Source organism: Staphylococcus taiwanensis (assembly GCA_020544305.1).
GTDB classification, from domain to species: domain Bacteria; phylum Bacillota; class Bacilli; order Staphylococcales; family Staphylococcaceae; genus Staphylococcus; species Staphylococcus taiwanensis.
The window spans coordinates 1960825-2018252 of sequence record CP058667.1 but is presented as its reverse complement, the minus strand read 5'-3'; the positions used below and the strand labels follow the sequence as shown (position 1 = coordinate 2018252).

General features: G+C 32.9%; 70 protein-coding genes and 1 riboswitch (2 of these 71 only partly in view). Of the genes, 45 read left to right on the top strand and 25 right to left on the bottom strand.

Annotated elements, in window-relative coordinates:
* Together HYI43_09680 and HYI43_09675 are read right to left on the bottom strand one after the other, a co-directional pair.
* Positions 1-22, bottom strand: partial view of a hypothetical protein gene (locus tag HYI43_09680; GenBank protein ID UDI78808.1) — the 5' end (the start) only. It extends 266 nt beyond the left edge of the window; the window shows 22 of its 288 coding nt (coding positions 1-22); its start codon is at positions 20-22; its stop codon lies off the left edge, out of view.
* A 91-nt stretch (positions 23-113) separates the two neighbouring features.
* Positions 114-860 carry a poly-gamma-glutamate hydrolase family protein gene (locus HYI43_09675; protein ID UDI78807.1) on the bottom strand — a complete coding sequence of 249 codons (747 nt, stop codon included), beginning with the start codon at positions 858-860 and terminating at the stop codon, positions 114-116.
* A gap of 210 nt (positions 861-1070) precedes the next feature.
* Here HYI43_09675 and HYI43_09670 point away from each other — a divergent pair, with 210 nt between their 5' ends.
* Positions 1071-1601, top strand: a complete 531-nt coding sequence (locus HYI43_09670) for a GNAT family N-acetyltransferase (GenBank protein UDI79298.1) — start codon at positions 1071-1073, stop codon at positions 1599-1601.
* A gap of 230 nt (positions 1602-1831) precedes the next feature.
* Here the strand turns inward: HYI43_09670 and HYI43_09665 are convergent, their stop codons facing one another.
* On the bottom strand, positions 1832-2593 hold the full coding sequence (locus tag HYI43_09665; GenBank protein UDI78806.1) for a hypothetical protein: 762 nt from the start codon (positions 2591-2593) through the stop codon (positions 1832-1834).
* Positions 2594-2763: 170 nt separating this feature from the next.
* On the opposite strand from HYI43_09665, the gene HYI43_09660 reads away from it, so the two are divergent.
* Positions 2764-3000: a hypothetical protein gene (locus HYI43_09660; GenBank protein UDI78805.1), complete on the top strand. Its 237-nt coding sequence runs from the start codon at positions 2764-2766 to the stop codon at positions 2998-3000.
* 89 nt (positions 3001-3089) lie between these two features.
* On the opposite strand, the gene HYI43_09655 is transcribed toward HYI43_09660, so the two are convergent.
* The 3 genes from HYI43_09655 to HYI43_09645 all read right to left on the bottom strand — a co-directional run bounded on the left by HYI43_09655 (position 3090) and on the right by HYI43_09645 (position 4248).
* A complete protein-coding gene (locus HYI43_09655) occupies positions 3090-3635 on the bottom strand; it encodes a hypothetical protein (protein UDI79297.1) in 546 nt (181 codons plus the stop codon).
* A gap of 142 nt (positions 3636-3777) precedes the next feature.
* Entirely contained in the window at positions 3778-3966 is a 189-nt protein-coding gene (locus HYI43_09650; protein UDI78804.1) for a hypothetical protein, read from the bottom strand.
* 24 nt (positions 3967-3990) lie between these two features.
* Positions 3991-4248: a hypothetical protein gene (locus tag HYI43_09645; protein ID UDI78803.1), complete on the bottom strand. Its 258-nt coding sequence runs from the start codon at positions 4246-4248 to the stop codon at positions 3991-3993.
* Positions 4249-4843: 595 nt separating this feature from the next.
* Here HYI43_09645 and HYI43_09640 point away from each other — a divergent pair.
* A complete protein-coding gene (locus HYI43_09640) occupies positions 4844-5047 on the top strand; it encodes a sterile alpha motif-like domain-containing protein (protein ID UDI78802.1) in 204 nt (67 codons plus the stop codon).
* Here the strand turns inward: HYI43_09640 and HYI43_09635 are convergent.
* Positions 5039-5278, bottom strand: a complete 240-nt coding sequence (locus HYI43_09635; GenBank protein UDI78801.1) for a hypothetical protein — start codon at positions 5276-5278, stop codon at positions 5039-5041. The genes HYI43_09640 and HYI43_09635 overlap by 9 nt on opposite strands.
* A gap of 239 nt (positions 5279-5517) precedes the next feature.
* On the opposite strand from HYI43_09635, the gene HYI43_09630 reads away from it, so the two are divergent.
* Positions 5518-6120 carry a histidine phosphatase family protein gene (locus HYI43_09630; protein UDI78800.1) on the top strand — a complete coding sequence of 201 codons (603 nt, stop codon included), beginning with the start codon at positions 5518-5520 and terminating at the stop codon, positions 6118-6120.
* Positions 6121-6371: 251 nt separating this feature from the next.
* Here HYI43_09630 and HYI43_09625 read toward each other — a convergent pair whose 3' ends face one another.
* From HYI43_09625 to HYI43_09615, 3 genes are all read right to left on the bottom strand, one after another.
* Positions 6372-6992 (bottom strand): LysE family transporter, encoded by a 621-nt coding sequence (locus HYI43_09625; protein ID UDI78799.1) that lies wholly within the window; start codon positions 6990-6992, stop codon positions 6372-6374.
* Between the two features lie 130 nt (positions 6993-7122).
* Positions 7123-7614 (bottom strand): GNAT family N-acetyltransferase, encoded by a 492-nt coding sequence (locus HYI43_09620; GenBank protein UDI78798.1) that lies wholly within the window; start codon positions 7612-7614, stop codon positions 7123-7125.
* Between the two features lie 248 nt (positions 7615-7862).
* On the bottom strand, positions 7863-8285 hold the full coding sequence (locus tag HYI43_09615; protein ID UDI78797.1) for an organic hydroperoxide resistance protein: 423 nt from the start codon (positions 8283-8285) through the stop codon (positions 7863-7865).
* A 162-nt stretch (positions 8286-8447) separates the two neighbouring features.
* Here HYI43_09615 and HYI43_09610 point away from each other — a divergent pair, with 162 nt between their 5' ends.
* Together HYI43_09610 and HYI43_09605 are read left to right on the top strand one after the other, a co-directional pair.
* Positions 8448-9173 (top strand): type I 3-dehydroquinate dehydratase, encoded by a 726-nt coding sequence (locus HYI43_09610; protein ID UDI78796.1) that lies wholly within the window; start codon positions 8448-8450, stop codon positions 9171-9173.
* A 70-nt stretch (positions 9174-9243) separates the two neighbouring features.
* The gene (locus HYI43_09605) at positions 9244-9783 is read left to right on the top strand and encodes a nitroreductase (protein ID UDI78795.1); all 540 of its coding nucleotides are present in this window, start codon (positions 9244-9246) and stop codon (positions 9781-9783) included.
* A gap of 170 nt (positions 9784-9953) precedes the next feature.
* On the opposite strand, the gene HYI43_09600 is transcribed toward HYI43_09605, so the two are convergent.
* A complete protein-coding gene (locus tag HYI43_09600; protein UDI78794.1) occupies positions 9954-10277 on the bottom strand; it encodes a thioredoxin family protein in 324 nt (107 codons plus the stop codon).
* Between the two features lie 141 nt (positions 10278-10418).
* On the opposite strand from HYI43_09600, the gene HYI43_09595 reads away from it, so the two are divergent.
* The 7 genes from HYI43_09595 to HYI43_09565 all read left to right on the top strand — a co-directional run bounded on the left by HYI43_09595 (position 10419) and on the right by HYI43_09565 (position 14948).
* Positions 10419-10772, top strand: a complete 354-nt coding sequence (locus HYI43_09595) for an arsenate reductase family protein (protein UDI78793.1) — start codon at positions 10419-10421, stop codon at positions 10770-10772.
* A 115-nt stretch (positions 10773-10887) separates the two neighbouring features.
* Positions 10888-11268 carry a glycine cleavage system protein GcvH gene (gcvH, locus tag HYI43_09590; GenBank protein ID UDI78792.1) on the top strand — a complete coding sequence of 127 codons (381 nt, stop codon included), beginning with the start codon at positions 10888-10890 and terminating at the stop codon, positions 11266-11268.
* 209 nt (positions 11269-11477) lie between these two features.
* Positions 11478-11864, top strand: coding sequence for a topiosmerase (locus HYI43_09585; protein UDI78791.1), 387 nt, complete (start codon positions 11478-11480; stop codon positions 11862-11864).
* Complete coding sequence (locus HYI43_09580) at positions 11857-12153, top strand: thioredoxin family protein (GenBank protein UDI78790.1); 297 nt, start codon at positions 11857-11859, stop codon at positions 12151-12153. Before HYI43_09585 ends, HYI43_09580 begins: the two co-directional genes overlap by 8 nt.
* A 57-nt stretch (positions 12154-12210) precedes the next feature.
* Positions 12211-12316, top strand: a riboswitch (SAM riboswitch).
* A gap of 84 nt (positions 12317-12400) precedes the next feature.
* Complete coding sequence (locus HYI43_09575; protein ID UDI78789.1) at positions 12401-13426, top strand: methionine ABC transporter ATP-binding protein; 1026 nt, start codon at positions 12401-12403, stop codon at positions 13424-13426.
* The gene (locus HYI43_09570) at positions 13419-14114 is read left to right on the top strand and encodes an ABC transporter permease (GenBank protein ID UDI78788.1); all 696 of its coding nucleotides are present in this window, start codon (positions 13419-13421) and stop codon (positions 14112-14114) included. The genes HYI43_09575 and HYI43_09570 overlap by 8 nt, the downstream gene beginning before the upstream one ends.
* A gap of 18 nt (positions 14115-14132) precedes the next feature.
* Positions 14133-14948, top strand: coding sequence for a MetQ/NlpA family ABC transporter substrate-binding protein (locus tag HYI43_09565; GenBank protein UDI78787.1), 816 nt, complete (start codon positions 14133-14135; stop codon positions 14946-14948).
* 60 nt (positions 14949-15008) lie between these two features.
* Here the strand turns inward: HYI43_09565 and HYI43_09560 are convergent, their stop codons facing one another.
* Complete coding sequence (locus HYI43_09560) at positions 15009-15173, bottom strand: hypothetical protein (protein UDI78786.1); 165 nt, start codon at positions 15171-15173, stop codon at positions 15009-15011.
* Positions 15174-15347: 174 nt separating this feature from the next.
* Between HYI43_09560 and HYI43_09555 the strand changes: the two genes are divergently transcribed.
* On the top strand, positions 15348-15545 hold the full coding sequence (locus tag HYI43_09555; protein ID UDI79296.1) for a CsbD family protein: 198 nt from the start codon (positions 15348-15350) through the stop codon (positions 15543-15545).
* 99 nt (positions 15546-15644) lie between these two features.
* Here HYI43_09555 and HYI43_09550 read toward each other — a convergent pair whose 3' ends face one another.
* Positions 15645-16496 (bottom strand): DUF368 domain-containing protein, encoded by an 852-nt coding sequence (locus HYI43_09550; protein ID UDI78785.1) that lies wholly within the window; start codon positions 16494-16496, stop codon positions 15645-15647.
* Between the two features lie 360 nt (positions 16497-16856).
* On the opposite strand from HYI43_09550, the gene sufC reads away from it, so the two are divergent.
* The 12 genes from sufC to HYI43_09490 all read left to right on the top strand — a co-directional run bounded on the left by sufC (position 16857) and on the right by HYI43_09490 (position 29400).
* Entirely contained in the window at positions 16857-17618 is a 762-nt protein-coding gene (sufC, locus tag HYI43_09545) for a Fe-S cluster assembly ATPase SufC (GenBank protein UDI78784.1), read from the top strand.
* 178 nt (positions 17619-17796) lie between these two features.
* Positions 17797-19104 carry a Fe-S cluster assembly protein SufD gene (sufD, locus tag HYI43_09540; protein UDI78783.1) on the top strand — a complete coding sequence of 436 codons (1308 nt, stop codon included), beginning with the start codon at positions 17797-17799 and terminating at the stop codon, positions 19102-19104.
* Between the two features lie 52 nt (positions 19105-19156).
* Positions 19157-20398 carry a cysteine desulfurase gene (locus tag HYI43_09535; GenBank protein UDI78782.1) on the top strand — a complete coding sequence of 414 codons (1242 nt, stop codon included), beginning with the start codon at positions 19157-19159 and terminating at the stop codon, positions 20396-20398.
* Positions 20388-20849: an SUF system NifU family Fe-S cluster assembly protein gene (locus HYI43_09530; GenBank protein ID UDI78781.1), complete on the top strand. Its 462-nt coding sequence runs from the start codon at positions 20388-20390 to the stop codon at positions 20847-20849. The genes HYI43_09535 and HYI43_09530 overlap by 11 nt, the downstream gene beginning before the upstream one ends.
* Positions 20850-21043: 194 nt before the next feature.
* Positions 21044-22441 (top strand): Fe-S cluster assembly protein SufB, encoded by a 1398-nt coding sequence (gene sufB / locus HYI43_09525; GenBank protein UDI78780.1) that lies wholly within the window; start codon positions 21044-21046, stop codon positions 22439-22441.
* Between the two features lie 206 nt (positions 22442-22647).
* Complete coding sequence (locus tag HYI43_09520; GenBank protein ID UDI78779.1) at positions 22648-23328, top strand: DUF5080 family protein; 681 nt, start codon at positions 22648-22650, stop codon at positions 23326-23328.
* Between the two features lie 282 nt (positions 23329-23610).
* Complete coding sequence (locus tag HYI43_09515; GenBank protein UDI78778.1) at positions 23611-24684, top strand: nitronate monooxygenase; 1074 nt, start codon at positions 23611-23613, stop codon at positions 24682-24684.
* A 130-nt stretch (positions 24685-24814) separates the two neighbouring features.
* The gene (locus tag HYI43_09510; GenBank protein UDI78777.1) at positions 24815-25663 is read left to right on the top strand and encodes a DUF72 domain-containing protein; all 849 of its coding nucleotides are present in this window, start codon (positions 24815-24817) and stop codon (positions 25661-25663) included.
* 14 nt (positions 25664-25677) lie between these two features.
* Entirely contained in the window at positions 25678-26505 is an 828-nt protein-coding gene (locus HYI43_09505; GenBank protein UDI78776.1) for a sulfite exporter TauE/SafE family protein, read from the top strand.
* Between the two features lie 21 nt (positions 26506-26526).
* Complete coding sequence (locus HYI43_09500) at positions 26527-27846, top strand: bifunctional metallophosphatase/5'-nucleotidase (protein ID UDI78775.1); 1320 nt, start codon at positions 26527-26529, stop codon at positions 27844-27846.
* Positions 27847-27987: 141 nt separating this feature from the next.
* Positions 27988-28908 carry a lipoyl synthase gene (gene lipA / locus HYI43_09495; protein UDI78774.1) on the top strand — a complete coding sequence of 307 codons (921 nt, stop codon included), beginning with the start codon at positions 27988-27990 and terminating at the stop codon, positions 28906-28908.
* A 99-nt stretch (positions 28909-29007) separates the two neighbouring features.
* Positions 29008-29400, top strand: coding sequence for a DUF1027 domain-containing protein (locus HYI43_09490; protein UDI78773.1), 393 nt, complete (start codon positions 29008-29010; stop codon positions 29398-29400).
* 116 nt (positions 29401-29516) lie between these two features.
* Here the strand turns inward: HYI43_09490 and HYI43_09485 are convergent, their stop codons facing one another.
* On the bottom strand, positions 29517-29783 hold the full coding sequence (locus HYI43_09485; protein ID UDI78772.1) for a DUF3055 domain-containing protein: 267 nt from the start codon (positions 29781-29783) through the stop codon (positions 29517-29519).
* A 102-nt stretch (positions 29784-29885) separates the two neighbouring features.
* On the opposite strand from HYI43_09485, the gene HYI43_09480 reads away from it, so the two are divergent.
* The 8 genes from HYI43_09480 (at position 29886) to dltD (ending at position 36689) form a co-directional block, all read left to right on the top strand.
* On the top strand, positions 29886-30320 hold the full coding sequence (locus HYI43_09480) for a DUF86 domain-containing protein (GenBank protein ID UDI78771.1): 435 nt from the start codon (positions 29886-29888) through the stop codon (positions 30318-30320).
* Positions 30320-31114 carry a TIGR01457 family HAD-type hydrolase gene (locus HYI43_09475; GenBank protein ID UDI78770.1) on the top strand — a complete coding sequence of 265 codons (795 nt, stop codon included), beginning with the start codon at positions 30320-30322 and terminating at the stop codon, positions 31112-31114. The genes HYI43_09480 and HYI43_09475 overlap by 1 nt, the downstream gene beginning before the upstream one ends.
* Positions 31115-31129: 15 nt before the next feature.
* Positions 31130-32095: a D-glycerate dehydrogenase gene (locus tag HYI43_09470; protein ID UDI78769.1), complete on the top strand. Its 966-nt coding sequence runs from the start codon at positions 31130-31132 to the stop codon at positions 32093-32095.
* Positions 32096-32525: 430 nt separating this feature from the next.
* Positions 32526-32651: a teichoic acid D-Ala incorporation-associated protein DltX gene (locus tag HYI43_09465; GenBank protein UDI78768.1), complete on the top strand. Its 126-nt coding sequence runs from the start codon at positions 32526-32528 to the stop codon at positions 32649-32651.
* Positions 32652-32665: 14 nt separating this feature from the next.
* A complete protein-coding gene (locus tag HYI43_09460; protein UDI78767.1) occupies positions 32666-34057 on the top strand; it encodes a D-alanine--poly(phosphoribitol) ligase in 1392 nt (463 codons plus the stop codon).
* Complete coding sequence (gene dltB / locus HYI43_09455; protein UDI78766.1) at positions 34054-35268, top strand: D-alanyl-lipoteichoic acid biosynthesis protein DltB; 1215 nt, start codon at positions 34054-34056, stop codon at positions 35266-35268. The genes HYI43_09460 and dltB overlap by 4 nt, the downstream gene beginning before the upstream one ends.
* Before the next feature lie 15 nt (positions 35269-35283).
* A complete protein-coding gene (gene dltC / locus HYI43_09450; protein UDI78765.1) occupies positions 35284-35520 on the top strand; it encodes a D-alanine--poly(phosphoribitol) ligase subunit 2 in 237 nt (78 codons plus the stop codon).
* Positions 35517-36689, top strand: a complete 1173-nt coding sequence (gene dltD, locus HYI43_09445; protein UDI78764.1) for a D-alanyl-lipoteichoic acid biosynthesis protein DltD — start codon at positions 35517-35519, stop codon at positions 36687-36689. Before dltC ends, dltD begins: the two co-directional genes overlap by 4 nt.
* Positions 36690-36941: 252 nt before the next feature.
* Here dltD and HYI43_09440 read toward each other — a convergent pair whose 3' ends face one another.
* A complete protein-coding gene (locus HYI43_09440) occupies positions 36942-37184 on the bottom strand; it encodes a NifU family protein (GenBank protein ID UDI78763.1) in 243 nt (80 codons plus the stop codon).
* Between the two features lie 103 nt (positions 37185-37287).
* Here HYI43_09440 and HYI43_09435 point away from each other — a divergent pair, with 103 nt between their 5' ends.
* A complete protein-coding gene (locus HYI43_09435) occupies positions 37288-37620 on the top strand; it encodes a YuzD family protein (protein UDI78762.1) in 333 nt (110 codons plus the stop codon).
* A gap of 72 nt (positions 37621-37692) precedes the next feature.
* Here HYI43_09435 and HYI43_09430 read toward each other — a convergent pair whose 3' ends face one another.
* Positions 37693-38757 carry an NAD(P)/FAD-dependent oxidoreductase gene (locus HYI43_09430; protein ID UDI78761.1) on the bottom strand — a complete coding sequence of 355 codons (1065 nt, stop codon included), beginning with the start codon at positions 38755-38757 and terminating at the stop codon, positions 37693-37695.
* Between the two features lie 364 nt (positions 38758-39121).
* Between HYI43_09430 and HYI43_09425 the strand changes: the two genes are divergently transcribed.
* The 6 genes from HYI43_09425 to HYI43_09400 all read left to right on the top strand — a co-directional run bounded on the left by HYI43_09425 (position 39122) and on the right by HYI43_09400 (position 44973).
* Entirely contained in the window at positions 39122-39367 is a 246-nt protein-coding gene (locus HYI43_09425) for a YuzB family protein (protein ID UDI78760.1), read from the top strand.
* 13 nt (positions 39368-39380) lie between these two features.
* Positions 39381-39740 carry an iron-sulfur cluster assembly accessory protein gene (locus tag HYI43_09420; protein UDI78759.1) on the top strand — a complete coding sequence of 120 codons (360 nt, stop codon included), beginning with the start codon at positions 39381-39383 and terminating at the stop codon, positions 39738-39740.
* A gap of 367 nt (positions 39741-40107) precedes the next feature.
* Complete coding sequence (locus HYI43_09415; protein UDI78758.1) at positions 40108-41316, top strand: NAD(P)/FAD-dependent oxidoreductase; 1209 nt, start codon at positions 40108-40110, stop codon at positions 41314-41316.
* A 245-nt stretch (positions 41317-41561) separates the two neighbouring features.
* Positions 41562-43037 (top strand): leucyl aminopeptidase family protein, encoded by a 1476-nt coding sequence (locus HYI43_09410; GenBank protein ID UDI78757.1) that lies wholly within the window; start codon positions 41562-41564, stop codon positions 43035-43037.
* Positions 43038-43243: 206 nt separating this feature from the next.
* Positions 43244-44563, top strand: a complete 1320-nt coding sequence (locus HYI43_09405; protein UDI78756.1) for a Na+/H+ antiporter family protein — start codon at positions 43244-43246, stop codon at positions 44561-44563.
* Positions 44564-44583: 20 nt separating this feature from the next.
* The gene (locus HYI43_09400) at positions 44584-44973 is read left to right on the top strand and encodes a PaaI family thioesterase (protein UDI78755.1); all 390 of its coding nucleotides are present in this window, start codon (positions 44584-44586) and stop codon (positions 44971-44973) included.
* A gap of 416 nt (positions 44974-45389) precedes the next feature.
* On the opposite strand, the gene HYI43_09395 is transcribed toward HYI43_09400, so the two are convergent.
* From HYI43_09395 to HYI43_09355, 9 genes are all read right to left on the bottom strand, one after another.
* Positions 45390-46556 carry an NAD(P)-binding domain-containing protein gene (locus HYI43_09395; protein ID UDI78754.1) on the bottom strand — a complete coding sequence of 389 codons (1167 nt, stop codon included), beginning with the start codon at positions 46554-46556 and terminating at the stop codon, positions 45390-45392.
* 123 nt (positions 46557-46679) lie between these two features.
* Positions 46680-47036 carry a Na+/H+ antiporter subunit G1 gene (locus HYI43_09390; protein UDI78753.1) on the bottom strand — a complete coding sequence of 119 codons (357 nt, stop codon included), beginning with the start codon at positions 47034-47036 and terminating at the stop codon, positions 46680-46682.
* Positions 47014-47304, bottom strand: a complete 291-nt coding sequence (locus tag HYI43_09385) for a Na(+)/H(+) antiporter subunit F1 (protein ID UDI78752.1) — start codon at positions 47302-47304, stop codon at positions 47014-47016. The genes HYI43_09390 and HYI43_09385 overlap by 23 nt, the downstream gene beginning before the upstream one ends.
* Positions 47304-47783 carry a Na+/H+ antiporter subunit E gene (locus tag HYI43_09380; GenBank protein ID UDI78751.1) on the bottom strand — a complete coding sequence of 160 codons (480 nt, stop codon included), beginning with the start codon at positions 47781-47783 and terminating at the stop codon, positions 47304-47306. Before HYI43_09380 ends, HYI43_09385 begins: the two co-directional genes overlap by 1 nt.
* A 2-nt stretch (positions 47784-47785) precedes the next feature.
* Positions 47786-49282 carry a Na+/H+ antiporter subunit D gene (locus tag HYI43_09375; protein UDI78750.1) on the bottom strand — a complete coding sequence of 499 codons (1497 nt, stop codon included), beginning with the start codon at positions 49280-49282 and terminating at the stop codon, positions 47786-47788.
* Positions 49275-49616 (bottom strand): Na+/H+ antiporter Mnh1 subunit C, encoded by a 342-nt coding sequence (gene mnhC1 / locus HYI43_09370; GenBank protein UDI78749.1) that lies wholly within the window; start codon positions 49614-49616, stop codon positions 49275-49277. The genes HYI43_09375 and mnhC1 overlap by 8 nt, the downstream gene beginning before the upstream one ends.
* Positions 49616-50044: a Na(+)/H(+) antiporter subunit B gene (locus HYI43_09365; GenBank protein UDI78748.1), complete on the bottom strand. Its 429-nt coding sequence runs from the start codon at positions 50042-50044 to the stop codon at positions 49616-49618. The genes mnhC1 and HYI43_09365 overlap by 1 nt, the downstream gene beginning before the upstream one ends.
* A complete protein-coding gene (locus HYI43_09360) occupies positions 50025-52436 on the bottom strand; it encodes a Na+/H+ antiporter subunit A (GenBank protein ID UDI78747.1) in 2412 nt (803 codons plus the stop codon). Before HYI43_09360 ends, HYI43_09365 begins: the two co-directional genes overlap by 20 nt.
* A 133-nt stretch (positions 52437-52569) precedes the next feature.
* Positions 52570-52950, bottom strand: coding sequence for a kinase-associated lipoprotein B (locus HYI43_09355; GenBank protein UDI78746.1), 381 nt, complete (start codon positions 52948-52950; stop codon positions 52570-52572).
* Positions 52951-53018: 68 nt separating this feature from the next.
* Here HYI43_09355 and HYI43_09350 point away from each other — a divergent pair, with 68 nt between their 5' ends.
* The 4 genes from HYI43_09350 to HYI43_09335 form a co-directional block, all read left to right on the top strand.
* Complete coding sequence (locus tag HYI43_09350) at positions 53019-53615, top strand: peptidylprolyl isomerase (protein ID UDI78745.1); 597 nt, start codon at positions 53019-53021, stop codon at positions 53613-53615.
* 671 nt (positions 53616-54286) lie between these two features.
* Positions 54287-54667, top strand: coding sequence for a S1 RNA-binding domain-containing protein (locus HYI43_09345; GenBank protein ID UDI78744.1), 381 nt, complete (start codon positions 54287-54289; stop codon positions 54665-54667).
* Between the two features lie 199 nt (positions 54668-54866).
* Positions 54867-55994 carry an NADH-dependent flavin oxidoreductase gene (locus tag HYI43_09340; GenBank protein UDI78743.1) on the top strand — a complete coding sequence of 376 codons (1128 nt, stop codon included), beginning with the start codon at positions 54867-54869 and terminating at the stop codon, positions 55992-55994.
* A 285-nt stretch (positions 55995-56279) separates the two neighbouring features.
* On the top strand, positions 56280-57428 hold the 5' portion of the coding sequence (locus HYI43_09335; protein UDI78742.1) for an ornithine--oxo-acid transaminase. Its footprint extends 42 nt past the window's final position; 1149 of the gene's 1191 nt are visible here — the first part of the coding sequence; it begins with the start codon at positions 56280-56282; the stop codon falls past the right edge of the window.

Below are 57428 nucleotides of genomic sequence, written 5' to 3'. Positions count from 1 at the left end.
CTTGGGTTAATTCATTTAACATTCTAATTCCTCCCTAATATTAGTTATTTATACCCATTTTTTTAGATAAAGAAAACGCAAGTACGTTAAAATCTAGGAGGAGAAATTTAAAATTATTGTGCATCTTTAATTCCTTCATTAACGGCTCTAGCAAATTTATAGAAGGTATGGGTGTAATTATTTGAATTACTTCGTGTTTTTGAATCTAGTTGTTTGTCTTTAAAGAATAAAGCTCTTTGTCCAGTAGTTAATTCTAACTGAATTCCTGAATCATTATCATTTCTATTAATAATGTTAGATGAAGATGTTGCTTCAACACCTTTAGGACTCTTTTGAACGGTGAAACCTTTATCTCTAAGAGCTTTCGTAATTGATTTAGCTAATGCTTTGTCTTTACCGCCTACATAAACGATAGGGTCTTCTCCAGAATAACCATGAATGGAAATGGTTTCATCTGAATGGTCTAACATTTTTAATAAAGTAGGTTCATCGAAAACAGTCGAAGTAATATGTAAACGTTCGTTATGTTTCGACATTAAACCTTCGAATGAATAAAAATCATAATGGCCAATGTTTGATATGCGGCGTGCTAGTTCAGTTGTTCCTGGTTCAATGCCACCGCCATGTATAGCAGTAACTAGTATATGTTTATCTTTACGATTCTTCGTTTGTATACGCCAGTCTTTACCCTCTGTCGTATGGGCTTTTAAATCTTTGAAATTGGAATAGTAGTCTAAAGAGCGATTTTGTTTTTCTTCACGTGTTTTATAGAGAATAAAAGCTACTGAGACAACGACTATAATTAATAATATTATAAATAAATGATATAACTTAGAATACCAATTGTTTCTCTTTTTCATGGAACCTTCCTTAATTTATTTTTCAAAATATGAATAATTTAACCTATATATTATCATTTATGTTGGTTAAGAATGCAATTATTGTTTGTTTTTAGGAAAAATAGTATATAACACAAGTAAGGAGGTAATGAGTTGAATACGATACAAATTAAACCTGGTCAAGCTAAACATCAAGGTATAGGAGAACTCATTTATGCAGCAATAGATGATATGGCTGAAATTATACTTGGACATTATACAGATGCAGAAATTGTCGCAGATTTACAACAATTATGGCAAAATCGGGCAAATAGATTTAGCTATGACATCTCTTATGTTGCAGTAGAGAATGATAAGGTTCTCGGCGCTATGACGTGTGGACCTTTAGAAAAAATAGAAAAAGCAATGGTTCCCACAGTGTTACAAATCCTCTCAATGAATAAATTGGCGCCATTCAAATCTATTATGAAACACCCAAAGAAATTTTATTCAATGGTTACTATGGATGAGGGGAATGAAGACGAATATCACATTGCTATGTTAGCCATCGTGACAGAAGCTAGGGGAAAAGGTGTTGGCCAACAATTATTAGATGTTGCACAAGCAAAGGCAAAAGAAGCGGGATTTAATAAAATATCTTTAACAGTCGTTCAAGATAATTTACCAGCTTTAAATTTATATCAAAAGAAAGGCTTTAATATTGTAGGGGAAATTAATCATAAACCGTATTATCTGTATAAGATGAGGAAAATTTTAAAATAAAAGTTGAGATGTGTGAGTCAATAATATTATGAGGTTACACTGCAAATTCCTAGTAGCTAATTGAATGGAAAAGGTGCTTATATTAAGATTTACTCAACTCTAGTCACCCTTTCAGGTGGGGCTACAACATAGAAAATCTCAAAAAGGGTTTTTACAAGCAAAGCAAGTTGAGGTGGGACAATGAATACGAAATGAATTCTGTCCCACTCTCCTCAGTTTCTATAATACCTTTAATCTTGCTTATATTTATCATACTTACCATTAGCGATATCTTGTTCTCTTTGTTGAATTGTATTATAGACTTCATCAGCATCATCGCCATCATAAGTACCTTGCTCAATAGCATTTTTAGTTTGGATTTCTCCGGATGATAAACCACCGTTATATTTCTTTCTTAAAGCATCTACATAATCGTCCTCATTGGTTGCAGCATTAATTTCAGCATTCGGATCAGCTTCATTACTTTGAGAGGATGCATTATTGTTATTTTGAGATTGGTCATAAACCGATTTTTCTTTGCCACTCTCAACACGAAGCGAACTTGCATATGCTTCACTTGCTGAGCCTTCCATAACATTACCTTGAGGAATAACACCATTAGCTACAGCACTATTATAAGCAGCTACTTTATCTCCTTCAGAATACTGATTGCTATTAATGATTGATGCTAAAGTCGCACGATCCGTAATGTTATTAACATCTATTTGACTATTATCTTTAGCCGATTGATTATTGACAGTATTCTTATGATTGTCTGACTCGTTACTATTTTCATCAGATTTATTTTGGTCTTTTGAATCTTTGTCATTACTATTATTATCCTCAGATTTTTCATCTTTTGAATCTTTTTCTTTAGATGTATCTTTGTCTTTTTGTTTTGACGAAGCATGTGTATTGGATTTTTTATCCTTGTTGTCATTATTGCTATCTGTATGACTACATCCAGCTACTACCAACATACTTAATAAAAATATAAATAAAACTTTTTTCAATATAACCACTCCTAAAATAAACTATATTATTATTTTACATAAAATTATTTTATAAATGTTTGGAAATTTAAAATTAATTGAGAAAATTCTATTTACATAAATAATACGCATAATTCATCAATAATTTACATAAATGTGATAAATATGAAGTGAATAGGATGTGAGATGTTATGGATAAAAACTTATTAAAAAAATATTTTGAGAACAATGATTTCAAAGCCATCGCTATTGTAGTAGGATCAAAGAAAATGATTATGGAAAATGATATTCATTTAGATTATGAGAATGAAATTATTATTTATCCACTTAAAAATTGTACTCGTATCATTCCGTTTAGCTCTATTTCTTATATTGATTTATTAGAACAAAATGAACACTTTGTTAATTACTTTAAAGAATCAGTTTAATAAAAAAGATATGCTCTTTACAAGGTAACTATTTATGAATAGAAACTTTGAAAAGAGCATATTCTATAAAGCTTGTTTTTTACTATTTATTAATATTGCTTTACTAATTTTAGCTTATAGTCATCTGTAAAATTATCAACTAAAGCATAGGGTGAAATGATTAACAAGCCTTGATCGTTGACCGAGTTCTTGCTCACACCATACTTATAAGCTTGATAAATTATTTTTGTACAGTATGTAAAACGTTCGCTTTTTGGATTTAAAGTGACTAAGTACGTTTTGTCACTATCTTTATAATGCTTATTTGCCCATTCGGCAGCTTTTTGTCCAGCTCCTGGTTTAGAACAACGATAAATTTTAATCCAATCGTCTTGTCCTTCTCCAAACCTTTCTTTAAAAGAATGGAATGATTCTGTTATAGGATTATCGCCTGGGCCTTCTATTTGTAACACCGTATCATGATCAAGAGCAATACTTGAATGCCCAAAAAATCCAAATAAAACAGGCCCTTTAGTTAAAATAATATCGCCTGGTTCTAAATCGAAATCATCAGAATCCTTTGAGTAAGTCGTACTTGCTTGAGCATGAGAGGTAAAGAATAAAAATAAGATTAATGTTATTGAAAGTAACTTTATATAATAAGGTTTAATTGTATTCACTTAAGGACTCCTTAGTAAGTCTATCTATCGCTATAAATTATTTACTTTGGTGGTAATTAAATGATAATAAAAAAAGAACAAAACTTAAAAATTAATTTTGTTCTTTGTAGTAGGTACATTATAAAACGCCAAATATTAGTACATATATTAATAAAGCAAAACCAAAAATGTAAAACACGACGGTAAAACCTAAATATGACTCTTTGCGTTCTTCTTTTTTAGTTTTAAGTAGTAAGCCCAATACAATTGAGGCTGCGACTACGAAGAGGATACCAAGCCATAATAAAATGGTTAAATGCATACTCATATTTAAAGCCTCCTATAATTAAATTTAGAAAAAGGTATATATCAATGGATATATATAATATAAAAGTAATACGATATTGACTAGAAAAATGACTTCACTAATGAGTGATTTACAAATCATAGCAGTAACTAAGCTCAATATAATTGTAATACCGCTAATAATAAGACCTGGTACGAGCCAAAAGAAATCATCTAAATTTGGATAATAGGTGACGATAATATTAAAGCCTAAAAATACAAGTGTCATAAAAATATTTATCCAAAAAATTTTATTTATATTCATAGGTGTCACCTCATTGTAAGTTAAATTAATCTATTCAATCATATCATTAATATTATAATAGTAAAAAGACATTCAATAAAAGACTTAAAAGGTTTTTGAAAAAAGACTAAAAATTGACAAAATTTTTGTTGCTATTAATTGAAAAGTAGGCAATAATAAGTATCAATCTTTAATTTTAATAATTCAAAATAAAACTGCCCACTTTATTTTTACTATAAGTAGGCAATTAAAGGAATTATATTTTTTGAGTTAAGCGTTTAAATATACTATCAATATATATCTTCAAAGAGACCGAGAAGTTAAAAATAATAAATGTAATGCTTAAATTAGTCACGATATTGTCATATTTATAAAATAATTAACTTTATTGATTAATAATATAGTGATTATTTAATTAGTACATGATTTAATTATAATAAGAAAGTTTTTTACAATATATTTAACGCGTTAGCCATCTATCGGCACAAAAAGTACATCAAATCAAAAATGTACTTTAAATTAATATTTTAAACTTGAGTTATCCTATATGTTTAAACTAAATACGTATTTTTAAAAGAGAAAAAGAAAGAAATTGATTAAACTGGGGAGGATAATTATGACATTTTATGATTTTATTATTGGATTTATAAACGACGATACACCTCTTGGAAGTTTAGCACAATATATCGTAAACGATTGCAAGTTTCCAAAACACGAATATAATAATAAAGAAATTAGAGCATATGTGATGACAAATTATGAAGATCATCAACTTATTGAAAGCACAAATAGAGCAATCAGTCTATATAAATTAATTTGAGTATGAATAATACCAATTTTGTGTGTTTAATGCATCCCAAATATCTTTCGTTTTAAAATTAATTTCATTATTTTTAATCGAGAAAGGCTCAATAATTTCTCTAGCCATCCATGAATTAATTAATTCATTAGGAATCCCATCAAGTAACATATCTGTTTTACTTATTATTAAACATTCCCAATCTAATGAGAGCTTATTAGGATTAACATAATTACACTCATTATGATTCATAGTTAACACTCCTTCTATGATTGTGAAACTTATAATTCATTATACCCAACCTAATCACTATCAAACTATTTTATAAAGTTTTTCTATGTTCTTGTTTTTGAAAATTAAAAAAATAATGTATACTATTGTATGATTATTTAATTCTTATATGCGTGCCATATATCAAATATTTTTTACATTTACCTTATAAAGCATAATGTTTTATTATTTTTCAAAATTCAAAAATTGAGGTGTAAAGAATGTCTAAAACACTTTATTTAATGAGACATGGTCAAACAATGTTTAATTTAAGGGGAAAAGTACAAGGTGCAAGTGATTCACCTTTAAGTGAGCTTGGTATTTCTCAAGCACAACAAGCAAGTCAATATTTTAATACTCATAACATCCACTTTGATGCATTGTTCTCTTCAAGTTCTGAACGCGCTTGTGATACTTTGGAACATGCAGTCCCTAATAGAGCGTACCAACGATTAAAAGGGCTTAAAGAGTGGAATTTTGGCTTGTTTGAAGGGGATAGTACGGAATTATTAGATGCTATATGGGATAATAAAGATGTGTTTGGAGATCGTTTAGTGCCATTTGGTGGAGATGCTAAAGAAGCAGTAGAGGAACGTTTAAATGACACCTTGACTGAAATTATGGAAGGTACAGCAGGTAGCACTGTATTAGCTGTAAGCCACGGCACAGCAATCCAAATCTTTTTAAGAAAATGGATGAGAAACGCTTTAACTACTGAAGTATTTATAGGTAATTGCCATATTTTAAAATTTGAATATGATGAACATCAATTTAAATTGCTTAATAAAGTAGACCCTATAACAAATGAAAAAATTGAATATTAAAGCGTTGCAAATTTATGAGTAATACAAATTAAAAATCATAAAATGAAGTTAAAAAAATTGGACTGATGCTTCTCGTCATCAGTCCAATTTTGTGTTTTGAATACAAAAATGGCGCAATTACCTCTATAATTATTAGCTACCAAACACAATAAAAAAGAAAGGTAATGCGCCTATGTGTAATTCTATAATAAAAACATGAAGAATTAAAGATAAAACATAAAATACCCATAAAGTTTAAATTTGTTGATTCTCTAAAATAGTAAATGGATAATTTTTTCGATAATCATGCAGGCTACTATGAGAATGATGATACTGGATACTTTATTTAAAATTAAAAGTAAACGTCCTGATTTATCAAAATGTCCGACTGTACGGCCTGCAATGGCTAAAAATATAAACCATAACCAAGAAACTGAAACAGTTGCTAAAGTAAAAGCGATTTTAGCTACACCATTATATGCTGAGGCGCTTGTACCAATCACACCAATTGTATCCATGATCGCATGTGGGTTTAATAAGGATACTGAAAGTGCGAAACTAATTTGTTTACTCGGAGAAAGTCCTCCCTGTACGTCGTTAGCATTATTAGGATTTTCCTTCCATAATGACCATGCCATATAGAGTAAAAAGAACAATCCTATAATATAGACTACTAGTTGCAACATTGGTAGTGACATTAAAATTAAAGAAACACCTATTACTGCTAAAGAGATAAGTAATGTATCACATAGCCCCGCTGTAATAATAGCGGGTAAGGCGCGTTTGAATTTTTGCTGATTTGCGCCTTGATTAAATACAAATACATTTTGAGCACCAAGTGGAAGTATGAGACCTAAAGCTAATAGAAAGCCATGAATAATTGCTTGAATCACTTAACACGCCTCCATATTTTAAATCATCTTTTATTGTATAGTTTCTGAAAATTTAGAATATAAAAGACATTATAAAGCATATGCTTATAATGTCTAGAGGATATTTAAGCATGATTAAAAGGATGGATGATTAATCAATGTCATAGAGTAACCAATGAACATCGAAGTAATCATTACCAATTTTTGAAGATTTTGTTTCTAAACCTAATGTTTCAAATCCTAACGTTGAAAAGAAGATTTTACCACTTATATTATTAGATGTTACACACGTCATTAATTTTTCAATATTTCGAGATTTAGCATGTTCAATGACCGTATTTAATAATTTTTGAATTGTATCTTTATCTTCTTTGTCGATTATAAATAAATTTTCTATCAATGCTTTATGAGCATTACCAACTTGTCTAAGTTGGCGAAGTGTAACGCATGCTACAAGTTCCTTGTCTTTAAAAGCACCAAATATGTTGCAATAATCTTCTTCTGAAGAAAGTACTTGTTGTAGATAATCATCTGAAACATTCTCCAGATACAATTTATCCCAAGCATAGGTATGAGAGTTGCTCGATAGTAGTTTAGTATAGTGATTTAAATCTTGTTGTTTTAATATTCTGATATCAGCCATCATATCCTCCTTAAATGAAAAAAAGAAAACATTTTTGTTATATAAAATGAATTTACATAAATTGGTTGTTTTTTTAGTATGTATAAATGTTTTATATAGTTATTTATTTACTGTATTTATAGATTAACTTAAATTAGCTCATTATACAAAAAAAGAAGACATAAAAATCCAAAAATGAATTTCTATGTCTTCAAATTAATAATATATCGTAATATTTGTCCATTGATAAATTAATCAGTTAATATTAATTATTCTACAACTTGTACGTTTAAATCTACATCAATGTTGCCACGTGTTGCTTTTGAGTATGGGCAAAATTCATGCGCATCATGTAAATATTTCTCAGCGTCTTCTTGTGATAATACGTTTTTAACTTTAGCATCGATGGCTACGCTAAGTTTTGGACTTTCTGCATCAGGATCATCTTCTAAACGTACTGTTAATGTTACTTCAGGTTCAGCATCGCGTACTTTATTTTGTTTTAAGATTAAATCAAATGCACCGTTAAAGCATGAAGCATAACCAGCTGCGAACAATTGTTCAGGGTTAGTTGCGTTTCCGTCCGCTTGTTGTGGTGGTAATACATCTGCATTAATTGCATTATCGTCAGTGTGTACATGTCCTTTACGTCCACCAACGTTTGTTGCTTTAGTTTCATATTGAACTGCCATTATTATTACCTCCTAAATTTCGTATACAATCATTGTTTACCCAACTTGTAAATTTTAAATCATATTTATTTTTAAGATTTAAAATGGACACCCTTGAATTTGGCGTTAAATTCTCAATAGTTTAAAATATATACAAAGCATAATAAGAAAGTAGGGAACGCTATGACGAATGTAGAAGTTGCTGCAACGATAGCACCAATTGGATTAATTGATACAACAACGCTAAAAGATTTAAAGACGTATAGTCATGACATTGATATAGTGGAATTACGTATCGACCAGTGGCCAGATAATCATCTACAATTACTTAAAGACAATCTGCAATTATTGCATCGCCATGATATAGATTTTAAAGTCTTGGTTACTTATCGTACCTCTACTCAAGGTGGTAAAGGTGAGTTGTCATATGAAGCATATATGGCTCTTCTACATGAAATCGTATATGTTGACGATTGTCATATGATTGATATTGAATGGGACAGTGATTACGATGTTTTTGCACATCGTGAACTGGTTCAGTTGGCGCAACAGAACTACAAGCAAGTTGTGGTGTCGTATCATAATTTTCAAGAAACACCAGATATAGATATACTAAGATTCACATATTATAAAATGCATCAATTAAATCCAGATTATGTCAAAATTGCAGTAATGCCACATAGTCGCGAAGATGTAGCAATTCTATTGGAAGCAATGGCGAATAGTGTAGATGCAGTATATTCAAAAGTGATTGGTATTTCGATGTCTCAAATGGGACTGGTAAGTCGTACTGCACAAGGTGTCTTTGGTGGATCCGTTTCATACGGATGTTTAGGTGAACCTCAAGCACCAGGACAGATTCATGTTAAAACATTAAAAGAACAACTGTTATTCTATGAAAATATGTAGTATACATTTGAATTACCTGCTTTAAAGCCTTATAATTGATAATAGTTATCAATATGAAGGAGCGATAATTGTGGAATTACAAGAAGCGATTTCTACAAGAAGAAGTATTAAAAAATTTAACCATGATATGACTATAGATGAGGATGCTTTATTTGAAGCAATTGAGAAAGCTGCTGATGCTCCAAATCATGGTATGCGAGAGCCATGGAGAATCATTCATGTGTCTAAAGATCGATTAGGGGAAATGAGTAGAGACGTAACATACTTTGCATTTCCTAATAGTCCTGAAAAACAAGAGGACCACTATAATAATGTAACGAACTTAGGTGGTATGCTTGTCTTAGTTCTTAAAACAGATCCAAGACAACGTCAAAATCGTGAAAATTATTTTGCGATGGGTGCTTATGCACAAAATCTAATGTTATTACTTCATGAACAAGGTATAGGTACGTGTTGGAAGACACCACCTTATATCTTTGAGCCAAAAGTACGTAAAGTATTTGGTGTAAAAGATGATGAAGTGATTGCTGGATTGCTTTATTTAACAGATTTAGAAGAAGCACCTACTAAAAAACCACGTAAAAATAAAAATTTAATTTCTGAGTATTAATATGAAAAAATTGACGGCTGAAACAAATAAATGTTTTAGCCGTCTAAATTTCTCTGGCAATAGCTGACTGAATTGGAAATACGCTGGTATTAAGCTTTTTCCACTCTTAGTCACCCTTGCCGGGATAGAAGAACAAAATTTTTTATCAAATTAGATTTCTATTCTACTCCCTATTTATTAAATGTTTCTTCTAAGAATGATTCAACTTGTTCTGGTGATTTTGCATTTGCTGAATGTAAATGTGCACGTTTGTTGCCATTTTCGAATACTAATAAACTTGGAATTCCCATAACATCATTATCCGCAGCTACATCTTCTAGCTCATCACGGTTAACAGTATACCAATCATAATCATTATATTTTTCAACAATTGGGTCAATCCACATGTCCATTGCTTTACAATCTGGACACCAACCAGCCTCAAATTTCACGATGACAGGTTTATCGCTTTGAATGGTTGATTTAAAGTCTTCAGTTGATTTAATACTTTGCATAGTTAACGCTCCTTTTCATAAATACTAACAGTATTATAACGAAATATTTAATTAAGTTGAAAAATTAAGCTTAAAATATAGAGCGTTTACATGAATTATCTGATATATTTAAATTAAGATAGAATAGGAGGTTACATCTGCATGATAAAATTTTATCAATACTCAAATTGTACGACTTGTAAAAAAGCCGCTAAATTTTTAGATACACATGGCGTAAGTTACGAACCCATTGATATTGTTCAACACACACCAACTCAAAAAGAGTTTGAAGATATTATCGATAAAACAGGTGTAGAAATTAACAAATTATTTAATACACATGGAGCTAAGTACAGAGAATTAGGTCTTAAAGATAAACTCAAAGACCTAACTGATGAGGAAAAATTAAATTTACTCGCTTCAGATGGTATGTTAGTGAAAAGACCATTAGCAATTTCAGGTAATAACATTACTTTAGGCTTTAAAGAAGAACAATATAAAGAAACTTGGTTATAGTTTAAATTTACAAATTTTATTTCTATAAATTATTTCAACTTTTTATATTAATAGTTGAATGAAATCTTGTGGTATGGCATCATTAAATTGTAATTATTTTTAGGAGGGGATTCTCGTGGCAGTACCGAGCGAATTTAAATATTCTAAAGAACATGAATGGGTAAAAGTTGAAGGCAACACTGCAACAATTGGTATTACTGAATACGCACAAGGCGAATTAGGCGATATCGTATTCGTTGAATTACCAGAAGTTGATGATGAAATCAACGAAGGGGATACATTTGGTAGTGTGGAATCAGTTAAAACTGTATCTGAATTATACGCACCAGTATCTGGTAAAATTGTCGAAACAAATGATGAATTAGAAGATAGTCCAGAGTTCGTTAACGAATCACCATACGAAAAAGCTTGGATGGTTAAAGTTGAACTTAGTGATGAAAGTCAATTAGATGAATTATTATCAGCTGATCAATATAAAGAAATGATTGGTGAATAATTTTTAAAAACTCCTAGATAGCATATCTTGGAGTTTTTTTGTTTGCCCATTTATAGTTTTGGATTTTTAGTATATCAAATTAGATGAAAACTTAATAAATGCATAATTATTTTTCTAAATGTTAAGTAATGGTAAAGTATGTTTAAGGCTTAGCTGTTCTGTGAAAAAGTAAATGATTGTTTTATTATCGACTTAGAGGGTGGATTAACATGGCAATTTTAAACAAAGTTATTATTGTTGAAGGTAAATCTGATAAGAAGAAAGTACAACAAGTAATCGCTGAACCAGTAAGTATTATTTGTACTCATGGTACGATGAGTGTTGATAAATTAGATGACATGATAGAAACATTATATGATAAACATGTATTTGTATTAGCAGATTCGGATGATGAGGGTGAGAAAATCAGAAAGTGGTTTAAACGTCACCTGAGTGAAAGTGAACATATTTATGTTGACCGCACGTATTGTGAAGTTGCACGTTGTCCGAAGAATTATCTTGCTCACGTATTAAGTAAGCATGGTTTCACAGTTCGAAAAGAAAAAAGCCTAATCCCCAATTTAACTACTGAAAGGTTAGTAATTATGCATGAGTAAATCAGTTCAAGTTGAAGATATAAGTGAAAATTTTAATCAAGAAAAGCATCTTATATTTGGATACACACCGATGTGTGGCACATGTAAAGTTTCAGAACGAATGTTAGATATCGCAAATGAGATTTTACAATTACCAATTAAAAAGATAGATTTAAATTTTCATCCTGAATTTAGTGAACAGAATCAAATTATGTCAGTACCAGTACTTGTCGTTATGAATAAAAGTAAGGAAACTGATCGAATTTATGCATTTCAATCAGTTCCATATTTGTTAGAGAAATTAAAATAGTTGTTGACGAAATTATAGTGCAATGGTAGGATATAAATTAATTAAATAGTGCGAAAACTCTTATCAAGAGAGGTGGAGGGATGTGCCCTATGAAGCCCGGCAACCGTCTAATTATAGAAATGGTGCCAATTCACATAAAGTTACTTACTTTAGAAGATGAGAGAAAGATGATTGAATGCTTTCTCGACTTAACTAAAGTGAGGAAGCATTTTTTAATTATATAATGTTTTTTAAGGAGGCACTTAACGTGATTGAGTTAAATCAAGTTGTAAAACGCTATCACACGAAAGATAAGGACGTACTAGCAGTTGATCACGTTGACTTAAATATAGAATCAGGCTCGATTTTTGGAGTCATCGGATTCTCTGGTGCTGGTAAAAGTACGTTAATTAGAATGTTTAATAATCTAGAAGCACCTACATCAGGTGACATTATTATAGATGGCGACAATATTAACAAACTTTCAAAGGCAGAATTAAGAAGAAAACGTCAAAAAGTCAGTATGGTATTCCAACATTTTAATCTGTTATGGTCACGTACTGTACTTCGCAATATAATGTTTCCATTGGAAATTGCAGGCTTTTCAAAAAGGAAAGCCGTAGAGAGAGCACAAGAATTAATAGACTTAGTTGGCTTAAAAGGGAGAGAAAATGCCTACCCTTCAGAATTGTCTGGTGGTCAAAAACAAAGAGTTGGAATTGCACGTGCACTAGCTAACGAACCAGATGTTCTATTATGTGATGAAGCAACTAGTGCACTTGACCCACAAACGACAGATGAAATTTTAGATTTATTATTGAAGATAAAAGAACGTGAAAATCTTACAATTGTTATTATTACTCATGAAATGCATGTCATAAGACGTGTCTGTGATGAAGTAGCCGTTATGGAAAGTGGTCGCGTCATTGAACAAGGTAAAGTTACACAAGTATTTGAAAACCCTCAACATGAAGTCACTAGACGATTTGTAAAAGATGATTTAGATGATGACTTTGAAGAATCAATTAAACATTTAGAACCGTTAGATTCAGATGCATATATTGTAAGACTTAACTTTAATGGTGAGAACACTACAGAACCAGTGGTTTCATACATAACTAGAGCACATAACATTGATGTTAATATTCTTGAAGCAAATATTAAAAACACGCGTGGTGGCTCAGTTGGTTTCTTAGTCATTCATATTCCTCATATTGCTAAAGATGAATTTGAGAAATTTAAAGATGATTTGCATCAGCAACATGTGAATGTGGAGGTGGTTAAGCATGGATAAATCATATGGTGATATTTTTAAAGAAATGATTACGATGCCTAACGTACAATGGCCAGATGTTTGGCAAGCCATTTATGAGACGTTGTATATGACGATTGTTTCAACATTTTTTGCATTTATATTTGGCTTAATTTTAGGAGTACTACTCTTTTTATCAGCTAGAAGTCATTCAAAAGGTGCAAGAGTGTTTTACAGCATCGTTTCATTTATTGTTAACTTATTCAGAGCAATTCCATTTATCATTTTAATTTTGCTATTAATTCCATTTACAAGTGTTCTTTTAGGAACAATCAGTGGTCCTACTGGGGCTTTACCAGCCTTAGTGATTGGTGCTGCACCATTCTATGCAAGATTAGTTGAAATTGCTTTTAAAGAAATTGACAAAGGTGTTATTGAAGCGGCTTGGTCAATGGGGGCAAGTACATGGACAGTCGTTCGTAAAGTACTATTACCAGAAGCAATGCCAGCTTTAGTATCAGGTATTACTGTTACAGCCATCGCGTTAGTTGGTTCAACTGCTATCGCAGGTGTTATCGGTGCTGGTGGTTTAGGTAACCTAGCATATTTAACTGGTTTTACGCGAAACCAAAATGATGTCATTTTAGTTTCAACAGTATTTATTTTAATTATTGTATTTATAATTCAATTTATTGGTGATTGGATTACAAATAAAATTGATAAACGATAAGAAAAGAGGAATGATTCAATGAAAAAACTTTTTAGCTTATTTTTAGTTTTAACTTTAACTGTAGTTTTAGCTGCTTGTGGTAATGGCGGCGGAGGTAAAGATAAGAAAATTGTTGTAGGTGCATCGCCAGCACCACATGCTGAAATTTTAGAAAAAGCTAAGCCTTTACTTAAAAAGAAAGGCTATGATTTAGAAATCAAAACAATTAACGACTATACTACGCCTAACAAATTATTAGATAAAGGTGAATTAGACGCAAACTATTTCCAACATGTACCTTATTTAAAAACTGAAAGTAAAGAAAAAGGTTACAAAATTGAAGATGCTGGTAAAGTGCATTTAGAGCCAATGGCTGTTTATTCTAAAAAATATAAAAGCTTAAAAGACCTTCCAAAAGGTGCAACTGTTTATGTTTCTAATAACCCAGCTGAACAAGGTCGTTTCTTAAAATTCTTCGTGGACGAAGGTTTAATTAAACTTAAAAAAGGCGTGAAAATTGAAGACGCTAAATTCAGTGATATTACTGAAAACAAAAAAGACATTAAATTTAACGCTAAACAATCTGCAGAGTATCTACCAAAAATTTACGAAAACCAAGATGTTGATGCAGCTATCATTAACTCTAACTATGCAATTGATCAAGGCTTAAGCCCACAAAAAGATTCAATCGCAGTTGAAAAAGCGAAAAACAACCCTTATGCAAACTTAATTGCAGTACAAAAAGGTCATAAAGATGATGCTAAAATTAAAGCATTAATCGAAGTATTACAATCTAAAGAAATTAGAGATTACATTAACGATAAATATAAAGGTGCCGTTGTACCTGCAAAATAATTTGTAATTAGAATAACCTCCGTAGTTGGATAACTACGGAGGTTATTAATGTAGTGAGATTTAAAATGAATTTCTATCTTTATACAGTATACCAACACCCACACCACTTGAACCCATGGTATAATCAAACTTTATAATTTCGATATAAGGTTGGTCATCTAAAAAGCGATTCACCTTTTTATTTAAACCACTCTCAGTCATAGCTGTAAAATTAATAAATTTCATAGTCCTCACACCTCTTTTAACAAAAATAATTCATGTTCATTATATTTGAAATAGGGACATTATTATAGGAATAAATGACAAATTAAACACAATATATTAAAAATAATGTTTATGATTTATTTTAAGGGGTATTTAACAAATAACTAAGACATACAGTCTATCAAGGAGGAATTTATAATGGCTGAAGATAAATTTGAACAAGCAAAAGGTAACTTAAAAGAAACTGTTGGTAATGCAACTGACAATAAAGATTTAGAAAAAGAAGGTCAAAACGACAAAGCTTCTGGTAAAGCTAAAGAAGCTGTAGAAAACGTTAAAAATAAAGCAAACGACCTTATCGATAAAGTAAAAGGTAACAACGACAATAAATAATTTAATGATTATTTGAAGCATAAGTGCTAAGCACTTGTGCTTTTTTTATGTGAAAAAACTCGGGCAGATGAATTATTGATTCACCTGTCCGATTTACTTTTACGCATTATCATCTGTAATTTGGCCAATCCAATAGCTTGCGATAAATCCTAAGATTAAAGTAATCATTGAAATAATCCATTCAATACCGTTACTTGGTAGGCCAGGGAATACGGCATATATTGAACCAATAACGAAACCAGTTATTAATGCAAATGTAGTGACAAAATGATGATGCAGGAAGTATTTGATGATACGGCTAGATAATAAAAATCCTGCTAATACACCTAATCCTACAATGAGCAAAATTGGAAGACCGTCAAAGTTCAATTTAACTAAATCAGCAATCGCTAACATTATCGTTCCATAAGCACCAAATACTAGTAACATGAATGATCCTGAAATACCAGGTAATAACATGGCACTTGAAGCACACGCACCAGCTAAGAAATATTTAATAATAAGACCAAAAGATAAATGAAGTAATGTGTCAGCGCTTTGATTACCTGAATTCATTAATGTAATTGCTACGAGTATAATAATGCCAATGATTAATACACCGTAATGTTTTGCTGTAAATGTGTCTTTAAAATTCGCTGTCCTTAACAAATAAGGGATAATCCCAATGATTAGTCCAGTAAAGAAGAACATCGTTGTAACTTGATGATGCTCCAATAAATAATTAATTAAATTACTTAAGATACCAATAGCTAATCCCATACCAATTAATATAGGAAGTGAAAATTTCAAACTAGGCCAAAAGCGTTTTGAAAATAAACCACTAATGGATGAAATAAACCCATCATAAATACCTAGTAGTAAAGCTATCGTACCACCACTAATTCCTGGAACCAAATCTGTCGTTCCCATACCAAAACCTTTTAAAATATTAATCCACCTAAAATGTTGCATGAATGTCTCCTTTCTAAATTAGATTAAATTGCATAATAACAGAAATTTCAAAAATAATAAAATATATAGGTTGTAAATTTATAATATATTTAATAATAATTATCATCACTAAATATTGTGTCGAAAATATTTCTATTGAGAACCATGGGCTTCTGATTATCAGTTTCATTAATAATTTTTAACTAGATAAAAATTATTTTAGTTAAATAATGAGTCTAATTTAGAGTTTTAATAAGTTTATATTAGGGACTAATTACGTTATAATGAAGTGTATTAAAGTACACAAAGTCTTTTTGACTACAAATTAAAATTATTATAAACTAGTTAAGAAAACTTTATATTTACACGGAGGGAATATAAATGGCATCAACATTAGAAATTAAAGACCTACATGTGTCTATTGAAGATAAAGAAATTTTAAAAGGTGTTAATTTAACTGTTAATACAGGCGAAATACATGCAATTATGGGACCTAATGGTACTGGTAAATCAACATTATCATCTGCAATCATGGGTCACCCAACTTATGAAGTAACACAAGGTGAAGTGTTATTAGACGGCGTTAATATCTTGGAATTAGAAGTTGACGAAAGAGCGAAAGCTGGTCTTTTCTTAGCGATGCAATACCCATCAGAAATTACTGGTGTAACGAATGCGGACTTCATGCGTTCAGCAATTAATGCAAAACGTGGAGAAGGTCAAGAAATTAACTTAATGCAATTCATCAAGAAATTAGATAAAGAAATGGATTTCTTAGATATTGATAAAGATATGGCTCAACGTTACTTAAATGAAGGTTTCTCTGGCGGTGAGAAAAAACGTAACGAAATTTTACAATTAATGATGTTAGAACCTAAATTTGCAATTCTTGACGAAATCGACTCTGGTTTAGATATCGACGCTTTAAAAGTTGTATCTAAAGGTATCAACGAAATGCGTGGAGACGACTTCGGTGCGTTAATGATTACACACTACCAACGTTTATTAAACTACATTACACCAGACAAAGTACACGTTATGTACGGCGGTAAAGTAGTTAAATCTGGTGGTCCAGAATTAGCTAAACGTCTTGAAGAAGAAGGTTATGAATGGGTTAAAGAAGAATTTGGTGCTCAAGGATAATCTAGCAAATGTTCATCTTTGCTGATGAAACAAAACTATACTTCAATGTACTTTCAACATTAAAGTAAAACGATTAATTAAGTAAGACCGAGACATTATACTTTTCAGAAATTAAAAGTGGAGTATTGATTGTCTACAGTCGATAAAATTTTCATCAAGTAGGAGGAAAAAAAGAGTTATGACAACTGAAACTTTAAACATTTCTGAAGAACAACTTGTTGATTATTCTAAAGCGCACAATGAACCTTCTTGGATGACAGAATTACGTCAAAAAGCTTTGAAATTAACAGAAACTTTAGAAATGCCTAAACCAGATAAAACTAAATTAAGAAAATGGGATTTCGATTCTTTCAAACAACATAATGTTGAAGGTAAATCATTTAACGATTTATCAGAACTTCCCGATACAATTAAAAATATTATTGATGTCGAAAATACAAAAAACTTAGTCGTTCAACATAATAATGCATTAGCTTATACACAAGTGTCAGAACAAGCGACAAACAATGGTGTGATTATTGAAGGCTTGTCAGAAGCATTAGTAAATCACAGTGATTTAGTTCAAAAATATTTAATGACAGATGCAGTAACTGTTGATGAACATCGCTTAACTGCACTTCACACTGCACTTATCAATGGTGGCGTATTTATTTATGTACCTAAAAATGTTGTTGTTGAAGATCCAGTTCAATATGTTGTTTTACATGACGATGAGAATGCTAGCTTCTTCAATCATGTTATTATCGTAACTGAAGAAAGTGCTGAAATTACTTACGTTGAGAACTATCTATCAACTGCAAGTGGTGAAGGTAATCAACTTAATATCGTATCTGAAGTTATCGCAGGTGCAAATTCAAATATTACGTATGGTTCAGTAGATTATTTAGACAAAGGCTTTACTGGACACATCATTCGTCGTGGTACGACAGCAGCAGATGCTTCAATTAATTGGGCGTTAGGCTTAATGAATGAAGGTAGTCAAATTATTGATAATACAACTAATTTAATCGGTGATCGTTCAACAAGTGAACTTAAATCAGTTGTTGTTGGTACTGGTGATCAAAAGATTAACCTAACTTCAAAAATCGTTCAATACGGTAAAGAAACAAACGGCTATATCTTGAAACATGGTGTAATGCGTGAAAGTGCATCTTCAGTATTCAATGGCATTGGTCATATCAAACATGGTGGTACGAAATCTATCGCAAACCAAGAATCACGCGTATTAATGCTTTCTGAAAATGCTCGTGGCGATGCCAACCCTATCTTATTAATTGATGAGGACGATGTAGAAGCAGGACACGCAGCGTCAGTTGGTCGAGTAGACCCAGAACAACTTTACTACTTAATGAGTCGTGGTATTTCTCAAAAAGAAGCAGAACGTTTAGTTATTCACGGTTTCTTAGATCCAGTGGTACGTGAATTACCAATCGAAGATGTTAAACGTCAATTAAGAGAAGTAATTGAGCTTAAAGTTAACAAATAAAACTATAGAACTATAAAAGAGATTTTTAATATAAGAAAGGTCGTGAAATAAAGTGGCCGAAACTTCATTAAACGTTGAGGAAATCCTTAAAGATTTTCCTATATTAGATCAAAAAGTTAATGGAAACAGATTAGCTTATCTTGATTCATCAGCTACAAGTCAAACACCTGTACAAGTGTTAAACGTATTAGATGATTATTATAGACGATATAATTCTAACGTTCATAGAGGCGTTCATACTTTAGGATCACTTGCAACGGATGGCTACGAAAGTGCCCGTGAAACAGTTAGACGTTTCATTAACGCCAAATACTTTGAAGAAGTCATCTTCACTAGAGGTACGACAGCAGCAATTAATATTGTTGCGCATAGTTATGGCGATGCAAATATTAAAGAAGGCGACGAAATTGTTGTCACTGAAATGGAACATCATGCCAATATTGTACCTTGGCAACAATTAGCAAAACGTAAAAATGCTTCACTTAAATTCATTCCTATGACAGATGAAGGTGAATTAAGATTAGAAGATGTTAAAGCTACAATTAATGACAACACTAAAATTGTCGCAGTTGCACATGTGTCTAATGTTCTAGGTACAATTAATGATGTCAAAGCAATCGCTAAAGTAGCACACGAACATGGTGCAATTATTAGTGTTGATGGTGCACAATCAGTACCACATATGAAAATAGATGTTCAAGATTTAGATGTCGATTTCTTTAGCTTTAGTGGTCACAAAATGCTAGGTCCTACAGGTATTGGCGTCTTATATGGTAAACGTGAATTGCTCAAAGACATGGAACCTGTAGAATTTGGCGGTGACATGATTGACTTTGTAAGTAAATATGATGCTACATGGGCAGATTTACCTACTAAGTTTGAAGCGGGTACACCAATCATTGCACAAGCAATTGGATTAGCTGAAGCAATTCGCTACATTGATGAATTAGGCTTTGATGCGATTCATGCACATGAAAAAGAATTAACAGAGTATGCATATGAGCAAATGTCAGCAATTGAAGGACTTGAAATATATGGTCCGCCTAAAGAACGTCGTGCAGGTGTTATTACCTTTAATTTAGCCGATATTCATCCGCATGACGTTGCTACTGCAGTAGATACAGAAGGTGTGGCAGTTAGAGCTGGACATCACTGTGCACAACCATTAATGAAATGGTTAAACGTATCATCTACTGCGCGTGCAAGTTTCTATGTTTACAATACTAAAGAAGATATAGATCAACTTGTTGAAGCATTGAAACAAACGAAGGAGTTTTTCTCTTATGAATTTTAATAATTTAGATCAACTTTATCGATCTGTAATTATGGATCATTATAAGAATCCAAGAAACAAAGGCGTTTTAGACAATGGCTCAATGACAGTAGACATGAATAACCCAACTTGCGGCGACCGTATCAGATTAACATTTGACATTGAAGATGGTGTCATCAATGATGCTAAATTTGAAGGTGAAGGTTGTTCAATTTCAATGTCTAGTGCATCTATGATGACTGAAGCAGTTAAAGGTCATTCACTAGGCGAGGCAATGCAAATGAGTCAAGAATTCACTAAGATGATGCTTGGTGAAGATTATGAAATAACTGAAGAGATGGGCGATATTGAGGCACTGCAAGGTGTATCTCAATTTCCAGCACGTATTAAGTGTGCAACATTAGCCTGGAAAGCACTTGAAAAAGGCACAGTTGAAAAAGAGGGTAAAGCTGAAGGTACAACAGAAGAATAGTTACCTAATTGTTGCTATACAGGTCATGACTTGAGCATTTATAAATGACGAAATGCTTAATTATTAATCTGATCTTAACTTTTTACACTTGTGACTTTTTATGAAGGTTGCATATTGTTACAATGACAATAGACAATAATAAATATTAAAAATCTCACGCACGTCGTTTTAAATATATTTAAGGAGTGATTGAAATGGCTAAAAAAGCACCTGATGTTGGAGATTACAAATATGGTTTCCACGATGAGGATGTTTCCATTTTCAGATCAGAACGTGGTTTAACTGAAAATATCGTTAGAGAAATTTCAAATATGAAGGAAGAGCCAGAATGGATGCTTGACTTCAGACTTAAAGCTTTAAAATTATTCTATAAAATGCCAATGCCTCAATGGGGTGGCGATTTATCAGAATTAAACTTTGATGACATCACATACTACGTTAAACCTTCAGAACATACTGAACGTTCTTGGGACGAAGTACCTGAAGAAATTAAACGTACATTTGATAAATTAGGTATTCCAGAAGCTGAGCAAAAATATTTAGCAGGGGTTTCTGCTCAATATGAATCAGAAGTTGTTTACCACAACATGGAAAAAGAATTAGAAGAAAAAGGTATCATCTTTAAAGATACAGATAGTGCTTTACGTGAAAATGAAGAACTATTCAAAGAATACTTTGCTTCTGTTATTCCAGCAGCTGATAATAAATTCGCAGCATTAAACTCAGCTGTATGGTCAGGTGGTTCATTCATCTATGTACCTAAGAATGTTAAATTAGATACACCATTACAAGCATACTTCCGAATTAACTCAGAGAACATGGGTCAATTCGAACGTACATTAATTATTGCTGATGAAGGTGCATCAGTGAACTACGTTGAAGGTTGTACTGCACCAGTTTATACTACAAGTTCATTACACTCAGCAGTAGTAGAAATCATCGTTCATAAAGACGCACATGTACGTTATACTACGATTCAAAACTGGGCTAACAACGTTTATAACTTGGTTACAAAACGTACATTTGTTCATGAGAATGGTAACATGGAATGGGTAGATGGGAACTTAGGTTCTAAGTTAACGATGAAATATCCTAACTGTGTACTTTTAGGTGAAGGTGCGAAAGGTAGTACATTATCTATCGCCTTTGCTGGTAAAGGCCAAGTACAAGATGCTGGTGCCAAAATGATTCATAAAGCACCTAACACATCTTCAACAATTGTATCTAAATCGATTTCTAAAAATGGTGGTAAAGTTATCTATCGTGGTATCGTTCACTTTGGACGTAAAGCGAAAGGTGCACGTTCTAATATCGAATGTGACACATTAATCTTAGATAATGAATCTACTTCAGATACAATTCCATACAATGAAGTATTCAATGACAATATTTCATTAGAACATGAAGCGAAAGTTTCTAAAGTATCTGAAGAACAATTATTCTACTTAATGAGCCGTGGTATTTCTGAAGAAGAAGCGACTGAAATGATCGTAATGGGCTTCATCGAACCATTCACTAAAGAATTACCAATGGAATATGCGGTAGAAATGAACCGTTTAATTAAATTCGAAATGGAAGGCTCTATCGGCTAATCATCGATACCGTTTAATCTTTTCCGATAAAATTATAAAAAGTACCAGAGTGTATGTATCATATCAACACTTTGGTACTTTTTTATATCTTAGATTATCCAATACATATTTTATATTAATTATTTATTTTTATTATGATATAATTTTATATAATATTGAAAATAACAATAGATTTAATAAAATACATGTTTTGAGAGGACTCTACAATGTTTGACTTTTATGCGAATTGGTATTGGTTAATTAATCTTGTTGAATATGTTTTACTGTTTTTCGGTTCAATTGGTTTGGCCTTTGTAGCAATGTTTAGTTTAGAAAAGGTTCAGAAGAAAAAGAAAATTTGGTATTTGGGAATATTTTTAATTTATGCAGCATTACTTGAGTTGTTAATACATTTTTCTGGTGAGGAAATTCAAAGATATAATATGGTTTTTATCGTAACGATGCTTCCTTTCTTATGGATGTGCTATTTATCTAGTCATTACCTAATGCAGCGTCCTCTTAAAACAAAATTAGAATTTGTAAAATCTAGACATGGTAAGACGAATAAAATGACCAACCAAGAAATGAAATCTTTAAAAGATGAATTGCATACTGCCAAAATAAATGCATGGTCTGGTTCAATTGGAGCTGCTTATTTCATCGTTGCCTGGTCAGCTAAAATAAAATTTATTCACAGTAAAGAATGGATGACGTCACAAGAATTAGCTAGAACAGTAGAGAATTTATTAGGATTTGGAGGCTTTATGTTTTTAATCTCAGCCTTTTTAATCGTTATCTATTTCATTATTGACTTAGTGTTATGGAATAAGAGAGGTAAATTTCCCGGACTGGTATTTCGACCAATGATTTTCTGTTTATGGCAATTTTTGTTTTTGATTTCGATTTAATAAATAGATTAGTATCATAATTAAAGTGCTTTCCTAATGATAGATTAGATATAGGCACACCTGAAAATGTATTGTCAGCATTATCAAATTCATAGTTATTGAATAAGCGTTTTATGATTAATTCAACAGTTTATAAGCAAGGCAAACTTTACAAAAGTTCAAGCCTTGCTATTATTTTTCAAAAAATTGCAAAGTTTAGTGAAAATTGGTGTAGGGAATAATTTAAATAATTTCAAATATTCATCGATGGCCTCAAAAAAATAAAGAAAAGGTGATATTCAAATGTGGTATGACAATCATTTAACGCAAATATTAAATATCAAATATCCTATTATTCAAGCAGGCATGGCAAGAAGTACAACGCCTGATTTGGTTGCGACAGTAAGTAATAATGGTGGATTAGGTTGCATCGGTGCAGGCTATTTTACAGCTGAAAAGTTAGAGCAAGAAATTCAAAAAGTGCAAGCATTATCGACACAACCATTTGGTGTCAATTTGTTTGTACCAAGTGATAATGCATATTCAGATGTGCAAGTAGAACATATGAATGCATGGTTAAAACCATATCGCAAGGCGCTAAATCTTGAAGAACCAGTAGTCAATATTTCTGAAAAGCAACAATTTCAAAACGCAATTGACACAATCATTAAATATAATGTACCAATATGTTGTTTTACCTTTGGCATACCTTCGAAAGATACTATTACTCAACTTAAAGATGCGAATATTATGTTAATTGGTACTGCGACCTCTGTCGATGAAGCGATAGAAAACGAACGTGCAGGTATGGATGTAGTGGTTGCTCAAGGTAGTGAGGCGGGTGGTCATAGAGGATCTTTCTTACCTGCAAAGCAGCACCATGAACCACTTATCGGCACAATGAGTTTAGTTCCTCAAATTGTTGATCAGGTATCCATACCAGTCATTGCGGCGGGTGGTATTATGGATGGTCGTGGTATCTTAGCGAGTCAAATACTAGGAGCTCAAGGTGTTCAAATGGGTACAGCTTTCTTAACTACTGAAGAAAGTGGTGCCAATGACCTAGTTAAACATGCTGTACTTCATAGTAAAGAAACGGATACAGTGGTTACGGATGTCTTTAGCGGTAAATTTGCCCGTGGTATTAATAATGAATTTGTTGAAACAATGTCGAAATATGAAGGTGAAATCCCTCCATATCCTATACAGAATCAATTAACCAATTCAATTAGAAAGACAGCTGCTTCACACGATAAACGTGAATGGACGCATATGTGGAGTGGTCAATCGCCTCGTTTAGCTACTTCACAAAAGGTTGTTCATTTAATGGACCATCTCGTTGCGCAAGTTGAAGATATTTTGAAGGCTGTGCAGTAGTTTTTATTTTTTAGAAAATGATGTGAGCTTTAGGGTGCTGCATTTTCAAAAATAATAAGAAAATGTAAAGTTAGTATGGAACAAGTGATAACTTAAAAATGAATATGGTATCATATAGCTGGTGATAACAATGATAAATATAGGTCTTACTGGATGGGGAGATCATGATACTTTGTATGAGGACTTACAACGTCAATCAGATAAGTTACTAACCTATGCAAGTCACTTTCCTGTTGTTGAACTTGATGCCTCTTATTACGCCATCCAACCCGAACGTAACATCATGAAGTGGATTAAAGAAACACCAGAACGTTTTGAATTTATAGTGAAAATCCATCAAGCGTTGACACTTCATGCAGATTATAAAGCATTTGCGGAAACGCGCAGTGCGTTGTTTGAACAATTTAAATTAATGTTGCAACCGCTAATTGAACATCATAAATTGGCCATGGTGCTTGTTCAATTCCCACCATGGTTTGATTGTAACGCTCAAAATATTAACTATATTTTATACGTACGTCAACAATTAGCAGATATTCCAATGTGCGTCGAATTCCGTCATCAATCATGGTTTAATACGCAATTTAAGGAACAAACGCTAGCGTTTTTAACAGAACATCACATTATTCATGCAGTTGTTGATGAACCACAAGTTAAAGACGGCTCTGTTCCATTAATCAATCGAATTACGACAGAAACAGCTTTTGTTCGTTATCATGGAAGAAATAAACATGGTTGGACAAAAAAGGATATGACGGATCAAGAATGGCGAGATGTGCGTTATTTATACGATTATAATAAAGAAGAATTAACAGATTTAGCTAATAAGGTTAAGATTTTAGAACAAAAAGCTAAAAAGATTTATGTTGTCTTTAATAATAATTCGGGTGGTCATGCTGCTCAAAATGCAAAAACATATCAAGAAATATTAGATATAGATTATGAGGGCTTAGCACCTCAGCAACTAAAACTATTCTAAGAGGCGAAATTATAATGTTAGTAACAATTATTTTATTAGTAATTATTGGTCTATTATCGGCCGTTTTAGGTTCATTGGTTGGTATCGGTGGTGGTATCATCATTGTACCTACACTTGTTTATCTCGGTGTTACACACCATTTATTGCATGGCATAACGCCACAGATTGCGATAGGGACATCATCGGTAATTCTAATCGTCACAGGATTATCTTCTTCTTTAGGATATTTGAAAACGAAGCAGGTCGATATTAAAAATGGATCTATCTTCTTGTTCGGATTATTACCAGGCTCATTGATTGGTTCATTTTTAAGTCGATATTTAACGTTAAATTCATTTAATTTATATTTTGGTATTTTTATGATTATCGTTGCCATCATACTTATGGTAAGACATAAAATTAAACCATTTAAATTATTTGATAAAGAACAATACCGCAAGACATATGTTGACGCGGAAGGTAAAACATATCACTATAGTGTGCCACCATTATTTGCATTCTTTGCAACACTTTTAATTGGTATTTTAACTGGTTTATTTGGTATTGGTGGAGGCACCTTGATGACGCCATTGATGTTGATTGTATTTAGATTTCCACCTCATGTTGCAGTGGGAACAAGTATGATGATGATCTTCTTTTCAAGTGTGATGAGTTCAATAGGTCATATTTTACAAGGACATGTTGCTTGGTCATATTCGATTGTTTTAATTATTTCAAGTTACATTGGTGCTCAAATTGGTGTACGTGTGAATCGCTCTATCAAATCAGAAACAGTTGTCACATTACTACGTACAGTTATGTTAATTATGGGTGTATATTTAATTATTAAATCTTTTCTTTAAATAGATATAGGGGGAATTTAAGTGAAGTTAACCATTTATCATACGAATGACATTCACAGTCATCTAAACGAATATGCACGTATTACATCATACATGGCAGAACACAGACCCAAACTTCAACATCCCTCTCTTTACTTAGATATTGGTGACCATGTCGATTTATCTGCACCAGTAACCGAAGCAACGTTAGGTCATAAAAATGTGGACCTTCTTAATGCGGCTCATTGTGATATTGCAACGATTGGTAATAATGAGGGTATGACCATTTCACATGAGGCTTTAAATAACTTATATAATGACGCTAATTTTCAAGTGATTTGTACGAATGTCATTGATGAGCAAGGACACTTACCTCATAATATTACGACGTCTTGTATTAAAGACATTGAAGGCGTTCGAATTTTATTCGTAGCTGCAACAGCACCTTTTACGCCATTCTATCGAGCGTTGGATTGGATTGTTACTGATCCACTAGAAGCCATTAAAGATGAAATTGCAAATCAACAAGGTAATTATGATGTTCTTATTGTCATGAGCCATGTTGGTATCTTTTTTGATGAAAAGCTATGCCAAGAAATACCTGAAATTGATGTCATATTAGGTAGCCATACACATCATCATTTTGATGAAGGAGAAATGAATAATGGCGTGTTAATGGCCGCAGCAGGTAAATATGGTTATTATTTAGGCGAAGTCAATTTAACGATAGAAAATAAAAAAGTCGTAGATAAAAAGGCTGTGATATATCCCGTTGAAACCTTACCATTAGTTGAAACAGATTATGAGACTGAAGGTAAAGCCCTAATGAGTACGCCAGTAATTGATCATCCAATTAATTTGATGAGTAAAACAGATGTTATTACAAAACCAACCTATTTATTAGCTGAAAGTGTTTATGAATTTACGCATGCAGACTGTGCCATTATTAATGCCGGCTTACTTGTCGAAGGTATTGAAGCAGATAAGCTAACAGAATATGATATTCATAAAATGTTACCACATCCAATTAACCTAGTACGTGTTAGACTTAAAGGTTCAGAACTGATTGATGTAATCATTAAAAGCCAAAAACAAGAATACATGCATGAACATGCGCAAGGTCTTGGTTTTAGAGGCGATATTTTTGGAGGATATGTCTTATATCATTGTGGTTTTATCCAATCAGAAGATAAATTTTTTGTTGCTGGAGAAGAAATTGATAATGATAAGATGTACACATTAGGCACAGTAGATATGTATACATTCGGTAGATATTTCCCAATGTTGAAGGGGTTATCCATTGATTATATAATGCCTGAATTTTTAAGAGATATATTTAAAGATAAATTATTAAGTTTATAAAGCATATGCTTAAGTAAACTGAATTTTTTAAAATAATAGAATATATGGCGATAATGAAAATTATAGGTTATTACGTTTTAATTTAATGTAAATTTCGTTATAATAAGAAAAGATAGATGATACAGGAGGGTATACGTTGTTATGGCTACTAAAAATGAAGAAATCTTACGTAAACCAGATTGGTTGAAAATTAAGCTTAACACGAATGAAAACTATATTGGCCTCAAGAAAATGATGCGCGAAAAAAATCTACACACAGTTTGCGAAGAAGCAAAATGTCCAAATATACATGAATGTTGGGGAGCTAGACGTACAGCTACATTTATGATTCTAGGTGCAGTATGTACAAGAGCTTGCCGTTTCTGTGCAGTTAAAACAGGTTTGCCTAATGAATTAGATTTAAATGAACCAGAACGTGTAGCAGAATCAGTTGAATTAATGAACTTAAAACATGTGGTAATCACTGCAGTTGCACGTGATGATTTAAGAGATGCTGGCTCAAACGTATATGCAGAAACAGTACGTAAAGTACGTGAACGTAATCCGTTCACGACAATCGAAATCTTACCATCAGATATGGGTGGTGATTATGAAGCACTTGAAACATTAATGGCTTCTAAACCAGATATCTTAAACCACAATATCGAAACAGTACGTCGCTTAACTCCAAGAGTTCGTGCACGTGCGACTTACGAAAGAACTTTAGAATTCCTACGCCGTTCTAAAGAATTACAACCAGATATTCCTACTAAATCAAGTTTAATGGTTGGTTTAGGAGAAACTGTTGAAGAAATCTATGAAACAATGGATGATCTTCGTGCAAATGATGTAGACATTTTAACAATCGGTCAATACTTACAACCATCACGTAAGCATTTAAAAGTTGAAAAATACTATACACCATTAGAATTTGGTAAATTAAGAAAAGTAGCTATGGATAAAGGTTTCAAACACTGTGAAGCCGGCCCTATGGTACGTAGTTCATACCATGCAGATGAACAAGTTAACGAAGCGGCTAAAGAAAAACATCGTCTTGGTGAAGAACAATTACAACAAAATTAATTTGAATGAGACAAATCAATTTACTAATGACTTAGGTTGCACATTGATATATAGATGTGTAATCTAAGTTTTTATTATACGAATTAAAGGTGACAAAGTATGATTAAAGTGGATCAACAATATTTTGAAATCATCGAAGACTATCGAGATTGTTTTGAAGAAGAAATATTTGCTTCTCGATATTCTGATATTTTAGATAAATACGATTTTATTGTGGGTGATTTTGGATATGACCAATTACGCTTAAAAGGGTTTTATAAAGATTCAAATAAAAAAGCTGAAATATCGAAGCGTTTTTCAAGTATTCAAGATTATATATTAGAATATTGTAATTTTGGTTGTCCTTATTTTGTACTAAGACATTTATCAAATAAAGAAGTGCAGAAATTAGAACGAGATAAAGAAGAAATGATCTTAGGCGAAGCAGAAGATAAATTGCATGACGTCAAAATTAAACCTACAATTCAAGAAACTAAAAATAGCGACGAATAAAACAAAAAAGCGAATCGCGTAACTTTATTTGGCATGGACCTTAAATGTTAGACTCAAATCTACCTTTATATGGTTCAAATCAAATGGGTATTCCGATTCGCTTATTTATATATATTTTATTGAATAACTTGATTCAAATATTCGATAATTTCATCACTTTCCTCTTGGCTAACGCCTAAAATATGTGCAATATAGCCTTCTTCTTCAATATCATCCGTTCCAATAATACCAAACTTATTTGTTTGCATATTTAAAACGAGTGTTTTGCCATAATGACGGTCTGTTTGAACAAGCATTAAATCATATCGACTATGTTCACCTACGAAGCCGACAAATTGGACTTGGCTTTGTTCTTCGTCATCGTATAGATACATATCTATCATAAGCGTTAAACTCCTTCTATCATTGTATTTTAATTTAGTATAACGACAAATGAAGACCGATGCAAAACTGTGATATGATAGATATATTAAGGGGTGACGGACATGTATTTTGTAGATAAAGATAAATTAACTTTAAAACTAACGTATTTAAATCAACTAACTCAAGATTATGAAACAAATAAAAATAATCATTATGCATTTGAACGCATTGCTCAAATGTTAATTGAATCTTCAGTAGATATTGGCAATATGATTATCGATGGTTTTATTTTAAGAGATCCCGGTAATTATAAAGATGTGATTGATATCTTGGAATTAGAGGATGTTATTACCAAATCTACACAACAACATATTAATGAAACAATAGACGTGAGAAAGCAGTTTGCTCATAATTATACGGAACTGGATTGTGACGCAATTCAACCACTTTTTGATAAAGCGTTACCTTACTATGAGCAGTTCATTCAAGAAGTAGCGCAATTTCTTGAAAAGGAAAACGTTCCAGTTACTGCTTTTGGAAAAGGAGAAAACAAGTAATGAAAGATTATAAAGGTTATTTAATTGATTTAGACGGAACAATGTATTTAGGTACAGATGAAATTGATGGTGCAGCTCAATTTATTGATTATCTAAATAAGCGTGATATTCCTCATTTATATGTAACTAATAATTCAACGAAAACGCCTGAAGAAGTAACTCAAAAATTAAAAGAAATGAAGATTGATGCTAAACCTGAAGAAATTGTAACCTCTGCTTTAGCTACTGCGAATTTCATTGCTGGAGAAAAAAGTGGTGCGACGGTATATATGTTAGGCGGTAGTGGATTGCGCACTGCACTTACAGACGCTGGTTTAATTGTTAAAGACGACGAAAATGTTGATTACGTTGCGATTGGTTTAGATGAACAAGTTACTTATGAGAAACTGGCTATTGCTACTCTCGCTGTACGTAAGGGTGCAAGATTCATTTCAACTAACCCTGACGTTTCAATTCCAAAAGAACGCGGATTCTTACCTGGTAATGGGGCAATTACAAGTGTTGTCAGTGTTTCTACAGGCCAACAACCTCAATTTATTGGTAAACCTGAACCAGTCATCATGGATATTGCTTTAGATATATTGAAATTGGATAAATCTGATGTAGCCATGGTTGGTGACTTATATGATACAGATATTATGTCAGGCATCAATGTCGGCGTAGATACCATCCATGTTCAAACAGGGGTAACATCTTACGAAGAACTACAACAAAAAGATAAACAGCCAACGTATTCATTTGAAGATTTAAATGTAGCGATATCAGAATTAGAAAAGAACACTCAGAATAAATAAAGGAGTGGCTTGATAATGAAAAAGATCTTAGTCACACGTAAAATTCCTGATTATTATGTTGAACAGTTAAAACAACTAGGTGACGTTCAAATGTGGGACGAAGAATTTGAACCTATGCCGAGGTCTGAATTTTTAAAAGGTTTAGAAGAAGCAGACGCTTGTTTTATTACTTTAAGCGAAAAAATAGACGCGGAAAGTCTTGAACACGCGAACAACGTGAAAGTAATCGCTAATATGGCTGTGGGATATGACAATATAGACGTAAGATTAGCGAACCAAAAAGGAATTGTCATTACGAACACGCCTAATGTGTTAACAGAGACAACGGCTGAGTTAGGTTTTACTTTAATGTTAACTGTCGCACGTCGAATTATTGAAGCAGAACGCTATGTTCAAAATGGTGAATGGAAAAGCTGGGGGCCATATTTGTTATCAGACAAAGATGTCTATGGTTCGACAGTAGGTATTTATGGTATGGGTGAGATTGGAAAAAGCTTTGCTCGCAGACTTCAAGGATTTAATACAACCATTCTTTATCATAATCGTTCAAGACATGAAGAGGCTGAACAAGAAATCAATGCAACGTATGTATCGTTCGACGAATTGTTAAATCAGAGTGATTTTATAATTTGTACTGCGCCGCTTACTAAGGAAACTGAAAACAAATTCGATGAAGCTGCATTTTCAAAAATGAAAAGAGATGCGATTTTTATTAATATTGGACGCGGTGCGATTGTTGATGAAGAGGCACTCGTAAAGGCACTAAAAAATAACGAAATTGGTGGATGTGGTTTAGATGTCTTAAGAGAAGAACCCGTTCGTCTTAATCATCCACTTTTAGATTTAGATAATGCAGTTATTTTACCGCATATAGGTAGTGCTTCTGTAGTCACTAGAAATCGTATGATTCAATTATGTGTTGATAATATTAAAGCTATTTTACAAGAACAAGCACCACTTACAGCAGTCACAAACAAATAATGATTTAAAACTTCTTATTCCAAAGGGTGATTCATATTGTCCTTTAACAATAAGAAGTTTTTTTATATAACAGTTTTGTTATGTGGTGTGTAATTGTGAAGTTAACGATTTGGTACTAATATAATAGTTGTCCTTGAAATCGATAAATGTTGTAGCTAAATGAATTGATAAATTGTTTTATTTAAATTGAAACTTTAGCTCAAAATTAATAAAAAGCATTTTTATTAAAGATGCTCAAAAAATCGATTTGCCTTTAATACAGTTTTTAATTATAATAAGATGAATGTGTAAAATATAAATTTTATATATTAAATTTTATATTTAAATCTACATTAGAGGTTCAGATACAAACTGGATGAAGAAATCCTCTTCACTCAAGTAAAAGATAGTGAGGTGCCATATTGCATTGAAAGAAAAGAATAATAAGGCGATGCTATATTTTGAAAAAGCGAAACCATACTTATTAACAATATTATATTTAGCTATATTTATTGCGCTGTACCTAATTTATGGTTCCGGCGATACACATAATAATTTCATTTACAATGAATTTTAATAAGGAGTCTAATTATGTCAGATATCATAAATTTAATAAATGACTTTGGTCAAAAAAATCCTGATCGCGTAGCAATTAGACATAAAGATGAGGAATTAACATATAAACAATTGATGGATGAATCGAGTAAATTAGCACACCTATTGCAAGATACGAAACAACCATTAATTGTCTTTGGTCACATGTCGCCATTCATGTTAGTAGGTATGATAGGTGCAATTAAAGCAGGATGCGGTTATGTACCAATTGATACATCTGTTCCAAGTGAACGTGTAGAAATGATTATTGATAAAGTACAACCTGAGTTTATATTTAATACAACTGAGACAACATTAAATCATCACACTGCAACTGAGATTACAATCCAAGATATTCAACAATCTGATAATCCGATTGTATTTGATAGCCAAATGGCTATGACAGATGTTGTGTATACCATCTTCACTTCAGGATCTACAGGTGAACCTAAAGGGGTTCAAATCGAATATGCAAGTTTAATCGAATTTGCAGAATGGATGGTTTCATTAAATGAATCTAATGAACCTCAAGAATGGTTAAATCAAGCACCGTTTTCATTTGATTTATCAGTGATGGCAATTTATCCGTGCTTAACATCAGGCGGAACTTTAAACTTAGTAGATAAAGATATGATAAACAAACCTAAGTTATTAAATGAAATGTTAGTAAATACGCCAATCAATGCATGGGTATCAACACCATCATTTATGGAAATGTGTTTACTATTACCTAATCTAAATGAATCAAGTTATCCAAGTTTGAATCATTTCTTCTTCTGTGGTGAAATTCTACCGCACAGAACAGCAAAAGCATTAATGGATAGATACCCTAACGCTGTTATATACAATACGTACGGACCGACTGAAGCGACAGTTGCTGTCACAGGCGTTAAGTTAACACCAGAGATTATTGAAACTTACAATCCACTACCTGTTGGTGTTTCAAGACCAAATACAACTTTATCTACAACAGATGAAGGGGAACTGGTTATCAAAGGAAATAGTGTTAGCCTTGGTTACTTAAAGAATAAAGAGAAGACTGAAGCGGTGTTCAATTTTGATGATGGTTTACGCATCTATCATACAGGTGATAAAGCGGTTGAAAAGGATGGTCAATGGTTCATACAAGGACGTCAATCTCAATATGTAAGAGAAACAATTGTAGTACCAATTTACAAAAACAATAAAGTGATACATCTAGTTGGCGCAATTGTACCAACTGAAGAAGTTAAAGATGATTTAGAAATGACAAGAAACATCAAATCTGAACTAAAATCTCGCTTACCTGAATACATGATTCCGAGAAAATTTGTTTGGATGGACCAATTACCATTAACTTCTAACGGAAAACTTGACCGTAAACAAGTTGCGGAGGATATTAACGCATGATTCCTTATGGAACGTTTACCTTCTTCTTAATTGGGTTTATCGTACTATTACCAGTCATCATACTCGGATTCTTAGGTAAGCGAAGCTATTGGTATAACGGTATTAGTACAGCAATTATGATTGTAATCATCTTTTCATCAGATAAGCATAACTTATTTGGTAACAAGTATTTAAGTATACAATTACTAAGTTTTGTCATTTATCTTATTTGGCAAGTCTTGTTAATTATGTGGTATTACAAATCTAGACAAAAGAATAATACTTTCAGCAAATTTGTTATTGTCATGGTATTATCCATTTTACCTTTAGCAATTGTTAAAGTATTACAAAGTTCATGGCTTGGTGGTCATCAAATTCACTTCCATGAACATAAATTAATTGAATTCGTAGGATTTTTAGGAATATCTTATGTAACGTTTAAAAGTATTCAACTTATTATGGAAATACGAGACGGTTCAATAAAAGAAATCAAAGTTGGTAAATTACTTCAATTTATTTCTTTCTTCCCAACTGTATCTTCTGGGCCAATTGATCGTTATAAACGTTTTGTTAAAGATGATAAAAAGGTTCCTACAGGTGAACAATATAGAGAAATGATATTGAAAGCCATTCATATGATTATGCTTGGTTTCCTATATAAATATATTATTGCGCACTTGCTTAATGTATATGCGATTCAACCACTAACGATGAACTTACACGGTTTTACACATAAATGGTTATATATGTATGCGTATAGTTTCTATTTATTCTTTGATTTTGCTGGTTACAGTTTATTCGCAGTTGCAGTGAGTTATCTATATGGTATCAATACACCACCTAACTTTAAGCAACCATTTAAAGCACGTAATATTAAAGATTTCTGGAATAGATGGCATATGTCATTATCATTCTGGTTTAGAGATTGTATTTACATGCGTACATTATTCTATATGTCACGTAAGAAATTAATGAAGAGTCAATTTGCGATGTCTAACTTCGCATTCTTCTTAAACTTCTTTATCATGGGTGTGTGGCATGGTCTAGAAGTATTCTATATTGTTTATGGTATCTATCACGGCTTGATGTTTATCGGCTATGGATATTATGAGCGTTGGAGAAAGAAACATCCACCACGTTGGCAAAATGGGTTTACTACAGCATTGAGTATTGTCATTACATTCCATTTTGTAGCATTTGGATTTTTAATCTTTTCAGGAAAATTAATTTAAAAGGAGTCTTAAATTATGGAATTTAGAGAACAAGTATTAGATTTATTAGCTGACGTTGCAGAAAATGATGTGGTAAAAGAAAACCCTGATGTTGAAATCTTTGAAGAAGGAATTATCGATTCATTCCAAACAGTTGGTTTATTACTTGAAATTCAAAATAGATTAGGCATTGAAGTGTCAATTATGGACTTTGATCGTGATGAGTGGGCAACTCCTAATAAAATTGTTGAAGCATTAGAAGAATTACGATGAAATTAAAGCCATTTTTACCAATTCTTATCAGTGGCTTGCTTTTCTTAGCCTTTGTGCTAATGCCTGCAAGCTGGTTTACAGGTTTGGTGTCGAATAAAGCAGTCGCTGATAATAGAATTTCTTTAACAGATCAAGTACTCAAGGGTACGCTCATTCAAAATAAACTATTTAGTAGTGATAAATATTATCCTATCTATGGATCAAGTGAACTTAATAAAAAAGATCCATTTAACCCTGCACTTGCATTAAATCATAGAAAAGATACTAAGCCAGTATTCTTAGTAGGTACTGGTGGTAATACCGATTTAATTAATGCGATTGAATTAGCTGGTCAATATGATCAACTTAAAGGGAAAAAGATGACATTTATCATTTCGCCACAGTGGTTTAGTACACATGGCGTAAACGATCGAGATTTCGCTGCACGTACATCACCAAATCAAATTAATCAGTTGTTTCAACAAAAAGACATGCCTTCAGAATTAAAAGAAAGATATGCCAAACGTTTACTACATTTTAAAAGTACTTCTAATAAGCCATTCTTAAAAGAAGTAGTTAAAAATCATGGAGAAGTGAATGGTAACTATGTGTCACGTTTCAAAGAGAGCCAATTGCTTAAAATTGAAGCGATTAAAACATATTTCTCATTTGATAAATCTCCATTATCACATGTGAAACCAATAACTGAACCCAATGCATCATGGAATACAATGCAAGAAAAAGCGGTTAAGTTAGGAGAAAAACGTTCTACTTCAAATAAATATGGAATTCGTAATGAATATTGGAGACAATTGATGCATAGAAAACCTATGAATCGTCGTCAATATGAGTTCAAAATGAACTCTCCAGAATTTAAAGATTTATCATTATTAGTAGATACAATGCACAAATCTGGTGCGGATGTTCAATATGTTATTTTACCTGTTAACGGTAAATGGTATGATCATTTAGGTATTCATCGCTCTACTCGTGAGCCTGTATACAAAAAAATACATCAAACCGTTGTCGCACATGGCGGTAAAGTGTATGATATGTCAGATAAAGATTATGAAAAATATGTACTTAGTGATGTAGTCCACGTAGGATGGAAAGGTTGGGCTCATATGAATCAACATATTGTTCAACACATGAATGATGATAAAGCTAAGGATAAAAAACAACATCAATAAAAATTTATTGAAAACACCAACTAATTGAGTTATTTAACTTTATTAGTTGGTGATTTTTTTCTTAAAAAAATAAAAAAAGAGGGGTGGAACCGCAATGTGTTCCACTCCCTAAAAGGGTAACTAGAGCTAAGAAAAGTTTGGTATAAGCAACTTCTCATCACAGCCATCTACTGCGAATTAGCAATATAGAGTTAAAATATTATCATTTTTTCAGAGTCACCCTAATCATTTAAATATATATTAGGCGATTGATTAGAATACTTGTTCTACTTCAATAACACCTGGAACTTCTTCGTGTAATGCACGTTCAATACCAGCTTTTAGTGTAATTGTTGAGCTTGGACAAGTACCACAAGCTCCGTGTAATTGTAATTTCACGATGCCGTCTTCAACATCTACTAATGTACAGTCTCCGCCGTCACGTAATAAAAAAGGACGTAAACGTTCAATAACTTCAGCTACTTGATCAAACATTGTTGCATTCTCAGTAGGCATGAGATATGTCTCCTTTCAAGTAAATTACTTCATAATTTCATTATTAATTTATTATAATAGATAAAGTAATAAAAATCTATAAAACAAAACGGGGGATTTGAATATGACTAAAGTGAGTGTAGTAGTTTATGGCGCAGATGTTGTTTGTGCAAGTTGTGTAAATGCACCTACTTCTAGAAATACATTTGAATGGATTAAACCTTTATTGGAAAGAAAATATCCAGACATCGATTTTGAATATACGTATATTGATTTTCAAAATGAAACAGAAAATCTAAGTGATCATGATCAGCAGTTTATTGAACAACTTGAAGAAGATGAGTTATTCTATCCATTGATTACCATGAATGATGAATATGTCGCAGATGGTTATATTCAAACAAAGCAATTAACTAAATTTGTTGATCAACATTTTGCCAATTCAAACAATGCATAAATTAATAAGCATCAAGCGAGTCGATTACTTATCCTCGCTTGATGCTTTTTATTCAATGCGCATAGTCTACAATTAGCCATTATGATATTTATATAACCAAAGTACTCCGGATTTTAAAATATGTGCTAAACGACCGGTTACAGTACGGTCCATAATATACGCAAAACCTTTTTTCTCGCCAAGAGAGCCTAAGAAACCTTGTACTTTAAGTTCCGGCATTTTATCAGGTAGCGGCTCGTTGTTCCATTGTTTCTTAAGTACATCGGCAATTTGGTCGCCTTGCACTTCTGCTAATTGCGCACTTGGTGCGTGTGGTAAATCAGCACAATCCCCAACAATAAACACATTTCTATAGGTAGGAACTTGATGGTATTGATTGATAATCACACGACCACTTCGATTAATGTCGATGGGTAAATGTCGAACCACTTCAACTGGTTGAATACCAGCAGTCCATACGACTAAATCTACAGCTTCTGGTGTGCCACTGTTATAAATTTTACCTGGTTCTACTTTATCGATTAATGAATTAGGTACCACTTTAACGTCATTTTCTCGGAACCATTTCGCAATATAATTACTTAATTTTTCAGGGAAGTTTCTTAAAATACGTTCGCCGCGATCATAAAGAATTACTTCTAAATCGCCACGACTTTCGCGTAATTCACTAGCCAATTCAATACCACTTAATCCAGCGCCTACAATACCTACTTTAGAACCAGTAGGGAGTTCGCTAATTTTATGGAATGTTTCACGAGCTTTAGATAATGTTTGAATGCTATGTGTGTATGCTTCAGCACCTGGTACATTATGATATTTATCTTCACAACCAAGCCCAATAATGAGTTCATCGTAATCTACTTTAGTATTACCAACAGAAACGATTTGTGAATCTAAATCAATATCATTAATTTCTCCGTAAATTGTATTGATACGTTCAGAATCTGGGAAGTTCATGCGAACATCGCTATCTGATTTAGTTCCTGCAGCTAATGCATAAAATTCAGGCTTTAAACCGTGGAACGGCATGCGGTCAATTAATGTTAATGTATAATCTTCTGGTAATGCATCTGGAAGAATGCGCGACATAATACGCATATTACCGTATCCGCCACCAAGTAATACTAAATTTTTCATATGCTATACCCCTTTTTATATAATTTATTATTCTGAAATAATTTGAAATAACAACCCTTTAATTGAAATGAGTTTTTGAGATGTTTTATCGTAAGAAATAAAAAGCTCATTATAGTAAAGATAGTTATCGTTGCCATTATATTGCCCCTCACAATTAAATGTACGATATATGTATAATTGTATTATATCTTTTTTTCAAAATGACTACAACGAAATGTATGACGCATACAACTAACTCATATTTTTACATATAATAATAAATAGTTCGTAAGTATTATTCTGAATGAATAATGAGCCAAGGCAATGCGATTTGGAGCAATATTTGTTATAATTGTATAATTAAAAATGATGAAGAAGGTGAAGTATGTTTCCATTAGTCGAATTCTGTATTTCGAATATGGCAAAGGGCGGAGACTACGTTTACGATAAATTAGAAAATGATCCAGATGTAGATGTGTTAGAATATGGATGTCTTAACAACTGTGGCGTATGTTCATGTGGATTGTACGCATTGGTCGATGGGAATACTGTTGAAGGAGATACACCTGAGGACTTGCTAAATAATATTTATAAACATATAGAAGAGAACGATTTTACTAATTTATTATAGGAGGAATTTAGTTATGCCAACTGTAACATTAACTGAAGCTGCAGCATATGAAGTAAAGGATATGTTGAAAAGTAATGAAATGGAAGACGGTTATTTAAAAATTAAAGTAAATGGTGGTGGATGTACTGGTTTAACCTATGGTATGTCTGCTGAAGAACAACCAGGTGAAAACGATGAGGTACTAGAATTTTATGGTTTAAAAGTTTTAGTAGATAAATATGATGCACCAGTATTAAATGGTACGACTATCGATTTCAAACAATCATTAATGGGTGGCGGATTCCAAATCGATAATCCAAATGCTATTGCATCATGTGGTTGTGGTAGTTCATTTAGAACTGCTAAAGTTGCTGGAAATCCCGAAAACTGCTAAGTTCAGTTGAATACTGAATGCATGCAAATCAATCAATTATATACTTTATATTAGATTGTGATGTGAATATTTTAATTATAGTCTTGTTGTTGCTTGAAAATGTAATGTAAAAGCTATAAAATTGAAGATGGATTGAACTTTGACTTTTTTGTGAACTGAAGTTCATAAAATCGAATTGAAAATAAAAGTGTTGACTAAGACTATAAATGGGGATGAACAGTTAGGTTAAGTGCAAAGTTTTAAATATGTTATTAGACGTACGTATAATATTGGAAGTATTATTAATGGTCTAAACTTTGTTATGTTCTGAAATTTGTAGCCTTTTTCTACATTTAAGAAAATAATTATGAAAGCTTAGGTGAATGAAATGGCACAAGATCGTAAAAAAGTACTTGTTTTAGGTGCAGGTTATGCTGGTTTACAAACAGTAACTAAATTACAAAAAGAACTTTCTGCAGATGAAGCGGAAATTACATTAATCAACAAAAATAAATATCACTATGAAGCAACTTGGTTACATGAAGCTTCAGCTGGTACATTAAATTACGAAGATTTAATTTATCCAATTGAAAGTGTTATTAAAGAAGATAAAGTTAAATTTATCAATGCAGAAGTAACTAAAATCGATCGTAACGCTAAAAAAGTAGAAACTAACCACGGTATCTATGATTACGATATTTTAGTAGTAGCATTAGGTTTCGAAAGTGAAACATTTGGTATTAAAGGTATGAAAGATTATGCTTACCAAATTGAAAACATCGAAACTGCTCGTAAATTATCTCGTCACATCGAAGATAAATTTGCTAACTATGCAGCTTCTAAAGAAAAAGATGACAAAGATTTAGCTATCTTAGTCGGTGGTGCTGGTTTCACTGGTATCGAATTCTTAGGTGAATTAACTGAAAGAATCCCTGAATTATGTAATAAATATGGCGTAGATCAAAACAAAGTAAGAGTGACTTGTGTTGAAGCTGCTCCAAAAATGTTACCAATGTTTTCTGATGAATTAGTGAACTATGCTGTTAACTATTTAGAAGATCGTGGCGTTGAATTCAAAATTGCTACACCAATCGTTGCTTGTAACGAAAAAGGTTTCGTAGTTAAAGTAAATGATCAAGAACAAACATTAGAAGCTGGTACAGCTATCTGGGCGGCAGGTGTTCGTGGTAGCAAATTAATGGAAGAATCATTCGAAGGCGTTAAACGTGGTCGTATTATCAACAAACAAGACTTAACTATTGAAGGTCATGATGATATCTTCGTAATTGGTGACTGTTCTGCATTCATCCCTGCTGGTGAAGAACGTCCATTACCAACTACAGCACAAATTGCTATGCAACAAGGTGAACACGTTGCTAAAAGTATTAAAAATATCTTAAATGGTGAAGCACCTACAGATTTCGAATATGTTGACCGTGGTACTGTATGTTCATTAGGTTCTCATGACGGCGTAGGTATTGTTTACGGTAGAGATATTACTGGTAAAAAAGCTGCCTTCATGAAAAAAGTAATCGATACGCGTGCAGTATTCAAAATCGGTGGCGTAGGTTTAGCATTCAAAAAAGGTAAATTCTAAGTTATCGTATAAATAAAGTTACTAATAAAAGTATAGGACTAAAAGGCAACTGTAAAAACTTGCAGTAGCTGACTGAATTGAGAAGGAGCTTTATTAAGTTTCACTCGATTCTGGTCTTCCTTATGGGTGGGACGACGAATTCTAAATGAATTCTGTCCCACTCTTTTTTAACATTATATGCTATTTAGCAGTCTTTAGAATGTACTTTTACAAATATGTTCCATTAGTAAAGGAGTGGATTAGATATGGTAAACTACAAAATCACTGACAATCAAAAATTAAATTCTGAGATACTTATTTTAGGATTACCAGATCATATTAACCAACTAGGTACAATTCGTTATAATGATCAAGACTTAACACAACGTATTGATCAATATCGACATCAACATCTTATTAGCAGTAATCTAGGCAAAGTTTCCTCAACGTTATTGCCGTTACAAGAAAAATCAATACGATTGATTACAGTTGGTTTAGGTAATTTGAAATCACTGGATTACGCAGCATTATTGAAAGTATTTGGTTATCTTTTTCAATTTTTAAAAGAATCTAATATCACTGAAGCGGATATTCTATTCGATACGTTTATATCTAAGCAAGTCCCACAATCTAAAATTGCAGAAGTGATGGGGTTACAAAGTGAGCAAGCCATTTACACTTTTGATAACTATAAATCTAATAAACCTGTACCTTATCAACTTGACCTTGTCATTTCAACAGAAAATAAACAACTGGAATCTAACATTCAAGAAGGTGTTGTTGTGGGGCAAGCGATTAATTTAGCACGTGATTATAGTAATATACCGCCTAATATACTAACACCCAATTACTTTGCTGAGCAGATTGAACAGCATTTTGTACAAACGTCAGTTGAAGTTGATATTAAAGATGGTAGTCAATTATTAGCTGAAGGTTTTGGTCTTATCCATGCGGTTGGTAAAGGTTCAGAGCATCCGCCAACAGTAATAACAATGACATATAATGGTGGCAAAAAAGAGGATGCGCCAATTGCATTAGTGGGTAAAGGTATTACCTATGATTCAGGTGGATACAGTATTAAATCTAAAGTGGGTATGCAAACGATGAAATTTGATATGTGTGGGGCGGCTAACGTTGTTGGAATGATTGAAGCAGCAGCTCGTTTAGAATTACCAATTAATATTGTAGGTGTAATTGCTTCAGCAGAGAATATGATTAGTAGTAACGCCATGAAACCAGATGATGTCTTCACGGCTTTGAGTGGGGAAACGGTTGAGATGCTTAACAGTGATGCAGAGGGACGTCTAGTGTTAGGCGATGCAGTATTTTATGCTAATCAGTTCCAGCCTAGTATTATTTTAGATTTTGCAACTTTAACTGGTGCCGCTATTGTGGCATTGGGAGAAGATAAAGCTGCTATTTTTAGTTCTCACGTTGAAAATGAAATACAAGATATTCTTGCAAGTGCGAGAGAAACAGATGAGTTTGCCTTTGAGTTACCAATTACGCGTACAGAACAACGTTTAATCCGAAATTCAAATGTAGCAGATTTAGTAAATCATACTAATGGTAATGGGAAAGCGCTATTTGCAGCAACATTTATCACACATTTTAGTGGTCAAACGCCGCATATCCATTTTGATATAGCTGGACCTGCTACTACAAATAAAAATAGTTACAAAGGGCCTAAAGGTCCAACTGGCAGTATGATTGTACCAGTGTTAAATTGGTTACGATCATAAATTAAAGCAATCAGCTTACTTTAAATCTATTAATGGTTAAGGAATAGAAGTGAGTTTCATACAAGAACTCATGACTATTCCTTTTCTTATGTCTAAAATGTTTTCGTAAATGAATAAAACTCTTTATTGACATGGGTGGAACCACTTGGTATGATAAATGACATAAATTTACTTTAGTTCGGTAGAGAGATAAAGGATGTGTTTTCATGTTTAATGCAGTTGTTATTGCTGTCATTTTAATGATCATCTTATGTCTGTGTAGGCTTAATGTCGTTATTAGTCTATTTATTAGTGCACTTGTTGGTGGATTAATTTCAGGTATGAGTATTGAAAAAGTGATTAGCGTATTTGGTAAAAATATTGTGGATGGGTCTGAAGTAGCGCTAAGTTATGCATTACTAGGTGGCTTCGCTGCACTCATTTCATATAGTGGTATTACAGATTATCTAGTAAATAAAATTATACGTGCCATTCATTCGGAGAATAGCCGATTATCAAGAGTTAAAGTTAAGGTCATTATCATTGTGGCACTTCTTGCAATGAGTATTATGAGTCAGAACTTAATTCCAGTTCATATTGCATTTATTCCAATTGTTATTCCGCCATTATTAAGTTTATTTAATGACTTGAAGATTGACAGACGCTTGATTGGATTAGTTATTGGATTCGGGCTATGTTGGCCATATGTTTTACTACCATACGGATTTGGACAAATTTTCCACCAAATCATTCAGAGCGGATTTCAAAAAGCACATCATCCTATCGAATTTAACATGGTTTGGAAAGCCATGCTTATTCCATCAATGGGGTATATTGTTGGTTTGATTATTGGTATGTTCTATTATCGTAAACCACGTGAATATAAGACGGAAGCTTATGTTGAAGATGAAAATGCTATAACAGAAATTAAACCCTATGTATTAGTAGTCACAGTCGTAGCTATTTTAGCGACATTTTTAGTTCAAACATTTACAGATTCAATGATATTTGGTGCTTTAGCAGGTGTGTTAGTATTCTTCATATCTGGTGTTTATAAATGGAGAGAATTAGATAGTCAATTTGTAGAAGGTATTAAGATAATGTCATTCATTGGTGTAGTGATTCTTTCAGCAAATGGATTTGCTGGTGTAATGAATGCTACAGGAGATATTGGCAAATTAGTTACAAGTTTGACTGAAATTTCAAGTGGTCACAAATTATTAAGTATCATTGTCATGTATATTATTGGTTTAATCGTAACACTAGGTATAGGTTCTTCATTTGCTACGATTCCAATTATTGCGACGTTATTTATTCCACTAGGTGCATCACTTGGTTTAGATACAATGGCATTAATTGCTTTAGTAGGTACTGCAAGTGCACTTGGTGATTCCGGATCTCCAGCAAGTGATTCTACTTTAGGACCTACAGCCGGTTTAGATGTCGATGGTCAACATGATCACATTCGAGATACGTGTATTCCAAACTTCTTATTTTACAATATACCTTTAATGATTTTTGGTACGATTGCAGCTATGATATTATAGTTGTAAATGAGGTGAAATAAGTGACCAATTTATTAGAAACATTTGAGATGAGAATTGAAGCATCAACTGAAGGCAAAGTCGTTATTTCGATGCCAGTGACGGATAAAGTAAAACAACCATTTGGTTATTTACATGGTGGCGCGACAATCGCTTTGGGTGAAACGGCATGTTCATTAGGTGCTGCGAACTTAGTTGATACGAATCACTATATTCCATTAGGACTAGAAATGAATGCAAATCATATACATTCAGTAAAAGATGGACGTGTTATTGCAACAGCAACGATTCTCCATCAAGGTAAAACAACGCAAGTATGGAATGTTGAAATCAAAAGTGAACAAGACCAACTCATAAGTGTCATGAGGGGTACCATTGGTATCAAACCTCTAAAAATTAAAAATGATAAATAAAAGTAGTGTTAATCGCACTGCTTTAAACTGAGATTGAGATATTAGACTATATTATAAATTCATAGTAGTTGATTGAGCTGAGAAGGAGCTTAAAATAAGCTTTTCTCAGCTTTAGTCATACTAGAGGGCTAGGCGAGATCCTAGCATATGATTTTTACCCAAACATTCTACAAACAAAGCAAGTTTGAATTCTGCACCATTTCTCATGAGCCTGGAACATAAATAATATGATGATTCTATTTTGCAAATTCGCAGTAGCTGACTGAACTGAAAAGGCGCTTAAATCAAGCTTTTTCCAGTTCTAGTCATCCTTGCGGGCGGGGCCCCAACAAAGAGAATTTCACTAAGAAATTCTACAAGCAAAGCAAGTTGGGAGAGGGACAACGAATTTAAAAAGAATTCTGTCCCACTCCCTTTTATGCATGGCGACGCGTTTCCTCTCTAGCCAATCGTTGATATGCAAGTTTAATTCTTTGAGCAGCATCTCTACCACCCATAATATTTCTTGCGAATGGTCCTAGTTCTAAATCAGCTAAACCACCAGCTACAAATAGTTGTGGGAGCCACTCCAGTTCAGAACTGATGGCTGGGAAACCACTAGATGTTAAAGGAGCATGTTCATTATTAATTAGGGATTGTATGATTGGTTGTTGCATTAACGTAGATTTGAACCCCGTCGCAAGTATGATGGCGTCATAAGGTGTTTGTGCATCTTGAGTAATTATTTGATGATTTTCAACCGAAATAATCTCCTCTTTATGTATTAAGAGACGACCTGATTGGATGTGTTTTTTGAGACGTAAATATAATTCTCTAGGCATAGACCCTTTATGGCGTTCTTGATTAATAATTGCCATACGTTCTTCAGAAGACTCAATGTTTAAGAAATGGTTCATATTCTTAGGACCAAGCCATCCAGGATCAGCATCGAAATGTTGGATATCGATATCCTTATTCATCCAAAGGTGCACCACCTTATCACTTGATTGGTTAATTAATTTCAAAGTGAGATGGGCAGCCGAAATGCCGCTTCCTATAACATGCGAACAGTGTTCATACATTGCAGGCTCAAATTGTTCACTAAAAATATGGCATACATCCTCCAAGCCTTTATAAATATTTGGTATATAAGGCTTGTGATTACAGCCCTGAGCCAGAATAACGTAATCTGATTGCATCACACGGTCATTAGATAATTTGATTTGCCAAAGATTGTTCTGTCTTGCTAAATGTTCTACATAACCTTGGATATGACTCTGATTTAAATCATAGTTATGAACTTGATCGTGAATGTGATGCATAAACATTTCTGTTTGAGGACGTTGATATTGACCATAAGAGGCATGCGTATATTGCTTTGTCTTAGCAAACTGCTTCAAATGGAATGGGTTTGGGTGAACGTGATGCACAATCGGTGAACGCAAATAGGGCATACTGATTCTATGTGAATAATCATTAAATTGTTCACATAACGATGAATTTGGATCGATAATTGATAATTGATCTTTCGGTAATCCTAATTCTCTTAGTTGAATCGCTATCGTTGTTCCTTGAATACCGCCACCAATAATTGTCCAATGCATAATAACACTTCTTTCTTATAAAACGTAATAATTACGATTTATAATAACATGACTTTCCTTTTAAAACAATAAAAAAAGTCCTGAAGGTACGATCTGTCCTTCAGAACTTTATAACATGATGAACTATATTTTCTTATCTTTAAATTCCTTTTTAAATTCATCTATTTTGGTATCTTTTGTATAAGGTGTCTTGTTGTTATATGCAGCGCGCATAATTAAATGGCTTGAAAGAGGGCCAGTGATAAATATGAAGATAATGCCAAAAATCAATTGCATATTAATATAACCTTCAGTTCCTATGAAGTATAAGAACGTTCCAAATAATAAAAATATAGCGCCTAATGTAGCTGACTTACCAGCAGCATGGCCACGTGAATAAATATCTTTAAGACGAATGATACCAATCGCAGTGACCGCACTAATTAACGCACCTAAGATAACAAAGATGACTGCTAAACTAATGATGATGTTCGCTATCATGTTCAATCACCTTACCTTTATCCATATATTTTGAAAAGACTGCAGTTCCTAAAAAGGCTAAAATACCAATTAATAAAATGGTTACAAGTAAATACTGCGCACCAATAAAAATACTATATAATGCAACACAAGCCATTAATTGTAAACCTACTGCATCTAGTGCTAAAATTCTGTCAGCTAAAGAGGGACCTTTAATGATACGGATGAACATTGCTAACATAGATATTGAAACAATTATTAAAGCAATAATCATAATTATTTTTACCATTAGTCTTCGCCCACCTCTCTCACTACTTTTTCAAGTGAAGATTTGATACCAGCTACTTCTTCCTCTTTTGTACTGAAATCAATAGAATGAATGTAAATCTTTGTTCTATCATCACTAATACCCAATACGACTGTTCCTGGTGTCAGCGTAATTAAATTTGATAACAGAACGATCTGCCAATCTGTTTTTAAATCAGTGTGATAAATAAAGAACCCAGGTTCATTTTTAATTTTAGGTTGAAGCACAATTTTTAGCACATCAATATTTGCTTTAATTAATTCTATAAAAAAGACAGTGATTAATTTGATGATTTTATAAATCCTAATTAAATAGAAATTACCTGGCAAAATACTATTGAATAAATAAACAAGTCCTAAACCAAGTATCAATCCTAATAAGAGGTTATTTAATGTATAGATTCCACTTAAGAATAACCATATAAATGCTAGTATAAAGTTTAAAACAATTTGTATAGCCATCATTATCTACCTCCTAATACACTTTTGATATAGACGCTAGGATCATAGAATGATTTAGCTGCTTCTGAAACAATCGGATATAATAAATCAGCTGATAGTCCGAATGCCACAGTGATGATAACTGCAATAATTGAAATCGTAGTGGCTTGTTTTACATTTACTTTGTGTTGTATATCATATCCTTTTGGCTCTCCGAAAAAGCCTTTTAAGAAAATGCGAATCACTGAATATAAGACAACTAAACTAGAAAGTAATACAATTATGCCACTTACATAAAAGCCTTTTTCAAATGTCGCCTGTACGATGTAATATTTACCATAAAATCCGCTCAAAGGTGGAATGCCAGCAAGGCTTAAAGCTGCAATGAAAAATGACCATCCAAGTACTGGATAAGTTTTAATGAGACCACCAAATTCCTTTAGGTTTGTTGATTTAGTAATTTGATACATCACACCAATTAATAAGAATAGCGCAGTTTTAACTAACATATCGTGTATTGTGTAATATATAGCCCCGATGATGCCTGCTTGATTCATCATAGCAACACCAACTAAAATCACGCCAACCGCTATCATGATGTTATAAATAATAATCTTTTTAGTATCATAATAAGCAATTGCACCAACTGAACCAAAGATGATTGTTAATAATGCTAAGAACAAAATAGTGTAGTGTGAAAAACTCATGGTGTTATGGAAGAACAAACTTAATGTTCTTAAAATGGCATAGACACCCACTTTGGTTAATAACGCACCGAAGAATGCAATGATTGCAAATGGAGGTGCATAATAAGAACCTGGTAACCACACGTACATTGGAAAGGCACCCGCTTTTGTCGCAAATACAAAAATAAATAAAATGAAGACAATACTTAAAAGACCACCATGTGTATTTGAAAGCGTAGATAACTTCTCACTTATATCAGCCATATTGAGCGTACCGACTATTGAATAAAGAATTGCAACCGCAATAACAAAGAACGTCGACGTTACAATATTAACGAGTAGATACTTCACAGTTTCTCGCAATTGGATATGTGTGCCACCCAATACAAGCAAAGCATAGGAAGACATTAAGAATACTTCAAAGAATACAAATAAGTTAAATATATCACCAGTAGTAAAAGCCCCGATAATACCGACTAACATAAAAGTGATTGAAAAATGAAAGTAATATCTTTCTCTATCAATGCCAGCAGTAGTAATAGAATAGGCAGTGATAAGTATTGTAATAATAATGCTAGTAACAATTAACATTGCACTGAAACTATCTAATAAAAAGATAATGCCATAAGGTGCTGGCCATGAACCTAATTCCACTTTGAGTGGGCCATCAATAATCACATTGCGTAAATTGATAAAGGCTACAATCAAAGTGATAATTAAACCAGTTAAAGTAACAGTTCGTTTAGCTTGATAACGCTCTCCTAGAAAAATGAGTAGGATAGCGGTAAGAATAGGTACAACTAATGAAAGGACGACCAAATTAGTTTCAATCATTATTAGGCACTCCCTTCATTCGTTCTACATTGTCCGTACCTAATTCTTTATAAGTTCTAAATGCCAACACTAAGAAAAAGGCAGTTGTCGCAAAAGCAATTACAATTGCTGTAAGTATTAAAGCATGGGGGATAGGATCAACATACTGAGAAATATTCTTCTCATAAATCGGCATCTCACCGTGTTTTAACCCGCCCATAGTAATTAAAAATAAATTTGATGCATGTGTAATTAATGTTGTCCCCATAACAATTCGTATCAAACTTTTAGACAAAACGAGATAGACACTAATTGCTGTGAGGATGCCACATACAATAATCATGATTATTTCCACTATTCGCTCTCTCCAATCGTTATAATAATTGTCATGATTGTTCCAACTACTGCACAAAGGACGCCAAAATCAAAAAACATAGGTGTATTCATATGCACAGGTTGAAGTAGGGGCAACGGAATATTAAATTCTGTATGTGTAAAAAAGTTCTCGCCGTAGAACCAACTTGCGATAGGTGTGCCTACACAAAATAGCAGACCGATACCAATCAAAATTTTAAAATCCCAAGGGAAAACTTTACGCATAGTGCTAATATCAAAGGCGATAGCTATGATGGTTAATGCACAAGACAACAGTAGGCCACCCACAAAGCCACCACCAGGTGTATAATGCCCTGCAAAGAATAAAGAAACTCCAAATAAGGCGATTAAAAAGGCGATAATAACAGCAGCATATTGAAACATTAAATTATTGTTCTGTCTGTTCATCACGCTTCACCTCACTTGTTTTATGTTTACGACGTAATTTAATCATCGTGTAAACGCCTAAACCTGCAATTCCGAGTACAGATGATTCGAATAACGTATCCATGCCACGGAAGTCTACAAGAATTACATTGACCATGTTTTTACCATGAGCTAAATCATAAACATGATTTTTATAATACTCACCAATTGAAGTAAAGTGTCTGTTTCCATATGCAATTAAACCTAATATAGTAACAACTAAACCGACACCAATTGAAATAATAGCGTTGGTTAATTTGAAAGATTGTGTTTCGTTGTAACGATTTAAATTAGGCAAATGATAGAAACATAATAAGAATAATGCCGTAGAAATAGACTCTACTACAAATTGCGTCAATGCTAAGTCTGGTGCTTTGAAAAATACAAATAACACTGATACTGAATAACCAACAACACTTAGCATAATTATGCTAAATAAACGTGATTTAGCAATAACAACCATAAATGCTGAAATGACAAGTAATGCTAAAATAACGACTTCATAGATATGAATCCTATTGATATCTTTAAAATTAAAATCGAATGGAACGCTTACTAGAGTCGCTACCGTAACGACTATTAACATGCCAAATATGATGATTAAACTGTCTCTAACATAGCCATTCACATAACTATTTGTCATATTAGCTGATGTAGATGGTAACCATTTTCCAGCTGAATCATACCAATGATTCAAAGTTAGTTGACGTGGTTGAGCGTGTAATAGTCGAATCCAATAACCAAATGAGAGTAATAATAGGATGCCAAACACCCAAATGATTAGGGTTGAAATAAATGCTGGTGTAATGCCATGAAACATATGAAATTCAGCATGAACATTTGAAGTACCACTAATTGCCATTGTTGCAGGTTCAATAATCGATTGAGTTAATAAACCTGGTAAGAAGCCGAAGATGATGACAAGCACGGCTAAAATGGCAGGAGAAATTAACATCAATGCAGAAACTTCGTGTGCTTTTTTCGGAAGAGATTCAGGTTTATGACTACCGAAAAAGATATACAGTATAAATTTAATTGAATAAACAAATGTAAACATACTTCCAACAATCGCTAGAATAGGGAAAATAATCCCTAACGTATTTAAACTAAAAATATGTACATGAGTTATTTCAATCATTGCTTCTAAAAATTTCTCTTTAGATAAGTAACCATTAAATGGCGGAATACCAGCCATACTCAAAGCTGTAATAATCGTGATTGTAAATGAAATTGGCATAATTGTAAGTAAACCGCCCAGTTTTTTTACATCACGTGTTCCTGTAGCATGGTCAACAGCACCAGTTACCATAAACAATGCACCTTTAAATGTTGCGTGATTTACTAGATGGAAGACTGCTGCAGTAAAACCTGCGATATACAATTGACTTTGACTGCCTTCGAAATGATAACTTACCGCACCAATTCCTAACATGGACATAATCATTCCAAGTTGAGACACGGTAGAAAAGGCAAGTATACCTTTAAGATCTTGTTGTTTTGTTGCATTAAATGATGCCCAAAATAATGTAATTAACCCAACTAAAGTAATCGTCCATATCCATCCCTGTGAAATAGCAAATATCGGCGTAACGCGTGCGACTAAATACAATCCAGCTTTAACCATTGTTGCTGAGTGAAGGTATGCACTGACTGGTGTAGGTGCTTCCATCGCATCTGGTAACCAAATATAAAAAGGTACTTGTGCAGACTTCGTAAACGCACCTAGCATGATCAAAATCATTGCTAATGTGAAATAAGGACTATGCTGAATTTCGGACGCATTTTCAAGTAAATAATGTAAGCTCAACGACTCTCCTGCTAATGAGATTAAGATGAAGCCACCTAGTAAACTTAAGCCACCAAAGACGGTGATAATAAGTGATTTCTGAGCTCCATAAATTGAAGCTTGTTTCTCTCTCCAAAAAGAGATGAGTAAGAAACTTGAAAATGAGGTTAATTCCCAAAATAAATATAAAATAATTAAATTATCTGAAAGTACAACTCCCAACATTGCACCCATAAAAAGTAATAAATAACAGTAAAAATTTCCAAGTTGTTCAGATTTACTAAGATAACCGATAGAATAGAGCACAACTAAACTGCCAATACCTGTAATGAGCAAACTAAACAATATGCTTAAGCCATCTAAGTACAAATCAAAATTCATACCAATGTGTGGCATCCATTTTAAAGTATTTACCACTGTATTACCTGACTGAGTAGTCGATATAAGAGATAAGAAATAAATAAATAAGACAACAGGAATAGGTAATACAAACCAACCTAAATGAATCTTCTTAAAGAATCGATAAAGGATTGGAATAATGAGTGCAAATATTAACGGTAAAATAACCGCAATATGTAACAAACTCACTACGTTATCCTCCTTTAAAAATATTTATGGCATACATTATACATGAATCATATCATTCTGAAAAACCGTGAAAGCCTATGCAGACAGTGGTTTTTAGGAACTTGTTAAATAAGAAGAAACACGTCAAAATTACTTATAAAAATTTTTGTTTATATTGAATTGAGTAGTCATTTTTTAGATTTTCTAAGTTATTGAGTGCTAATTTTGCAAACTCAGTATCTTGTTGTTTTAAATCATTTTCCATTTTGGTAATTGCTTGTTGTAATGACGCTTCATAGTCCATTTCTTCAACGTTAAAGTCGCGTAGTTGTGAACGTGTGGCGTATCTTTTTTCATAATGACTTAACGCACGTCTTTCATGAAAAAAAACACCTTCAACTTGACCAGGATTGTGTAAATCACCTTGTTTAGGGTGTTTAATAACTTGTTCGATTTGAACGAGCACTTGATCATCGTTCTCCTCTTTAATAGATACGCCATAAGCGCCTGTCTTGTGTGAGAATCGATATAACATGCTATATTACTTCCTTTCAAATATGTTAAGATGTACTTATATCATCATAACATGAATGGAGAATTTAAATGACTAACTATCCACAGTTAAATAAAGAAATACAAGACAATGAAATTAAGGTTGTTATGCATACTAATAAAGGCGATATGACTTTCAAACTATTTCCAGATATCGCACCTAAAACAGTTGAAAATTTTGTGACACATGCAAAAAATGGTTACTATGATGGCATTACTTTCCACCGTGTCATTAACGATTTTATGATTCAAGGTGGTGACCCAACTGCAACAGGTATGGGTGGCGAGAGTATTTATGGTGGTTCTTTTGAAGATGAGTTCTCATTAGAAGCATTTAATTTATATGGTGCACTTTCAATGGCTAATGCTGGGCCAAACACTAATGGTTCACAATTTTTCGTTGTACAAATGAAAGAAGTGCCTGAAACAATGGTAAATCAATTAGTTGATGGTGGTTGGCCAGAACCTATCGCAAGAGCTTATGCGGATAATGGTGGTACACCTTGGTTAGATCAAAAACATACAGTTTTTGGACAATTAATCGATGGTGAAACTACATTAGAGGATATTGCCAACACTAAAGTAGGTGCACAAGATAAACCCGTTCATGATGTTGTCATTGAATCAATTGATGTAGAAGACAAATAGAGCGTATGAATGAGTAAATCTTTTGAACTTTATTTATAAGAATATAAATGATTTTATTAGAAATAGAATAGTTATTAAAACGAGTCGTGGCTTTTTAAGCTGGCTCGTTTTTTTAATAGTTTATATGTATTTTTGAACCTACCCGCTTTTGTCCAGACCTAATTGACCGCTTTCCAAAAGCAGGTTCCTCGGCAGAGCGCTCAAAGATCAGCAAAACTAAAAAGCAGTTTTGTTCTCCTTGCGCTACTGCTCAGAACCTACGCGCTTTTGTCCAGACCTTTTTTGACGGCTTTCCAAAAGCAGGTTCCTCGGCAGAGCGCTCAAAGATCAGCAAAACTAAAAAGCAGTTTTGTTCTCCTTTCACTACTGCTCAAATCCTACCCGCTTTTGTCCAGACCTTTTTTGACGGCTTTCCAAAAGCAGGATTTTCGGTAGATTCTTTACGATTCGACAAAATTTGAGAAACAATTTTGCTCATCGTTCAGATCTACTCAAATCCTAACCGCTTTTGTCCAGACCTTGTATTAAATGCGAACTTTACTTTTTTTAATTATTTATTAAATATAAAATTTCTGAAAAATTATGGATTTTTATTGGCTTATAGTTAGTCCAAGTTTGTGATTTATGCTATTATTATTATGTTAAGAAAATCGAAATAAGGGGTTATCAAGTTGAATACTCACTATAAAGAAGGTCAGCATATTAAAGTGCGTGTGACTGGAATTCAACCGTATGGCGCTTTTGTTGAGACCCCTGACCATACTGAAGGACTAATCCACATTTCAGAAATCATGGATGATTATGTCCATAACTTAAAAAAATTTCTATCAGAAGGACAAATTGTTAAAGCGAAGATTTTATCAATTGATGATGAAGGAAAACTTAACTTGTCACTCAAAGATAATGATTACTTTAAGAATTACGAACGAAAAAAAGAAAAGCAGTCAGTATTAGATGAAATTAAAGAAACAGAAAAGTATGGGTTTCAAACGATTGAAGAACGCCTACCGGTCTGGATTAAGCAGTCTAAACGTGCGATTCGTAATAATTGATTGACTGTTAACACGCTTAGCTAACGTTACATTTATCAGTAACGTTAGCTTTTTTCGTTATAGGGCACAATGATTAAGTTGAATTATTTTCGGGAATTCAATCTTTAGTATATATGCATGCACATGCAAGCAAAAGATTGGAGATATATGATTCTATCGTGATATAGTTTGTGCATAATTAAGGAGGAAAGGAATTACTATGAACAATAAATATGAGAAATTATTTGAAACAGTTAAATTACCAAATGGCGTTGAATTAAGAAATCGCTTCGTATTAGCACCACTTACACACATTTCGTCAAATGACGATGGTACAATTTCAGATGTGGAAATTCCATATATTGAAAAACGTTCGAAAGATGTAGGTTTAGCAATCAATGCTGCAAGTAATGTTAACGACATTGGTAAAGCTTTTCCTGGGCAACCATCTGTCGCACATGATTCAGACTTAGAAGGGTTAAAACGTTTAGCAACTGCTATGAAGAAGAACGGTGCTAAAGCACTAGTTCAAATCCATCATGGTGGGGCACAAGCATTACCGAATTTAACACCCAATGGCGATGTAGTGGCACCAAGTCCTATTTCATTAAAAAGTTTCGGTCAACAAGAAGAACATGATGCTAGAGAAATTACGCCAGAGGAAATAGAACAGACAATTAAAGATTTCGGTGAAGCAACGCGTCGCGTCATTGAAGCTGGATTTGATGGTGTGGAAATTCATGGCGCCAACCATTACTTAATTCATCAATTTGTTTCACCTTACTATAATAGAAGAAATGATGAATGGGCAGATCATATGAAATTCCCAACAGCTGTTATCGATGAAGTGCTTAAAGTGAAAGAAGAGCATGCTAATAAAGACTTTATTGTAGGATATAGATTATCACCCGAAGAAGCGGAATCACCTGGCATTTCAATGGAGATTACAGAACAGTTGATTAATACCATTACTGAAAAAGCAATTGATTATGTGCATATTTCATTAGGTGATGTGCATTCAGAAACACGTGAAGGTAAATATGCAGGTCAAGAACGCTTGAAATTAATTCATCAATGGGTTGATGGACGTATGCCTGTGATTGGCGTAGGTTCAGTATTTACTGCTGATGATGCACTTGAAGCAGTAGAAACAACAGGAAGCGAATTAATAGCGCTTGGTCGTGAAATATTATTAGACTATCATTTTGTTGAAAAAATTAAAGAAGGTAGAGAAGACGAAATTATTTCTTACTTTGATCCAAATCGTGAAGATGATCACGCTTTACCTCCAAAATTATGGCAACAATTTAACGATGGATTTTATCCATTACCACGTAAAGATAAATAATATGATTTTTGCTTGTGCTATGTTGAGTGGCACAAGCTTTTTAATATTCTAACATTGTTAGTATTTTAAATAATCAAGTTATCGGAAAATTTTTATTATTTTACTTGTAAAAATATATTGTAATATGTCATTATATCTGTAAGGGCTTTCATGCTTAGTGGTTAGTGTTGAAGTAATATTCATATTTTCAAAAATAAATGTATATCATTCATATAACTAAGTCATAGAAAGTCGCAATCGTATGGCCATTAGTTTTAATATAAATTAAAGCAAAGGGGAGATATTATGACTAAGTCAGAACAAATTATCGAATTAACAAACCATTATGGAGCACATAACTATGTACCACTTCCAATCGTTGTAGCAGAAGCGGAAGGTATTTGGGTAACTGATCCAGAAGGTAATAAATATATGGATATGCTATCAGCTTATTCAGCTGTAAACCAAGGACATCGTCATCCTAAAATTATTCAAGCTTTAAAAGACCAAGCAGACAGAGTAACACTTGTTTCGCGTGCATTTCACAGTGATAATCTAGGGGAATGGTATGAAAAAATCTGTAAGTTAGCTGGTAAAGATAAAGCATTACCAATGAATACAGGTGCTGAAGCAGTTGAAACAGCATTAAAAGCTGCTCGACGTTGGGCTTATGATGTTAAAGGACTTGAACCTAATAAAGCTGAAATCATTGCGTTCAATGGTAACTTCCACGGTCGTACTATGGCACCAGTGTCATTGTCATCAGAAGCTGAATATCAACGTGGCTATGGTCCGTTATTAGATGGATTCCGTAAAGTTGATTTCGGAGATGTAGATAAATTAAAAGAAGCCATTAATGAAAATACAGCAGCTATTTTAGTTGAACCAATTCAAGGTGAAGCGGGTATTAATATTCCGCCAGAAGGTTACTTAAAAGCAATTAGAGAATTATGTGATGAACATAATATTTTATTCATTGCTGATGAAATTCAAGCAGGTTTAGGACGTTCAGGTAAATTATTTGCGACAGATTGGGATAACGTTAAACCTGACGTTTATATTTTAGGAAAAGCATTAGGCGGTGGTGTACTACCAATTTCAGTAGTTCTAGCGGACAATGAAGTGTTAGACGTATTTACACCAGGCTCACATGGTTCGACTTTTGGTGGTAACCCATTAGCATGTGCAGTTTCAATTGCGGCATTAGATGTCATTTTAGATGAAGATTTACCAGGTCGCTCAAATGAATTAGGTGAATACTTTAAATCTGAATTGCAAAAAATAAACCATCCTTCTATTAAAGAAGTTCGCGGTCGTGGTCTCTTTATTGGTGTTGAATTACATGAAAGTGCTAGACCATTCTGTGAAGCTTTAAAAGAAAAAGGTCTATTATGTAAAGAAACACATGACACTGTAATTCGTTTTGCTCCTCCTTTAGTTATTTCTAAAGAAGAA

Excerpts from the sequence above, each read along its gene's own strand:
- HYI43_09675 (UDI78807.1), bottom strand. The coding sequence starts at position 860 with ATGAAAAAGAGAAACAATTGGTATTCTAAGTTATATCATTTATTTATA.
- HYI43_09670 (UDI79298.1), top strand. The coding sequence starts at position 1,071 with ATGGCTGAAATTATACTTGGACATTATACAGATGCAGAAATTGTCGCA.
- HYI43_09660 (UDI78805.1), top strand. The coding sequence starts at position 2,764 with ATGGATAAAAACTTATTAAAAAAATATTTTGAGAACAATGATTTCAAA.
- HYI43_09650 (UDI78804.1), bottom strand. The coding sequence starts at position 3,966 with ATGAGTATGCATTTAACCATTTTATTATGGCTTGGTATCCTCTTCGTA.
- HYI43_09645 (UDI78803.1), bottom strand. The coding sequence starts at position 4,248 with ATGAATATAAATAAAATTTTTTGGATAAATATTTTTATGACACTTGTA.
- HYI43_09640 (UDI78802.1), top strand. The coding sequence starts at position 4,844 with ATGACATTTTATGATTTTATTATTGGATTTATAAACGACGATACACCT.
- HYI43_09635 (UDI78801.1), bottom strand. The coding sequence starts at position 5,278 with ATGAATCATAATGAGTGTAATTATGTTAATCCTAATAAGCTCTCATTA.
- HYI43_09630 (UDI78800.1), top strand. The coding sequence starts at position 5,518 with ATGTCTAAAACACTTTATTTAATGAGACATGGTCAAACAATGTTTAAT.
- HYI43_09620 (UDI78798.1), bottom strand. The coding sequence starts at position 7,614 with ATGGCTGATATCAGAATATTAAAACAACAAGATTTAAATCACTATACT.
- HYI43_09615 (UDI78797.1), bottom strand. The coding sequence starts at position 8,285 with ATGGCAGTTCAATATGAAACTAAAGCAACAAACGTTGGTGGACGTAAA.
- HYI43_09610 (UDI78796.1), top strand. The coding sequence starts at position 8,448 with ATGACGAATGTAGAAGTTGCTGCAACGATAGCACCAATTGGATTAATT.
- HYI43_09600 (UDI78794.1), bottom strand. The coding sequence starts at position 10,277 with ATGCAAAGTATTAAATCAACTGAAGACTTTAAATCAACCATTCAAAGC.
- HYI43_09595 (UDI78793.1), top strand. The coding sequence starts at position 10,419 with ATGATAAAATTTTATCAATACTCAAATTGTACGACTTGTAAAAAAGCC.
- HYI43_09585 (UDI78791.1), top strand. The coding sequence starts at position 11,478 with ATGGCAATTTTAAACAAAGTTATTATTGTTGAAGGTAAATCTGATAAG.
- HYI43_09580 (UDI78790.1), top strand. The coding sequence starts at position 11,857 with ATGAGTAAATCAGTTCAAGTTGAAGATATAAGTGAAAATTTTAATCAA.
- HYI43_09570 (UDI78788.1), top strand. The coding sequence starts at position 13,419 with ATGGATAAATCATATGGTGATATTTTTAAAGAAATGATTACGATGCCT.
- HYI43_09565 (UDI78787.1), top strand. The coding sequence starts at position 14,133 with ATGAAAAAACTTTTTAGCTTATTTTTAGTTTTAACTTTAACTGTAGTT.
- HYI43_09560 (UDI78786.1), bottom strand. The coding sequence starts at position 15,173 with ATGAAATTTATTAATTTTACAGCTATGACTGAGAGTGGTTTAAATAAA.
- HYI43_09550 (UDI78785.1), bottom strand. The coding sequence starts at position 16,496 with ATGCAACATTTTAGGTGGATTAATATTTTAAAAGGTTTTGGTATGGGA.
- sufC (UDI78784.1), top strand. The coding sequence starts at position 16,857 with ATGGCATCAACATTAGAAATTAAAGACCTACATGTGTCTATTGAAGAT.
- sufD (UDI78783.1), top strand. The coding sequence starts at position 17,797 with ATGACAACTGAAACTTTAAACATTTCTGAAGAACAACTTGTTGATTAT.
- HYI43_09530 (UDI78781.1), top strand. The coding sequence starts at position 20,388 with ATGAATTTTAATAATTTAGATCAACTTTATCGATCTGTAATTATGGAT.
- sufB (UDI78780.1), top strand. The coding sequence starts at position 21,044 with ATGGCTAAAAAAGCACCTGATGTTGGAGATTACAAATATGGTTTCCAC.
- HYI43_09520 (UDI78779.1), top strand. The coding sequence starts at position 22,648 with ATGTTTGACTTTTATGCGAATTGGTATTGGTTAATTAATCTTGTTGAA.
- HYI43_09515 (UDI78778.1), top strand. The coding sequence starts at position 23,611 with ATGTGGTATGACAATCATTTAACGCAAATATTAAATATCAAATATCCT.
- HYI43_09510 (UDI78777.1), top strand. The coding sequence starts at position 24,815 with ATGATAAATATAGGTCTTACTGGATGGGGAGATCATGATACTTTGTAT.
- HYI43_09505 (UDI78776.1), top strand. The coding sequence starts at position 25,678 with ATGTTAGTAACAATTATTTTATTAGTAATTATTGGTCTATTATCGGCC.
- lipA (UDI78774.1), top strand. The coding sequence starts at position 27,988 with ATGGCTACTAAAAATGAAGAAATCTTACGTAAACCAGATTGGTTGAAA.
- HYI43_09490 (UDI78773.1), top strand. The coding sequence starts at position 29,008 with ATGATTAAAGTGGATCAACAATATTTTGAAATCATCGAAGACTATCGA.
- HYI43_09485 (UDI78772.1), bottom strand. The coding sequence starts at position 29,783 with ATGATAGATATGTATCTATACGATGACGAAGAACAAAGCCAAGTCCAA.
- HYI43_09480 (UDI78771.1), top strand. The coding sequence starts at position 29,886 with ATGTATTTTGTAGATAAAGATAAATTAACTTTAAAACTAACGTATTTA.
- HYI43_09475 (UDI78770.1), top strand. The coding sequence starts at position 30,320 with ATGAAAGATTATAAAGGTTATTTAATTGATTTAGACGGAACAATGTAT.
- HYI43_09470 (UDI78769.1), top strand. The coding sequence starts at position 31,130 with ATGAAAAAGATCTTAGTCACACGTAAAATTCCTGATTATTATGTTGAA.
- HYI43_09465 (UDI78768.1), top strand. The coding sequence starts at position 32,526 with ATGCTATATTTTGAAAAAGCGAAACCATACTTATTAACAATATTATAT.
- HYI43_09460 (UDI78767.1), top strand. The coding sequence starts at position 32,666 with ATGTCAGATATCATAAATTTAATAAATGACTTTGGTCAAAAAAATCCT.
- dltB (UDI78766.1), top strand. The coding sequence starts at position 34,054 with ATGATTCCTTATGGAACGTTTACCTTCTTCTTAATTGGGTTTATCGTA.
- dltC (UDI78765.1), top strand. The coding sequence starts at position 35,284 with ATGGAATTTAGAGAACAAGTATTAGATTTATTAGCTGACGTTGCAGAA.
- dltD (UDI78764.1), top strand. The coding sequence starts at position 35,517 with ATGAAATTAAAGCCATTTTTACCAATTCTTATCAGTGGCTTGCTTTTC.
- HYI43_09440 (UDI78763.1), bottom strand. The coding sequence starts at position 37,184 with ATGCCTACTGAGAATGCAACAATGTTTGATCAAGTAGCTGAAGTTATT.
- HYI43_09435 (UDI78762.1), top strand. The coding sequence starts at position 37,288 with ATGACTAAAGTGAGTGTAGTAGTTTATGGCGCAGATGTTGTTTGTGCA.
- HYI43_09430 (UDI78761.1), bottom strand. The coding sequence starts at position 38,757 with ATGAAAAATTTAGTATTACTTGGTGGCGGATACGGTAATATGCGTATT.
- HYI43_09425 (UDI78760.1), top strand. The coding sequence starts at position 39,122 with ATGTTTCCATTAGTCGAATTCTGTATTTCGAATATGGCAAAGGGCGGA.
- HYI43_09420 (UDI78759.1), top strand. The coding sequence starts at position 39,381 with ATGCCAACTGTAACATTAACTGAAGCTGCAGCATATGAAGTAAAGGAT.
- HYI43_09415 (UDI78758.1), top strand. The coding sequence starts at position 40,108 with ATGGCACAAGATCGTAAAAAAGTACTTGTTTTAGGTGCAGGTTATGCT.
- HYI43_09410 (UDI78757.1), top strand. The coding sequence starts at position 41,562 with ATGGTAAACTACAAAATCACTGACAATCAAAAATTAAATTCTGAGATA.
- HYI43_09405 (UDI78756.1), top strand. The coding sequence starts at position 43,244 with ATGTTTAATGCAGTTGTTATTGCTGTCATTTTAATGATCATCTTATGT.
- HYI43_09395 (UDI78754.1), bottom strand. The coding sequence starts at position 46,556 with ATGCATTGGACAATTATTGGTGGCGGTATTCAAGGAACAACGATAGCG.
- HYI43_09390 (UDI78753.1), bottom strand. The coding sequence starts at position 47,036 with ATGATAGCGAACATCATCATTAGTTTAGCAGTCATCTTTGTTATCTTA.
- HYI43_09385 (UDI78752.1), bottom strand. The coding sequence starts at position 47,304 with ATGGTAAAAATAATTATGATTATTGCTTTAATAATTGTTTCAATATCT.
- HYI43_09380 (UDI78751.1), bottom strand. The coding sequence starts at position 47,783 with ATGGCTATACAAATTGTTTTAAACTTTATACTAGCATTTATATGGTTA.
- HYI43_09375 (UDI78750.1), bottom strand. The coding sequence starts at position 49,282 with ATGATTGAAACTAATTTGGTCGTCCTTTCATTAGTTGTACCTATTCTT.
- HYI43_09365 (UDI78748.1), bottom strand. The coding sequence starts at position 50,044 with ATGAACAGACAGAACAATAATTTAATGTTTCAATATGCTGCTGTTATT.
- HYI43_09355 (UDI78746.1), bottom strand. The coding sequence starts at position 52,950 with ATGTTATATCGATTCTCACACAAGACAGGCGCTTATGGCGTATCTATT.
- HYI43_09350 (UDI78745.1), top strand. The coding sequence starts at position 53,019 with ATGACTAACTATCCACAGTTAAATAAAGAAATACAAGACAATGAAATT.
- HYI43_09340 (UDI78743.1), top strand. The coding sequence starts at position 54,867 with ATGAACAATAAATATGAGAAATTATTTGAAACAGTTAAATTACCAAAT.